57 protein-coding genes and 2 pseudogenes are annotated in these 57,671 nt (G+C 42.5%); 37 read left to right on the top strand and 22 right to left on the bottom strand.

Annotated features, from left to right (window positions below):
- A partial coding sequence (locus ACP69Y_RS13030) for a dihydrolipoyl dehydrogenase (RefSeq protein ID WP_425918795.1) occupies positions 1-1,143 on the bottom strand: 1,143 nt, incomplete at its 3' end.
- 153 nt (positions 1,144-1,296) lie between these two features.
- Here ACP69Y_RS13030 and ACP69Y_RS13035 point away from each other — a divergent pair.
- Entirely contained in the window at positions 1,297-3,294 is a 1,998-nt protein-coding gene (locus ACP69Y_RS13035) for a hypothetical protein (protein WP_425918796.1), read from the top strand.
- Positions 3,295-3,563: 269 nt separating this feature from the next.
- On the opposite strand, the gene ACP69Y_RS13040 is transcribed toward ACP69Y_RS13035, so the two are convergent.
- Positions 3,564-3,785 carry a hypothetical protein gene (locus tag ACP69Y_RS13040; RefSeq protein WP_425918798.1) on the bottom strand — a complete coding sequence of 74 codons (222 nt, stop codon included), beginning with the start codon at positions 3,783-3,785 and terminating at the stop codon, positions 3,564-3,566.
- A gap of 75 nt (positions 3,786-3,860) precedes the next feature.
- Positions 3,861-4,196: a TIGR01244 family sulfur transferase gene (locus ACP69Y_RS13045; RefSeq protein WP_425918799.1), complete on the bottom strand. Its 336-nt coding sequence runs from the start codon at positions 4,194-4,196 to the stop codon at positions 3,861-3,863.
- A gap of 124 nt (positions 4,197-4,320) precedes the next feature.
- On the opposite strand from ACP69Y_RS13045, the gene ACP69Y_RS13050 reads away from it, so the two are divergent.
- From ACP69Y_RS13050 to ACP69Y_RS13060, 3 genes are read left to right on the top strand one after another with little or no spacing between them, the layout of a single operon-like run.
- Positions 4,321-5,217, top strand: a complete 897-nt coding sequence (locus ACP69Y_RS13050; protein ID WP_425918801.1) for an alpha/beta hydrolase — start codon at positions 4,321-4,323, stop codon at positions 5,215-5,217.
- A complete protein-coding gene (gene trxC / locus ACP69Y_RS13055; RefSeq protein ID WP_067870391.1) occupies positions 5,218-5,655 on the top strand; it encodes a thioredoxin TrxC in 438 nt (145 codons plus the stop codon).
- A complete protein-coding gene (locus ACP69Y_RS13060; protein WP_425918802.1) occupies positions 5,636-6,079 on the top strand; it encodes an acyl-CoA thioesterase in 444 nt (147 codons plus the stop codon). Before trxC ends, ACP69Y_RS13060 begins: the two co-directional genes overlap by 20 nt.
- A 153-nt stretch (positions 6,080-6,232) precedes the next feature.
- Here ACP69Y_RS13060 and ACP69Y_RS13065 read toward each other — a convergent pair whose 3' ends face one another.
- Positions 6,233-6,733 carry a DUF4442 domain-containing protein gene (locus tag ACP69Y_RS13065; RefSeq protein WP_425918803.1) on the bottom strand — a complete coding sequence of 167 codons (501 nt, stop codon included), beginning with the start codon at positions 6,731-6,733 and terminating at the stop codon, positions 6,233-6,235.
- A gap of 32 nt (positions 6,734-6,765) precedes the next feature.
- Positions 6,766-7,254, bottom strand: coding sequence for a YajQ family cyclic di-GMP-binding protein (locus ACP69Y_RS13070; protein WP_131218512.1), 489 nt, complete (start codon positions 7,252-7,254; stop codon positions 6,766-6,768).
- Between the two features lie 91 nt (positions 7,255-7,345).
- Between ACP69Y_RS13070 and ACP69Y_RS13075 the strand changes: the two genes are divergently transcribed.
- Positions 7,346-7,660 (top strand): rhodanese-like domain-containing protein, encoded by a 315-nt coding sequence (locus ACP69Y_RS13075; protein ID WP_425918804.1) that lies wholly within the window; start codon positions 7,346-7,348, stop codon positions 7,658-7,660.
- 96 nt (positions 7,661-7,756) lie between these two features.
- Here ACP69Y_RS13075 and mnmC read toward each other — a convergent pair whose 3' ends face one another.
- From mnmC to ACP69Y_RS13095, 4 genes are read right to left on the bottom strand one after another with little or no spacing between them, the layout of a single operon-like run.
- Complete coding sequence (gene mnmC, locus ACP69Y_RS13080) at positions 7,757-9,676, bottom strand: FAD-dependent 5-carboxymethylaminomethyl-2-thiouridine(34) oxidoreductase MnmC (protein WP_425918805.1); 1,920 nt, start codon at positions 9,674-9,676, stop codon at positions 7,757-7,759.
- Positions 9,677-9,716: 40 nt separating this feature from the next.
- On the bottom strand, positions 9,717-10,232 hold the full coding sequence (locus ACP69Y_RS13085) for a hypothetical protein (protein ID WP_425918806.1): 516 nt from the start codon (positions 10,230-10,232) through the stop codon (positions 9,717-9,719).
- 4 nt (positions 10,233-10,236) lie between these two features.
- Positions 10,237-10,539 (bottom strand): YciI family protein, encoded by a 303-nt coding sequence (locus ACP69Y_RS13090; protein ID WP_425918807.1) that lies wholly within the window; start codon positions 10,537-10,539, stop codon positions 10,237-10,239.
- A 26-nt stretch (positions 10,540-10,565) separates the two neighbouring features.
- On the bottom strand, positions 10,566-11,180 hold the full coding sequence (locus ACP69Y_RS13095; RefSeq protein WP_131216778.1) for a septation protein IspZ: 615 nt from the start codon (positions 11,178-11,180) through the stop codon (positions 10,566-10,568).
- A 45-nt stretch (positions 11,181-11,225) separates the two neighbouring features.
- On the opposite strand from ACP69Y_RS13095, the gene ACP69Y_RS13100 reads away from it, so the two are divergent.
- Positions 11,226-12,077 (top strand): PHP domain-containing protein, encoded by an 852-nt coding sequence (locus tag ACP69Y_RS13100; protein WP_425918808.1) that lies wholly within the window; start codon positions 11,226-11,228, stop codon positions 12,075-12,077.
- A gap of 165 nt (positions 12,078-12,242) precedes the next feature.
- Here the strand turns inward: ACP69Y_RS13100 and ACP69Y_RS13105 are convergent, their stop codons facing one another.
- Together ACP69Y_RS13105 and radC are read right to left on the bottom strand one after the other, a co-directional pair.
- Positions 12,243-13,154, bottom strand: coding sequence for a bestrophin family protein (locus tag ACP69Y_RS13105; RefSeq protein ID WP_425918809.1), 912 nt, complete (start codon positions 13,152-13,154; stop codon positions 12,243-12,245).
- Between the two features lie 75 nt (positions 13,155-13,229).
- Positions 13,230-13,919 (bottom strand): RadC family protein, encoded by a 690-nt coding sequence (radC, locus tag ACP69Y_RS13110; protein WP_425918810.1) that lies wholly within the window; start codon positions 13,917-13,919, stop codon positions 13,230-13,232.
- 113 nt (positions 13,920-14,032) lie between these two features.
- Here radC and coaBC point away from each other — a divergent pair, with 113 nt between their 5' ends.
- Together coaBC and ACP69Y_RS13120 are read left to right on the top strand one after the other, a co-directional pair.
- Positions 14,033-15,298 (top strand): bifunctional phosphopantothenoylcysteine decarboxylase/phosphopantothenate--cysteine ligase CoaBC, encoded by a 1,266-nt coding sequence (coaBC, locus tag ACP69Y_RS13115; RefSeq protein ID WP_425918811.1) that lies wholly within the window; start codon positions 14,033-14,035, stop codon positions 15,296-15,298.
- A gap of 151 nt (positions 15,299-15,449) precedes the next feature.
- A complete protein-coding gene (locus tag ACP69Y_RS13120) occupies positions 15,450-15,827 on the top strand; it encodes a cytochrome b562 (RefSeq protein WP_425918812.1) in 378 nt (125 codons plus the stop codon).
- Positions 15,828-16,031: 204 nt separating this feature from the next.
- Here ACP69Y_RS13120 and dusA read toward each other — a convergent pair whose 3' ends face one another.
- Positions 16,032-17,051, bottom strand: a complete 1,020-nt coding sequence (dusA, locus tag ACP69Y_RS13125) for a tRNA dihydrouridine(20/20a) synthase DusA (RefSeq protein ID WP_425918813.1) — start codon at positions 17,049-17,051, stop codon at positions 16,032-16,034.
- 211 nt (positions 17,052-17,262) lie between these two features.
- On the opposite strand from dusA, the gene ACP69Y_RS13130 reads away from it, so the two are divergent.
- A complete protein-coding gene (locus ACP69Y_RS13130) occupies positions 17,263-17,907 on the top strand; it encodes a hypothetical protein (RefSeq protein ID WP_425918814.1) in 645 nt (214 codons plus the stop codon).
- Between the two features lie 57 nt (positions 17,908-17,964).
- Here the strand turns inward: ACP69Y_RS13130 and ACP69Y_RS13135 are convergent, their stop codons facing one another.
- On the bottom strand, positions 17,965-19,155 hold the full coding sequence (locus ACP69Y_RS13135; RefSeq protein WP_425918815.1) for an MFS transporter: 1,191 nt from the start codon (positions 19,153-19,155) through the stop codon (positions 17,965-17,967).
- A 226-nt stretch (positions 19,156-19,381) separates the two neighbouring features.
- On the bottom strand, positions 19,382-20,308 hold the full coding sequence (locus ACP69Y_RS13140) for a DMT family transporter (protein WP_425918816.1): 927 nt from the start codon (positions 20,306-20,308) through the stop codon (positions 19,382-19,384).
- Positions 20,309-21,291: 983 nt separating this feature from the next.
- Here ACP69Y_RS13140 and ACP69Y_RS13145 point away from each other — a divergent pair.
- The 5 genes and pseudogenes from ACP69Y_RS13145 (at position 21,292) to ACP69Y_RS13165 (ending at position 25,623) form a co-directional block, all read left to right on the top strand.
- Positions 21,292-22,419, top strand: coding sequence for a Re/Si-specific NAD(P)(+) transhydrogenase subunit alpha (locus tag ACP69Y_RS13145; protein ID WP_424619260.1), 1,128 nt, complete (start codon positions 21,292-21,294; stop codon positions 22,417-22,419).
- Positions 22,420-22,430: 11 nt separating this feature from the next.
- Entirely contained in the window at positions 22,431-22,757 is a 327-nt protein-coding gene (locus ACP69Y_RS13150; protein ID WP_067723013.1) for a proton-translocating transhydrogenase family protein, read from the top strand.
- A complete protein-coding gene (locus ACP69Y_RS13155; protein WP_425918818.1) occupies positions 22,758-24,212 on the top strand; it encodes an NAD(P)(+) transhydrogenase (Re/Si-specific) subunit beta in 1,455 nt (484 codons plus the stop codon).
- 475 nt (positions 24,213-24,687) lie between these two features.
- Positions 24,688-25,005, top strand: a pseudogene (locus ACP69Y_RS13160) (ammonium transporter); the annotation flags it as partial.
- A gap of 408 nt (positions 25,006-25,413) precedes the next feature.
- The gene (locus ACP69Y_RS13165) at positions 25,414-25,623 is read left to right on the top strand and encodes a hypothetical protein (protein WP_425918819.1); all 210 of its coding nucleotides are present in this window, start codon (positions 25,414-25,416) and stop codon (positions 25,621-25,623) included.
- Positions 25,624-25,727: 104 nt separating this feature from the next.
- On the opposite strand, the gene rsfS is transcribed toward ACP69Y_RS13165, so the two are convergent.
- The 5 genes from rsfS to ACP69Y_RS13190 form a co-directional block, all read right to left on the bottom strand.
- Entirely contained in the window at positions 25,728-26,126 is a 399-nt protein-coding gene (gene rsfS, locus ACP69Y_RS13170) for a ribosome silencing factor (protein ID WP_425918820.1), read from the bottom strand.
- A 77-nt stretch (positions 26,127-26,203) separates the two neighbouring features.
- Positions 26,204-26,998, bottom strand: coding sequence for a hydroxypyruvate isomerase family protein (locus ACP69Y_RS13175; protein WP_425918821.1), 795 nt, complete (start codon positions 26,996-26,998; stop codon positions 26,204-26,206).
- 35 nt (positions 26,999-27,033) lie between these two features.
- The gene (locus ACP69Y_RS13180) at positions 27,034-27,900 is read right to left on the bottom strand and encodes an NAD(P)-dependent oxidoreductase (protein WP_425918822.1); all 867 of its coding nucleotides are present in this window, start codon (positions 27,898-27,900) and stop codon (positions 27,034-27,036) included.
- A 36-nt stretch (positions 27,901-27,936) separates the two neighbouring features.
- Entirely contained in the window at positions 27,937-28,725 is a 789-nt protein-coding gene (locus ACP69Y_RS13185) for a crotonase/enoyl-CoA hydratase family protein (protein WP_425918823.1), read from the bottom strand.
- Between the two features lie 129 nt (positions 28,726-28,854).
- Complete coding sequence (locus ACP69Y_RS13190) at positions 28,855-31,665, bottom strand: GacS-like sensor histidine kinase (protein WP_425918824.1); 2,811 nt, start codon at positions 31,663-31,665, stop codon at positions 28,855-28,857.
- A 153-nt stretch (positions 31,666-31,818) separates the two neighbouring features.
- Between ACP69Y_RS13190 and cysM the strand changes: the two genes are divergently transcribed.
- The 23 genes and pseudogenes from cysM (at position 31,819) to ACP69Y_RS13305 (ending at position 54,257) form a co-directional block, all read left to right on the top strand.
- Positions 31,819-32,739: a cysteine synthase CysM gene (gene cysM / locus ACP69Y_RS13195; protein ID WP_425918825.1), complete on the top strand. Its 921-nt coding sequence runs from the start codon at positions 31,819-31,821 to the stop codon at positions 32,737-32,739.
- A 23-nt stretch (positions 32,740-32,762) separates the two neighbouring features.
- Complete coding sequence (locus ACP69Y_RS13200; RefSeq protein ID WP_425918826.1) at positions 32,763-33,584, top strand: 3'-5' exonuclease; 822 nt, start codon at positions 32,763-32,765, stop codon at positions 33,582-33,584.
- 6 nt (positions 33,585-33,590) lie between these two features.
- Positions 33,591-34,994, top strand: a complete 1,404-nt coding sequence (gene rlmD, locus ACP69Y_RS13205; protein WP_425918827.1) for a 23S rRNA (uracil(1939)-C(5))-methyltransferase RlmD — start codon at positions 33,591-33,593, stop codon at positions 34,992-34,994.
- Positions 34,995-35,011: 17 nt separating this feature from the next.
- The gene (locus ACP69Y_RS13210) at positions 35,012-37,318 is read left to right on the top strand and encodes a RelA/SpoT family protein (RefSeq protein ID WP_425918828.1); all 2,307 of its coding nucleotides are present in this window, start codon (positions 35,012-35,014) and stop codon (positions 37,316-37,318) included.
- Between the two features lie 236 nt (positions 37,319-37,554).
- On the top strand, positions 37,555-38,193 hold the full coding sequence (locus ACP69Y_RS13215; RefSeq protein ID WP_425918829.1) for a beta-ketoacyl synthase chain length factor: 639 nt from the start codon (positions 37,555-37,557) through the stop codon (positions 38,191-38,193).
- A pseudogene (locus ACP69Y_RS13220) lies at positions 38,187-39,000 on the top strand (lysophospholipid acyltransferase family protein). The gene ACP69Y_RS13215 and the pseudogene ACP69Y_RS13220 overlap by 7 nt, the downstream one beginning before the upstream one ends.
- On the top strand, positions 38,984-39,244 hold the full coding sequence (locus ACP69Y_RS13225; RefSeq protein WP_425918830.1) for a phosphopantetheine-binding protein: 261 nt from the start codon (positions 38,984-38,986) through the stop codon (positions 39,242-39,244). Before ACP69Y_RS13220 ends, ACP69Y_RS13225 begins: the two are co-directional and overlap by 17 nt.
- Before the next feature lie 9 nt (positions 39,245-39,253).
- Positions 39,254-39,502 carry an acyl carrier protein gene (locus ACP69Y_RS13230; protein ID WP_425918831.1) on the top strand — a complete coding sequence of 83 codons (249 nt, stop codon included), beginning with the start codon at positions 39,254-39,256 and terminating at the stop codon, positions 39,500-39,502.
- A complete protein-coding gene (locus tag ACP69Y_RS13235) occupies positions 39,499-40,053 on the top strand; it encodes a septation protein IspZ (RefSeq protein WP_425918832.1) in 555 nt (184 codons plus the stop codon). Before ACP69Y_RS13230 ends, ACP69Y_RS13235 begins: the two co-directional genes overlap by 4 nt.
- A gap of 12 nt (positions 40,054-40,065) precedes the next feature.
- Positions 40,066-41,736 (top strand): AMP-binding protein, encoded by a 1,671-nt coding sequence (locus tag ACP69Y_RS13240; RefSeq protein WP_425918833.1) that lies wholly within the window; start codon positions 40,066-40,068, stop codon positions 41,734-41,736.
- 12 nt (positions 41,737-41,748) lie between these two features.
- A complete protein-coding gene (locus tag ACP69Y_RS13245) occupies positions 41,749-42,483 on the top strand; it encodes a glycosyltransferase family 2 protein (RefSeq protein WP_425918834.1) in 735 nt (244 codons plus the stop codon).
- A gap of 55 nt (positions 42,484-42,538) precedes the next feature.
- Positions 42,539-43,417, top strand: coding sequence for an acyltransferase (locus tag ACP69Y_RS13250; RefSeq protein WP_425918912.1), 879 nt, complete (start codon positions 42,539-42,541; stop codon positions 43,415-43,417).
- Positions 43,417-44,949: an HAL/PAL/TAL family ammonia-lyase gene (locus ACP69Y_RS13255; protein WP_425918835.1), complete on the top strand. Its 1,533-nt coding sequence runs from the start codon at positions 43,417-43,419 to the stop codon at positions 44,947-44,949. Before ACP69Y_RS13250 ends, ACP69Y_RS13255 begins: the two co-directional genes overlap by 1 nt.
- Positions 44,950-44,968: 19 nt before the next feature.
- On the top strand, positions 44,969-45,388 hold the full coding sequence (locus ACP69Y_RS13260; protein WP_425918836.1) for an acyl-CoA thioesterase: 420 nt from the start codon (positions 44,969-44,971) through the stop codon (positions 45,386-45,388).
- A gap of 55 nt (positions 45,389-45,443) precedes the next feature.
- A complete protein-coding gene (locus ACP69Y_RS13265) occupies positions 45,444-46,043 on the top strand; it encodes a LolA family protein (protein WP_425918914.1) in 600 nt (199 codons plus the stop codon).
- Positions 46,018-48,342, top strand: a complete 2,325-nt coding sequence (locus tag ACP69Y_RS13270; protein ID WP_425918837.1) for an MMPL family transporter — start codon at positions 46,018-46,020, stop codon at positions 48,340-48,342. The genes ACP69Y_RS13265 and ACP69Y_RS13270 overlap by 26 nt, the downstream gene beginning before the upstream one ends.
- A gap of 19 nt (positions 48,343-48,361) precedes the next feature.
- Positions 48,362-49,660: an NAD(P)/FAD-dependent oxidoreductase gene (locus ACP69Y_RS13275; protein ID WP_425918838.1), complete on the top strand. Its 1,299-nt coding sequence runs from the start codon at positions 48,362-48,364 to the stop codon at positions 49,658-49,660.
- On the top strand, positions 49,650-50,213 hold the full coding sequence (locus ACP69Y_RS13280) for a DUF3261 domain-containing protein (RefSeq protein ID WP_425918840.1): 564 nt from the start codon (positions 49,650-49,652) through the stop codon (positions 50,211-50,213). The genes ACP69Y_RS13275 and ACP69Y_RS13280 overlap by 11 nt, the downstream gene beginning before the upstream one ends.
- A gap of 11 nt (positions 50,214-50,224) precedes the next feature.
- Positions 50,225-51,424: a beta-ketoacyl-[acyl-carrier-protein] synthase family protein gene (locus ACP69Y_RS13285; RefSeq protein ID WP_425918841.1), complete on the top strand. Its 1,200-nt coding sequence runs from the start codon at positions 50,225-50,227 to the stop codon at positions 51,422-51,424.
- On the top strand, positions 51,421-51,858 hold the full coding sequence (locus ACP69Y_RS13290; protein WP_425918842.1) for a 3-hydroxylacyl-ACP dehydratase: 438 nt from the start codon (positions 51,421-51,423) through the stop codon (positions 51,856-51,858). The genes ACP69Y_RS13285 and ACP69Y_RS13290 overlap by 4 nt, the downstream gene beginning before the upstream one ends.
- The gene (locus ACP69Y_RS13295) at positions 51,855-52,580 is read left to right on the top strand and encodes a 3-ketoacyl-ACP reductase FabG2 (protein ID WP_425918844.1); all 726 of its coding nucleotides are present in this window, start codon (positions 51,855-51,857) and stop codon (positions 52,578-52,580) included. Before ACP69Y_RS13290 ends, ACP69Y_RS13295 begins: the two co-directional genes overlap by 4 nt.
- The gene (locus tag ACP69Y_RS13300; protein WP_425918845.1) at positions 52,580-53,800 is read left to right on the top strand and encodes a beta-ketoacyl-ACP synthase; all 1,221 of its coding nucleotides are present in this window, start codon (positions 52,580-52,582) and stop codon (positions 53,798-53,800) included. Before ACP69Y_RS13295 ends, ACP69Y_RS13300 begins: the two co-directional genes overlap by 1 nt.
- Before the next feature lie 22 nt (positions 53,801-53,822).
- On the top strand, positions 53,823-54,257 hold the full coding sequence (locus tag ACP69Y_RS13305; protein ID WP_425918847.1) for an excinuclease: 435 nt from the start codon (positions 53,823-53,825) through the stop codon (positions 54,255-54,257).
- 128 nt (positions 54,258-54,385) lie between these two features.
- On the opposite strand, the gene secF is transcribed toward ACP69Y_RS13305, so the two are convergent.
- From secF to yajC, 3 genes are read right to left on the bottom strand one after another with little or no spacing between them, the layout of a single operon-like run.
- The gene (gene secF, locus ACP69Y_RS13310) at positions 54,386-55,360 is read right to left on the bottom strand and encodes a protein translocase subunit SecF (protein ID WP_425918849.1); all 975 of its coding nucleotides are present in this window, start codon (positions 55,358-55,360) and stop codon (positions 54,386-54,388) included.
- Positions 55,361-55,368: 8 nt separating this feature from the next.
- The gene (secD, locus tag ACP69Y_RS13315; RefSeq protein WP_425918850.1) at positions 55,369-57,270 is read right to left on the bottom strand and encodes a protein translocase subunit SecD; all 1,902 of its coding nucleotides are present in this window, start codon (positions 57,268-57,270) and stop codon (positions 55,369-55,371) included.
- A 51-nt stretch (positions 57,271-57,321) separates the two neighbouring features.
- The gene (yajC, locus tag ACP69Y_RS13320) at positions 57,322-57,651 is read right to left on the bottom strand and encodes a preprotein translocase subunit YajC (protein WP_067870533.1); all 330 of its coding nucleotides are present in this window, start codon (positions 57,649-57,651) and stop codon (positions 57,322-57,324) included.
- Between the last annotated feature and the right edge of the window lie 20 nt (positions 57,652-57,671).

Below are 57,671 nucleotides of genomic sequence, written 5' to 3' on the forward strand. Positions count from 1 at the left end.
CATGGCCCGGCCCTGGTTTTTATAGGACACAAAGCCGGTGACAAATTCAACCCCGGAGTAAGTCAGCTGTTGGAAACTCTGTCCAACAATAGCCATTTCTGGTTGGCTAAAGACAATTCCTAGTGGAACGAGAGTTTTGATATTTTTAAGTTTAGGAAATTTCAGACAATTATGAACTACAGTTCGCCCTTCATGCGCAGCTTCATGCTGAATTGGAGAGTTGGTATGGGCATCACCAATAATAAATATTGGATAATTAGCTAATTGTTTAGTTTTTTCATCTACAGGAAGTTTTTTTAGATCAGTAAATTTAGGATCGATGTTTTCTAAATTTACACTATTCAAATAACTGCTACGTCCTGTCGCCACCAATAAATAATCGGCAGTAAAACTGCTCGAAGTTCCTTTTTCTATGTAATTAATTTTAACTTTATTGCGAAACTTTCTGACTTGTTCTGGTAGTACTTCAAACTTGATATTTAATTCTTCACTTAAAGTATCTTGGGCAATCTTTTGTAGTTCTGGACTGGTAATGGAACCAACTTTACGACTACGTGCAAAAACAGTAGTTTTCACTCCTAAACGTTGCATGGCTTGTGCGAGTTCAATAGCTATAACCCCACTGCCAATTACTGCTAGTGATTTTGGTAAGGTTTCTAGTTCAAAAATTTGATCAGATGTAATGAGCTTATCACCCAGTTCATTTTTCCAATCGCTATTAATGGTGGGAGTAGATCCAACCGCGATAATAAAACTTTTGGCTTGATAATGTTGTTGATTAACTTGGATTGTTTTCGAGTCAATGAAATGGGCTTTTCCAGAGATTTTGTGGGTTTGATCCCAACTATTTACTTCTTTTAGTGTGGCCTTAGTAAAGTGATCACGAAGCTCTCTTACATGTTGCATCACTTGAGAAGTATCTATTTTAGCAGAAGCACTTAATCCAACTTCTTCAGCATGTTGAATTTCATGCATTCTGTTTGCTGTGGAGATGAGCACTTTACTTGGCATACATCCAACACGAGCACATGTGGTATCCCAAGGACCGTCATTAATAATCAAAATATTTTGGGTATGCTTGATTGCTTCTTTATAGGCAGATATTCCTGCAGTACCTGCACCGATGATAATGATGTCGTACATTGTGAAATAGCTCTCTTTTTTATATTTTTTTAGGCTAACACAGTTAAACATTTATCACGCTTTTGTTTACATAAACTACTATATATGATTACATATCAGGCAATATAAATTAAATGACAACACTATTTTTATAGGGATTCTGGGGATTTTTTAATGAGTAAAAATGTTGGATTAAAATTATCGACAGTAGCTTTGGCTGTCTTGTTGGCAAGCTGTGGTGGTGGTGGTAGTGAAGGATATTTTAATAATAATGATTCGGGCAATTCTTCTTCTACGAATCCGAGCACTGGCGAGGCTGTGAAAGCTGTCGATATTAGTGCTGTTCAATTGATTGATCGAAATGGTAACTTAACTCAGTCAATCGCAGCAGAAGGTGTGATAGCTAAAGTAAAAGTAACAGATCAGTCAGGTAAAGGAATTAGTGGTGCATTGGTTACATTTGCAGTGACTGGTGGTGTTGTTTTAGGTAGTTCTAATGGTGCTGTTTTAACTAATACCAACGGCGAAGCGAGTATCTCGGTTAAGCCTGAAAATATGAATACTAATGGTGCTTATCAAATTTCTGCAATTGCAGATTTTGATGGGGCTACAGCATCAACAAAAGTACTTAATTTCTCGCTTCAAGCAACTAATATTAGTTTAGTCGATATGACGGCAGCTAGTACTCAATTAGAGTCTGGCGGCTCAACAAATATCACGTTAAAAACGCAAGACGCAAATACAAAAGTTAATCAGAATAATGTCAATGTAGAGTTCACTGCAACATGCGGTAAATTTGAACCTGCTACAGTTGTTTCATCAAATCAAGGAAATGTTACGACATCATATAAAGCGATTGGCACAGATGGAAAGCTTTGCACAGGAACACAAAAAATTTCGGCGAAAGGTTTAAATATCCCAGAAGTTGCACTTGATGTCAGTATTAAGGCACTTGAGGCTAATTCATTAGTATATACATCTAATAAACTTAATTTAGGGATTAGAAAAAGTGGCTCAGCGTCATCTGGTCAAATTGAATTTACTTTGTATGCAAATGGCGTACCCGTAGCAGATCAAGATGTGTTGATTGAGAAAGTGCAAGCACCAGAAGATTTATCGTTCGTATCATTTGGAAATCGTAATAACAAAACTATAAAAAGTGATTCAAATGGTAAAGTGATTGTGAATCTTTATCCAGGAGATAAACCTGGACCTGTAGAGATAAGAGCAACTCTAGTTTCAGACATAAATGTTTCGGCTATCTCTAAAGAGGTATCTGTATCCATTGGTCGTTTAACTCAAGATGGATTAAGCTTGTCAGTATCTAAAAATTCATTACAGAATGTAATTGATGGCGATGCTGCAACTATTACAGCGAGGATGGTGGATCGTACACGAAATCCTGTTCCAGATGGGACGGTAATTAGCTTTGTTTCAGAGGGCGGTAAAGTTGAACCTAATTGTTCAACAGTCCAAGGAGTGTGTTCTGTAATTCTAACAACACAAGAACCTCGTCCTTTAGATAATCGTGTTACTGTTTTAGCTTATGTTGAGGGTGATAAAACCTTTACAGATTTAGATGGTGATAATCTTTATACTAAAGGTGTAGATACACTTCTTAGTAATATTGGCAGCTTTTTCCGTGATGATAACGAGAATAATCAATATAACAAAGATTATGGTATTGGTGAATTTCTTTATAATCGTGCAGTATTAGGAAATAAAGCGACATGTGCCCCATCTACAATAAGACAGCCAAATATCGCAGACACATGTGATGATAATTTAGATACGGTTGTTCGTCAGCAATTATTATTTGCATTTGCAGAGAATACACCAACTTTTACCAATGTGAATGCGAGTGGAAGTTTATTGTCTTTTAATATGTACGGAAATAGTGCTCAAAGTGTACCTATGCCAACAGGTACAACAATAAGTGTTACGCCTGAGGATAATACAAAAAATAATGATTTATCTTGTACTGCTGAGTTGGCAAGCGGGGGTTCACCTGTTGCAAATGTATTTAATCTTTTAACACCAATCACATTCAAAAATAATAATCAAAGTTATTATGGCTATCGTCTAAAAGAATGTGCGGTAGGAGATACGTTGAAAGTTTCTGTTTCTTCGCCAGATGGTAAAGTATCAACGATTTATGTATCTTATCAATAGAAATTGTATTTATAAAAAAACAGCGCTTCGGCGCTGTTTTTTATTTTGGGGCTTTAAATTGAAGTACCCACACTCACCCCAACCGTAGGTCGAACATTCATCGAGCTACATCCTGCAAAGACACATGAAATAAGGATGAGAAGAATCATTTTATTCATTGAGCAATCCTGGTTTTTTCGCTTCATTAAATAATAGGGAAGAGCGTGTGCTACTTCGATATATCATTAAAATAGGTGCTGGAAATTCATTATAATATTTTAAAAAATCTACTACGTCTGTTTCAGAAACTTTAGCACGGGTAATCGGTTAGTAAATAACACCAACATGAGCTTGTTCGGTAATATTGCGTAATGGATATCAGAGACCAGATTACCTTGTTTCTGATCAGGACGATTCACGATGACAGATTTAAAACCTGGGTCAAATAAAGTCCTAAATTTTTCAGTCGCCATTTGACCTGCAACACTGACAGATAGACTTAAACTATGCATTAAAATTGTAGTTTCTACGAAAATTTATATATTGCAGTCAAACTTGAACTTATTACAGCACTATAAACAGCGTGCTTAATCATCCAACAAATCCATTTGTTTTGCGAGTTGATATAAATTATTTGAACGATTTCCTGTACGGCAGAACATGAGTACCGGTTTTGGCAGTTCATTAAAATGATTGGCAAATGTACGGACATCGATTTCAGTAATTTGACCCGCAACTACAGGCTGGAAAACGTAGTCTAAATCCGCATTGCGTGCAGCTTCTTCAATTTGTGCACTTGTAGGTTGTTCTGGACCACCTTCCATATCCGGACGGTTGTTGATAATTGATTTAAAACCTTTCTCAACAACTTGTGCTACTTGTTCTGGGGTGATTTGACCTGCAAAGCCGACATTTTCACTCATTTTGTCACTCCATAATTTTCTAAATAGATATATGCTTTATGATAGCATTAAGCTGAAACAGGAGCTTAATCTGTTGAAATTTTTATAAGCGATTACAACCATAAAATAACGCAATGGAGCGCGTATGCATTCCTATACAGTTGAACCACTGTATGTAAATAGTGGGAAAGATGTCATTGCTGCGGATTTTTATCGTCCCAAAACTGAACATAAACCTGCTGTAATTATCATGGCTCATGGTTTGGCAGCCTTACGTCAATTTAAACTGGTTCAGTATGCCAAGCGTTTTGCTCAAGCAGGTTATGCAGTGGTATTGTTTGATTATCGTTATTGGGGCGGGAGCACAGGTCGTCCACGTGAGTTGGTGTCGATTCAAGCTCAATTAGAAGATTGGCGAACCATGATTGCACATATTTTTGAGCGAAAATCAGTAGATACGCGGCGTATTGTACTTTGGGGGACTTCTTTAAGTGGGGGATATGTCTTAAATTTGGCTGCGGAATTAAGAAATGTCCAAGCTGTAATAACACAAACTCCCTTTGTTGATGGCGCAGAAAGTGCCAAGCTTTACCCTTTACAACAACTCCCGAAAGCACTAAAGATATCCAGTCAGGACTATATGGGGGCGAAAGTAGGTATGTCCCCGAAAACTTTACCGGTGGTAGGCAAAAAGGGATTATGTTTTATGCCCACGGCTGATAGTTATGACGGCTATTTATCCATTGTCAATCCAGATTATTTTTGGAGTGGCGAGATTCCGGCCCGGATCTTTTTTAATTTAATTCGGTATCGTCCTATTCAGGATGTGCGTAAAATTAGTATCCCTGTTCTGTTTATTGCTTCCAAACAAGATAGTCTGATCCCTATTGAGTCAAGTCGGGAAACAGCAACCAATATTGCACCTTATGTGCAATATCATGAATGGGATATGCAACATTTTGATATTTATCATGGTCAATGGTTTGAAAAAGCCATCTCTACCCAATTAGAATTTTTACATCAACATATTGGAGTAAGCTAAATGATTATTGTATGTCCTGCATGTGGTGCTAGAAATCGAGTACCTGAAGATAAGCTAGAGGCAAATCCAAACTGTGGTCAGTGTCAACATGCGCTTATTCCTCTGGCTCCAATTGAATTGAATGAGCATAATTTTAGTAACTTCGTCACCCATAGTGAATTGCCTGTTTTAATTGATTTATGGGCAGAATGGTGTGGTCCTTGCAAGATGATGGCACCTCATTTTGAACAAGTGGCAAAGCAGAATCCGAGAGTAGTTTTTGCAAAAATTAATACCGAACAATCGCCTCGACTCAGCGGGGCTTTTAATGTACGAAGTATTCCCACCTTGGTTTTGATGAATAAAGCCAATGAAATTGCTAGAATAAGTGGTGCGCTACGATCTACAGAGCTACAACAGTGGTTAGATCAACAATTGAATGCCAATACTGGGAGTTAACGTGTCAGATACTCATGTAAAACCGGAGGGAACGCTTTCCCTTCAAACCATTGCGATGCCAGCAGATACCAACTGGAGTGGTGATGTTTTTGGTGGGTGGATCGTTTCACAAATGGATTTGGCAGGTGCAATTCATGCAGAGCGTTTTAGTAAAGGACGCTGTGCAACTATTTCTATTAATCAGATGACTTTTTTGGTTCCAGTTAAAGTCGGTGATGTAATTAGTTGTTATACCAAAATTTTAAAAGTAGGTAATACCTCTATTCAGATGCAAATTGAAGTCTGGGATAGTCATGACAGTTCACGTGAACCAATCCGTGTGACAGAAGGAGTGTTTACCTTTGTTGCCGTCGATGTGAAAGGTGGAAAGCGTCAAATTCCAGAGGATGTAAAACAAAAATATTTAGCATTACAACCCGCATAATAATGAAACATAAAAAAGCCCAATATGGATTGGGCTTTTTTATGCGCTGAATTGTTTTAAAACAACGTCTGCTCTATTTCGAGCTCAGCTATTTTACAAAAGATAAAAAACGTCATTCGATTTAGCTTTAAGTAATCAAAATTAAAAATCAAACTATTTACTTAATTGTGACTTTGACACCCAAGCCCACAACATTTCACATTGAATCGGTTCTTCACCTGATTCATCAGTCACCTTTACGGTCACCAACGTTTCACCTTTTTCAGTGCTTTGCATCAATTTTTGCTGATCATCGGTTAATGTTGCAGTTGCAATCATTGCACCTTTGGATGGACGTTTAAAATCAACTTTTAAGCTTTTGATTAATACGATACAGGAGTCAGGAACATTCATTCCAGTGACAAAACCTGTGGCGGTTTCAGCAATTAGAGCCATGGCACAGGCATGCACCTGACCAATATGGTTTTGCATCGCACGATGGTTTTCAATTTTCACGACCACTTTAGCGTGGTTCACGTCGAGGTAGCGAATATTAGCACTACCTACCATCGGCACCACCCGACCAAATGCTTTGCTCCACAGTGTACTGCGAATACCTTTAGGTAATTTAGAGGTTGCTTTAACCAGTTTTGATAAGCGATTGGTCGGTTTCATGAAGTTCCTCGACTTTTTATTGCATCAATGCATTAGTCTTTAAAGTTATTAAATTGCAAAGGCACACCAAATTGTTGCTCTTTTAAGAATGCCATAATTTGTTGCAAAGTGTCGCGTTTCTTATCCGTTACACGAATCTTGTCGCCTTGAATAGAAGATTGCGCTTTAATGCCACTTTCTTTAATGGCTTTATTAATTTTTTTTGCGGTGTCAGAGTCAAGACCATCTTTAAGCTTAATGATTTGAATCACATTTTTACCTGAAGCGGTCATTTTTTGTGGATCAAGGGCTTGAATATCCACTTTGCGTTTAAAGAAATGATTTTCTAGCATGCTATACACTTGTTCGCACTGGAAATCACTTTCTGTCGTGATTTTGATTTCTTTATTTTTTTCGCTTAATTCAAGAGAAACATCTTGGCCACGGAAGTCAAAACGTGTTGCAATTTCTTTTTGCGTGTTTTGAACGGCATGATTTACTTCAAAAATTTCTAATTCAGAGACAATATCGAAAGAAGGCATGGTTTAGACCTTTACAAAGGGAAAGAATATCTGAGATGCTAGGGATGTTTTCTTCATTTGCCAAGTGTTGTTTACATCAAAGGAGTGCACAATGATCCGTAAGCAAGAAATTACAACATTTGAGTTCCCAGAAAATGCAGTTATCTGGGATGTTCGTGATACAAAAGCCTTTGCCGAAGGTCATGTAAAAGGTGCTGTAAATCAGCCCATAGATGACTTGAGTGCAGACAGCTTAACTCAGGTGGAGTCGGATCAGCCCATTTACATTTTATGTGGTGGTGGAAGTAAAGCACCACGTGCTGCTGAAAAGTTAGAGAGCTTAGATGGCTCACGTGAGTATGTTGTATTGATGGGTGGCACGCGTGCCGTGCGTGATGCAGGATTGCCTTTAGAACAGGGCGCTTAAGAAAAAGCACCGTAAGGTGCTTTTTTTAATGGCTAAAAAATGAATTCCGCTCAATCTCTCTTTATATTAAGAAGGATCTTTATTTGGCTGTTTTTTTTAAAGCGAGTTTGGAAGTGGTTTTTGATAGTAAGGCTTTTTCGGTTTTACTTTTTTGATAAAACGTCGTGGATTAAGTTTATTCACCCAATATGAAGTCAGCGGACAGGCTTCCCCTAAAACTTGGGCAGCCAAAACTTCACTACACAGCGGTGCAAATAAAAAGCCTTTAGAGCCTAAGGCAGTAAAGGTATAGATTTCAGCATCGGGCTGAATTTTTCCGAGCAATGGGAAATAGTCCGGGCTTTGTGTCCGCACCGATGCACGACCAAGCCAAGTTTCAACAGGTGGCAAAGATTGCGCATAATCCGGAAAGACACTGTGGATAAGTGAATAGTTATGCACATGATCTTCAAGCCAGACTTTATCATCATCGCAATTTGGATAAAAAGAAGCGCCTAAAATCAGATGCTGCTGATCCAGCTGCATGCAATACCCCCCGTAGCTATACGCCTGTTCAGGCTGTAACGGATGATCTGCATTATTCACCCAGCTAACTTGCCCACGGTTCGGTTGAAGTTTGGGGAATTGTTCCGCAAAGTTTTTACTGTTTAGTGCTGCACAAACAATTACATGATCAAACTCTCCCAAACATTGTTGCTTGATGTCGATCACTTGAATGTTAGATTGTGTTTTTAATTTAACGATTTCCGCTTGCCGAAAGTGAATGGCAGGATGCGCTAAAACTTGATCGCGTAATTGATACGGCGAAATTGTACCGGCTTGTAATAATTTCAGGTTCGGAAATTCGGTTTCAAGCTCACTTTGATTTACGTTTTTCGCAAACACCCCGTGTGGATATTGCTCTGTAAGTTCAAGTAAATCATCGCCCTGTTTAAGCGCCAGTTGGTTCACCTGAATCGGACGAAAAGCCTTGAATTTTTGATAATGCGGAATGGCATATTGCCATGCCAAAGTCACCAAATGCTTAGCACTTTGCTCAATGCGACCTAATCTGGGATTGAGTAAGGCCAGTGGATTACCAGATGCTCCCGCAAGCGGCGCTGATTGGTCGTAAATTGTGATTTGATGTCCACGCCCAGCAAATGCGTAGGCACAGCTTAAACCTGCTATTCCTGCGCCTATGATCGCAATTTTACGTTGTTTAAATGCTGAAGCTGAATTAATTAATTCGGATTGTTCTATCTGTACCGATTTTGACTGAAGCACTTCTTGATCTTTAGTCTCGGGAGGCTTCCAGATTGCTGTGAGCATTTGACGTTTATGCTTAAAACCGGGTGGGAGAGAAACCGTAATTCCGTGCTCGCTTAAACCACGTTTTAAAACACCCGCAACACTAAATGAGGCAAAAGTCGTTGCATAGTCAGAAAGCCGGACAATATGGCTTAAAACATGTTCTTGCCAGAGATCGGGATTGCAAGAAGGTGCGAAACCATCTAAAAACCATGCATCTACAGCTTTGGTTTTAACAATGACCGGCAAGACATCATTGGCATCACCGAGCCATAAATCGATAGAAAATCGATCTTCAGGAAAGTTCAATCGGTGACAGCCGGCAATAGGTAATGGATATTGCTTAATCAGCTGCTCGGCCAAAGGTTGCAGTTCCGGCCAGACCTGGAGTGCACGAATGAAATCGGCTTTGCTGAGTGGAAATTTTTCCACGCTGATCAAGTGCAAATGACTTCGGTTCTGTGGGCGCAGTTGTTGCCACATTTGCCATAATGCTAAAGCATTTAAAGCGGTACCAAAACCAGTTTCGCCTACGCAAAAATATTCAAAGTCTTGCAGTTTTGCCAAACGTGTGGCGAGGTCGTTGCCATTCAAAAAGACATGTCGTGTTTCGAGTAAGCCATTGTCTCTAGAAAAATAGATGTCCCCAAATTGTTTGGAAACGGGAATCTCAATCCCATCAACACATTGCCAATCAAGATCAGCAGTTTGAATTGCACTCGACAAAACCTAAACAACCTTTAAAACAAAAAGAGAAAGAGATGTTTTACCACTGACGACGACGTTTGGTATAGACATAACTTGCAATCAAGAAACCAAGCAAGACACCGATCGCAATGGTCGCAGCGCCATATAAAAACATTTGCGCACTACGTTCGCTTTGTAAAACTTGAACTTGAACACCCAAGCTATCATTTTTTAATTGTAGCTCCTGGTTCTGCGATAATGCATCTAGGTTGGCTTTTTCCAGTTGTTGTAAACGTGTTTCTTGATCTTTGACCAATGCTTTAACTTTGGCATCCTGCAAGGCTTTATTCTTTGCAAGCTGTTCAGCCGTTAAAGGCTTGGCGTCTTGAGGTAAACCATTTGGATTCATGGTCGTGGCACCAGCAGGAACAGTGCCGGGTTTATTGGCGGGCAAAGTCTGCAGTGGCGGTGTTACTGTCGTTGCTTGAGCAGCAGGGGCTACAGCAGGTATAGGCGTAGCAGGAGCCGGTTCAACCGCCCATGCCGTAGAACAGATTAAAGACAAACCCAATAAGCTTGAAACAACAACGCGCATGATTTTATCCTTGAGGGAAAGCTTTATTAAAAGGTTTCACATCAATATGACTATATACGCCTTCTTTTAAGAAAGGCTCTTCTTGTAGCCATGCATCAAGCGCTTCACGTGATTCAAAGTCAACAATAATAGTACTGCCATAGAAACCTGCTTGTGGATTGCTAGGATCCTTTGGCATGGCACCGGCAACAATTAAGCGACCTTCATCATTTAATTTTTGCAGACGTTCAAGATGTTGTGGGCGTGTAGCAAGACGTTTTTCTACTGTACCTTCGTTATCTGTACAGCTTACGACGAATAAAGGCATATTCTTTCTCGATCAGTTGACCTAAATTATTCTTCAGGCGACTTAAAATATTTGCGCAAGACAATAAACTGAATAATGATAAAGGAAAACATCACAATCATGTCACCAAATGCAGTGAATTCACCCCAATATTTTCCACCTAAAAATAAAAAAGCGAAGAAAATATGTAAGCAGGACATGAATATGAACATTCCTGCCCAGGCAAAGTTTAAATTTTTCCAGCCTTGTTCCGTTAAATTGAAGATTGGACCAAATAAACGTTGAATAAGGGGTTTCTTGTCTTTCATAAAATAAGGGGAAAGTAAGAATGCGCCTGCGAAGACAATATTTAAAAGAACCGCTTTCAAACGAATATAGAAATCATCGCTGAGCATTAAAGTCACGCCACCAAAAATCACCGTCATGAACAATACAATCCACTGTTGTTTGTCTAAACGGAATTTTTGTATAAAAAACAAAGCCCCATATACCACAAGCATGGAAATAATCAGGCCAGTGGTTGCAACCAAAATATTATTGTTATCTATACCGCCTGCAGAACCAATCAATTGAAGCAGGGGATGCTCAGTATCTTTAGGATCAACGGTTTTATATAAATAAAAGAAAATAATGAGTGGCACAAAGTCTAAAAGTGCTTTCATGTTAGAGTATCTAAATCTGATCAAATAAATGACGTAGTATAAGTGATGCAAGGCGTAGATTTACATACACACAGTAATATTTCTGATGGAACTTTGTCTCCAGAACAACTTGTGCATGCAGCCGTTGAAAAAGGTATTCATACCCTTGCGCTGACTGACCACGATACTATGGATGGCGTAAAATTAGCTGAAAAAGTCGCATTAGATTTGCCATTGAAGATTATTTCAGGTGTAGAAATTTCCAGTCAATGGTCACGGCCGGCAACTCAAAAAAGTTACGGGGTACATATTGTAGCCTTAAATATGCAAAATTCAGAACCTTTACAGAGGTTACTGGAACAACAAAAACAGGTTCGCGCGATTCGTGCCAAACAGATTTGTGATTTGTTGACTCCGCTGATTGGTCATGATATTTATGCCGATGTCATTGCCAAGGTAGATGGCATTGCAGACCGTATTACCCGTACGCATATTGCCAAAACTTTAGTTGAAAAAAAGATGGTCAACCGGCCGCAACAGGCTTTCGATAAATATATTAAAGAAGGCAAAAAAGCCTACGTGAAATTTGATGGGCTGGGATTGGAAGAAACCATTCAGGTGATTCATGAAAGCCAAGGCTATGCTGTGCTGGCACATCCGACCAAGTATGATTTATCGGCCACCAATATTCGTTATTTGATTGAAATATTTGCCCGGTTTGGTGGAGATGCCGTTGAACTTCCTCCAGCGATTGAGCCTGTATCTACACGTCATATGGTTGATCGGATGATTGAGGAATTTGATTTAAAAGTGTCTGTCGGTAGTGATTTTCATGGCGATCATATGCCGTGGATTCGGTTGGGCAATATTCCACGGCTAAAATTGGGACAGGTGGGGATTTGGGAGAGTTTTGTTTAGTCATTCCCTCATCCCAACTTTTTCTTAAAAGATATCTCTACCTTTTATTACTTACATGGAATCCCCCTAAATCCCCCTTTTCCAAAGGGGGACTTGATTCTGTTATATTAAATTGGGGGAAAATGGGAGTCCCTCCCTTTAATAAAGGGAGGTTAGGAGGGATTATTAAAGCAAATTATGATCCTGCGCCTGAATCGGCGGTGGGGTCGGTTTCCCCAAAGTTCCCAACAGTTCAATTTCAATGGTGCGCACCATTGAATCTAATGGTAAGTCATTACTTTGTGTACCAAACGGTTCTTCAATTTCTGAACTAAGCGCATCTAAGCCTAAAAAGGTATACGCCAAAATACCGACCATTAAGGGCGTTGCCAAACCTAGGGTCGAACCCAAGCTAAACGGCAACATAAAACAGAAAAAATAAACGGTACGGTTCAGTAAAACCGAGTAGGCAAAAGGCAAAGGAGTGGTCGCAATACGGTCGCAACCCGTTTGAACCAAACTCAGTTCAGCGACATGCTGGTTCATTTGCATATAAATAATATCGGAAATTTCACCTTCTTTAAGGGCCTGCATCAATTCCCATTGAATCAAACTTAAGGTGTATTGCGGTGCATTTGCCTGCTGATAGAGCTGAGTTACAGCGTGTTGGCTCATACCACTGGTTTCTACCAATTCCATCGGGTTCGCCGTTTGATGACGTAAACGGTCACGCAGCACATTGGCAAATACAATCACGTGCTGGATCACACGTTCACGGCGGCCTTGGCTGAGCATACGGCAGTCACGGTCAAAATGCCGGGCATTGGCAATCAGCATGCCCCAAAGTTTACGTGCTTCCCACCAACGGTCATAACAGGCAGTATTTTTAAAACCGAGAAAAATGGACAGCACCACCCCAATAAGGGTAAAGCCCACCAACGGCAATTCTGGAAAATGAAAATACCCGATATAAGATAATCCGCCAATTAAAGCAGAGATCAGCATGACCACGCCTAAGGGCGGCAAAACCTTGGGAAGAATGGTTCCACGCCAAGAAAATAGCAGCCTAAATATACCAGGTTGGTCACGCACAATCATGTTATTAGTATCGTCAAAATTTTTATTGATCTTCAATGTTAGCGGGGTTTTTGTCAACATTTGTTACATTTATTATTAGGGCTGAATAAGCCCATGTTCAGCAAAAGAATAACTTCCTTCTGGGGAAACAATACAATGGTCAATCAGCTTGATTTCTAATAAATCACAGGCAGTTAAAATACGTTGGGTGAGTTCAATATCAGCATTCGATGCATGTGGCCTACCAAAGGGATGATTATGCGCAATCACGATGCTACTGGCATGTTGATTAATGGCATGGCGCAGCAATTGATTAATCGAAATTTCACATGAGTTTGTTGACCCATAGAACATTTTTTTAAAGCTTATTTTTCTTAAATGTATATCTAGGCAAAGCACTGCAAAAACTTCTTGAGTTTCGCCCAGCAATTCAAACTTTAAAAAATCCAAAAGTGTTTTTGAGTTACTTAATTCAATTTTTTCCTGTTTTAAATGTTGGCCGATATAACGCCGTCCCAATTCTTTAACAGCCATCAGCTGAGCATATTTGCTGTCGCCAATACCATGAAACTGGCCTAAATCCTGAAGTGTGGCATCAAAAATCGGATTAAGTCCGCCGAAATGCTGCAATAGCAGCCGGGAAAGTTCAACTGCTGAATGCTGCTTGGAACCAGAACGTAAAAAGATGGCGAGTAGTTCGGCATCTGACAAACTGGATGCACCTTGTCGAATCAGGCGTTCGCGTGGACGTTCTTGTTCTGGCCAGTTTTTAATCGATGAATTCATTTTTTTAGACTTTTTTATTCTTAGTGAGCGTAATTAGAACAAAGGGCTACCTTGGGTCTGAGTTTATTTAATGCTATTGTGAGCGCCACTGCAACAGCAAAGGTAGCCTGTTTGTGAGCTTCGACCTAAGTGTAATTCCCAATAAAAATATTGTTTTAGCGGTAACAGGCGGTATTGCAGCCTATAAAAGTGCCATTTTGGTTCGTCGATTAAAAGATGCCGGCTTTAATGTCAGGGTAGTCATGACCCAAGGTGCGCAAGCATTTATCACTCCGCTGACCTTTCAGGCTTTATCTGGGAATCCAGTCCATACTGAATTACTCAACCCTGAAGCGGAAGCTGGAATGGGGCATATTGAACTGGCACGCTGGGCCGATTTATTATTGGTTGCACCGGCAAGTTGCGATATTTTAGCGAAATTTGCTGCCGGTCTAGCTGATGATTTATTAAGTACTTTATATTTGGCAATCAAGTCACCGGTTTGGGTGGCACCTGCCATGAATCAACAAATGTGGGCTGCCAAAGCCACGCAGCGTAATTTAAATACGCTGGTTGAAGATGGTGTGCATGTGATTATGCCAGATGCCGGTTCACAAGCTTGTGGCGATGTCGGTTTGGGGCGTATGCCGGAGCCGGAAGATCTGGCACGACAAGTGACTCAGTATTTCCATAAAGCCCAACGTGCCATTGCAGAAAAATTTGGCATGTTGGCCGGTAAACATGTGGTGATTACTGCAGGTCCGACCCGTGAAGCGATGGATCCGGTACGTTATATTTCCAATCACAGTACCGGGAAAATGGGCTTTGCCTTGGCCGCTGCCTGTTATGCAGCCGGTGCCAAAGTCACTCTGATTGCTGGACCAGTTAGCTTGGATACACCAAACGGGGTGCGCCGTATTAATGTCTCATCTGCGGTTAAAATGCTCGAGATCAGCATGCAAATGCTGGATGAAGGTTGCGATATCTTTATTGCGACTGCAGCAGTGGCTGATTATCGGGTAGCAGAAGTTGCCCAACATAAAATTAAAAAAACCGGTGATGAGCTGAACGTTTCTTTAATTAAAAATCCAGATATTGTTGCGACCATTGCCCAGCAAGAAAAGCGTCCATTTATGGTTGGGTTTGCAGCTGAAACCCGCAATGTGGAAGAATATGCAGCCGGTAAACTGGTGGCGAAAAAACTCGACATGATTGCCTGTAATGATGTATCACGGCCTGATATTGGTTTTGCCTCTGATGAAAATGCCATGATCGTGTTCTTTGCCGAGCAGTATCAAATGCAGAAGCGTGATCTGGAAAAAGCGTCAAAACAGGAAATTGCGCAGCAACTGGTGGAGGCGATTCATGATGCCTTGCACCATGAAATAGAGCCGGTTTAAAAAAGCTGAAGTTATTGATTAAAATGCAACGAATCCGTTGCATTTTTTATGGGATTTACACTATGTTTAATGCTTAATATGCAAATATTTAGAACAATTAAATAGCAATAATAACCACAGTTTTTAAATCGATCTTTAAAAGGACATCAACATGATCAAAAAAACTTTAACCACAGTGATGCTTTCTGTCACTTTGTCGTTTAGCAGTCTGAGTTCTGCCGGCAAGCTTGAACAGAATATGGATACGCTTGCAAAAAACTTTAAAGTGTTTAATCAGGCAGAGAATCAGGCTGATGCGCTGAAAGCCTTGGATTATATGAAAGCTGCAGCTTTAGATGCAAAACAAATGAAATTAAAAAAACATGATGCAAAAGCGCCGACCTCAGATGCTTTATATGATCAATTGCTGACAGAGATTGATAAAACCAGGTTGTTGGTTCAAGCGGGTCAATTAGATCAGGCCAAAGTGGAAGGTAAAAAAATTGCTGCGGTTAAAGATCGTGGGCATGCGGTTTATAATCATCACTGATTTTATGCCCCTTCACCGTTCAAAGAGATGAATGGTGAAAATGTAGACTAAGCCCATAGTTTTACTAATTTTAGGGGCTGTCATGTGAAGCTGAGCAAGGCTTTCTTCATTCAGCAGAATATAAAGATAGCGGAAAAATAAAATTCAAAAAATGCCAGTCCATTTCAAATGGACTGGCATTACTGATCATGATGGGACGTGTAATTAGTTTGAAGCCAGATCACTCTGATTTTCTCTCACATATTCTTCAGTACGCTGCATCGCTTCCTGAATATTAATTAACGCCGTTTCTACATCTTTCAGGGTTTTGGCATTTCCGCCACTTAAAGCCTGACGCCATTTTCGTGCTCCAGGTAAGTTTTGGAACAATCCTAAAATATGACGGGTAATAATCGAAAGCGGTGCGCCTTCTTGCATGCGTTTGGCAATATACGGCATCATTTGCGCCATAATATCAAAACGGTTGGGTGCTTCCAGACTCCATAATTGTCCAAGTTCAGCCAGTAGGTAGGGGTTGTGATAGGCTTCACGACCAATCATCACACCATCGACATGTTTCAAATGCTCTTGGGTTTCAGCCAGGGTCTTTACTCCGCCGTTAATTTCAATCAGCAGGTTTGGACGGTCTTGTTTTAAACGGTAGACATCTTCATAACGCAAAGGTGGAACATCGCGGTTTTCTTTAGGTGATAAACCCTGAAGCAAGGCAATACGTGCATGCACAATAAAGTTGTCACAACCGGTTTTGGCAACAGTGTCGACAAAATGCAGCATTTCCTCATAGGACTGCATGTGATCAATTCCAATCCGGTGTTTCACCGTGACAGGAATGTCTACCGCATTACGCATTTCAGCAATACATTCCGCGACCAATTCTGGTTCTGCCATTAAACATGCGCCAATTTTATTGTTTTGTACGCGGTCACTCGGGCAGCCAACATTCAGGTTGACTTCACCATAGCCCCAGTCTTGTGCCATCTTGCTACAGGTTGCTAAATCCTTTGGATTTGAACCGCCAAGCTGCAACACAATCGGGTGTTCTTCAGCGTTATAGTCCAAATGACGTTTGGCATCGCCATGAATGATCGCACCTGTCGTCACCATTTCGGTATACATAATGATATTTGGATTAAACAGGCGGGCAAAAAAACGATAGTCACGCGTGGTCCAATCCATCATCGGCGCGACCGAAATGCGAGGCTGTAAAGATTGGAGAGCAGTCATGGCGTAAACCTGAAATGATGAAAAACCGAAGCGCGGATTATACGTGCTTTCTGATCAAAGCAACAACACAGGATCGGGAACTAAAAATAATCAACATTTTAGGTTGTTGATTATTCGATAAAAAATGGCTGTATAAGCAATTCTTTATATTGTAAATATTATAAAATTGAGTATGTTTAATTATAAGAATAAGAAAGTATGAGAATTTAAAATGATGCTTTTGGAAGAAATCTTTAAAAGTAAAAAGGCCGAGCATTCTGATTATTTCAATCTAAGAATTCATCGTGGCTTAAGCTGGTTCAAAAAATCTGTCGAACTCGATAGCGATCTTGACCTTAAATTTATGAGCCTCTGGATTTCATTCAATGCCATTTATGCGCAGGATGTCGCCATCATCCAGGATAAGCAATCTTTACGACAGTTTTTGTATCTAATTTGCCAAAAAGATCAGGAATTTAAAATTTATAATATTCTTTGGGATAAGTTTAGCCAGCCGATTCGGCTGCTATTAGAGAATCCCTATGTGTACCAAGGATTTTGGGATTTTCAAAATCAAAAAATTAGTCAAGTCACCTGGAAAGAAGATTTTGAGCAGGAAAAGAAGAAGGTGCATAGAGCATTACAAGAAAAAGCTTCGGGCGATATTTTATTCGTAATTTTTAATCGTCTTTACACCTTGCGCAATCAAATGATCCACGGCGGGGTGACTTATAATAGTTCTGTGAATCGTAAACAACTTCAAGATGCCTGTAATATTTTGGCGGCATTTTTACCGGTGTTTATATTGGTCCTGCTGGAAAATGCCCAAACCTTAGATTTAGGCAAACCGTTTTATCCTATGGTGCAAGTTTCTTGATGGAAAGTGTGATTCACACTGAAGTCAAACAGCTTCTTCAATGAAAGGCTTTTTTAATCAGAGCATCTGTGTTTTAGCGTGATAATGCATATCGAGTAAAGCAAACAGGGCGGAACAGATTACCAAACCCAATCCTGCGATACAGGTCATGCTCCATCCACCATGATGCCATGTATAAACACCGAGCGCAGAACCACAGGCACCGCCAATAAAATACAAGGTCATATAAAGTGAATTGACCCGGGATTTAGCATCCGGGCGTAAGCGAAAAATCACATTCTGATTACAGCTATGCGTGATTGCCAAGCCCAAATTAATCAGGCCATAACCCAGAATATAACTGAGTAAAGACACTGCACCGAAATAAAGAAATAGCCAGCTACCGATCAGGATAGAACAGCCGATCCAGCTCAGCGTTTTGATATGGCCACGATCTGCCCATTTACCAATCATCTGAGTAGAAAGCGCACCAAACACCCCGACCAACGTGACCAGACCGACCATGACATCAGAAAGCTGAAAGGGTTTTTGGGTGAGCAACAGGGCAATGGTAGAGAACAGCATACTCATGGCGGCAAAAGCACAAGCTCCTGTAAGCGAGCGCAACACCAAGCGTGGTTCCTGTTTTAATAAAATTGCCATGGATTTAAAAATCGCCGCATAGCTTATTCTCAGCCGTGGCAGACTCGGCAATTTACCTTTCAAATAGAAACTTAAGCCCAGCATAGCGATGCCACTGAGCACATAGATCATTTTCCAGTGAAACAGGTCGGAAAGTAATCCTGCAATACTGGTCGAAAGCAGAATACCGACCAGCAAGCCACTCATCAGGAAGCCAACCACCTCTCCGGTTTTTTCTGGTTTCACCGCCATGGTGGCCAAGGGAATCAAGATTTGTGCAGCCACAGAAAAAAGTCCCGCAATAATGGTTCCAATCCAGAGCATCGGCAGATTCACAGCACTGGCGCAAATAAATAAGCCCACGGCTGCACCCAGCATAAGAAAAGGAATGAGTTTGCTTTTATTCAGCATGTCGCCTAAAGGCACAATAAACAATAAGCCTAATGCATAAGAGATCTGGGCAAAGGTGACGGTCAGTGCTACTTGAGACTCAGGAACCTGATAATACTGCTGGATGGATGAAATCAAAGGCTGGCAGTAATAGTTTGCCCCCGCACATAAACCACAAGCAATAGCCATCAACCATAGCAAAGATTTATCTTGGCTAATGTCGAGAGAAGTGTTCATAAAAGTCCTTTGCTTAATGTTTTACTGACGGTTCGCGGTTGCTGCATTTCAATGAGCCGACCCAGTATAGCAAGACCTGAGACAGGAATTAGCAGACAAAAAGATAAAGGCGGATATTTCCCAGGTCACTAATTTCTTGGATTAAAAATGAGTGCTTTTCGGAAGCTGCGTTGAGCTTATTAAAACCCATCGAACTGCCTTATTAATAGAAATTAAATGCAGATGCTTAGTGGACGAGTTTCTTTTTCGATAAGGTAATCATCATCACACCGACAATATTCAAGGCACAGCCGAACCATTGAATCGCATTCATTTTTTCACCCAAGAAAACAGTCGCCAAAATAATGGTCAGAATAGGACCAATAGAGGCAATCATGGCAGATTGTGAAGCACCTAAGCGTTCAATGCTCTGCATCAATAATACCGTAGGTAAAACCGTGACCATAAAGCCTAGCCCAACACCATACCAGATCACAGAACTGGGTAACTGCGTGAGTAGGCCAATTGGATTAGGAATGGCAATTAAATAATGGGTGAGGGTGCCAATACAGGCAATGCTCAGTGCAAGACCGGTAAAGTTCCATGAACCGAATTTCTGAATCAGCCGCGGTGTTAATAATAAATAGCTTGCGAATGCCACAGCACTGGCAAACACTAAACTTGCACCCAGCCAGAAATTGCTTTGATGCGGAACATTGCTTTGTTCTTGTAGCATCACGATGACTGTCCCACCATAGCTGAGCAAAATCGCGAAAAGACTTTTAAAGCTTAAGCGTTGTTTATAGATGATGCTTGAAGCCAGAACCGTCATCGTGGGATATAAAAATAAAATAATCCGTTCCAGTGAGGCACTGATATACATCAGCCCGACAAAATCCAGCCAGCTTGCCAAGTAATAACCAATCAAGCCTGCAAGGATCAGGATTGCCCAATCTGTACTGTTAATGTTTTTATTTTGATGTCGACTTAACCAGCAAATCAGAAGGAAGAAAGGCAGCGCACTGGCCATTCTTAGAGCCATGAGAACCGTGCCATCGACTAGCGGGGAGAGTGCATAGGTCTGTTTAATAAAAATAGCTTTGGTGCTAAATAAAAAAGCAGCACAAACAGCGAACAAGGAACCTAATTGTGTTCTTGTTAGACTTAGTTTCATTTTACCTACTTGGGACGTGCTTTAAGTATGAAAGAGGAAGTGTAGAACCGTGAATTATAAAGTTTTTGCTAAGCAAGGTGAAATGCAGAAATATGATGGCTAAGATTCTAATTCGGAATGAATCCTTTTTTATTGGGTTTAATTTATTTCAAGAAAGGAGCGATAAAAGAAAAACTGAACTTAATTACATGAATCTTCTTTTAAATGATCAGATGAATGAGCTGAATGTGCCGTAGAGAAATCGTAAAGCGCTAAACTTGATCGTTTTTATCAGTGGAAATAGCGATATAGGGATGAATATTTGTTGATTGCACTAAAATGGTGCACAAAATATCATTTATGTAAAAATACGATTAAATCATCATCAAGCGAAATGGTGAGCAAAAAAAATTCAATTATTTTTTTGATCTTATTAGACTTATGGCAAGTAAGACTTGATTGATAAAAATAACAATTGAAATTGAGAACGGTCGAGAGCAGGCGTGATTTATTTTTTAGCTTGTTTTTAGAAATGATCTTTTAAAAACAGGCAGATTTTCTGCTCAATCAGTCTGTGTATCATGTCACTTTAGCCAATCTTATTAAAAGTAGCGCTGAAATAGGCTGTTTTATCCCTAAATGAGGGCATCTTTAAGTTAGCGTTTTATTTATCGTAAAAGCGTAAATTGTCAGAATGATCAATGCATATTTTTTAAGCAAGCCTAAAAAATCATAATCCGCGTTTAAAAATAAGAATTAAGAAAGTATTGCAATGGCAATTAGGTGGGTAAAAGAAATTTTAATCAAGGCGGAACCAAGAAATGCGATATCGTATAATTATTTTTATGAATTACCAGTTCAAAATATGGGTATTTATTAAATAAATATTGGGTGGTAATTTAAAAAAGTTCAATTAGAATCCAAAAATTCAACAAAAATGCATCTAGGGGGAAACATTGCTAACTGCAATGTTTACTTAAGAAAAATTAGCTTGAGGAAGGCTCATGCAGATCGGAATCCCAACCGAAACTGTTATCGGTGAAAGTCGTGTGGCTGCAACACCAGAAACAGTAAAGAAGTTGATCAGTGCTGGTCATACAGTGGTCATTGAACGTAGAGCAGGTGTTAAAGCCGCTTATATTGACAGTGCATATGAACAAGTCGGTGCCAAAATTACGGATGATGCTTATACCGGCAGTCAAATTATTTTGAAAGTTCGTGCGCCTAAAGGTGACGAAATTCAAAAACTTGCTCCAAATACCGCAGTTATTGCGATGTTTGACCCATACCGCAATACTGAACTTGACCAATTTGCATCCGCGCAGGTGTCTGCATTTGCATTAGAGCTTTTACCTCGTACGCTTTCCCGCGCACAAAACATGGATGTATTGTCTTCGCAAGCCAATTTGGCCGGTTATAAATCGGTACTTTTGGCGGCTGCTGAATACCAGCGCATGTTCCCGATGCTGATGACTGCTGCAGGTACGGTTAAACCTGCCCGTGTAGTGATTATGGGTGTAGGTGTTGCCGGTCTACAAGCAATTGCGACTGCAAAGCGCTTGGGTGCTGTTGTTGAAGCAACGGATTTACGTCCAACCGCTCGCGATCAGGTTGAGTCTTTAGGCGGTAAATGGCTAGACGTACCCATGTCTGACGAAGAAAAGCAGAAAGCTGCGGACGCTGCTAAAAACGGTTATGGATGGATGCCAGGTGAGCAATACATTAAAGACCAGGCAGCGATTGTCGACAAAGCCGTTTCCAATGCGGATATCGTGATCACTACTGCACTGTTACCAGGCCGTGATGCACCTCGTTTAATCAAATCTGAAACCGTTGCCAAAATGAAACCAGGTTCAATTATCCTCGATATGGCGGTTGAATCAGGCGGTAACGTTGAAGGTTCTAAGTGCGGCGAAAATGTCGTAACCGATAATGGCGTGACCATTTTAGGTATTCCAAATATCCCGGCAACAGTCGCGACTGAAGCTTCGGCACTTTATGCACGTAATGTCTTTAATTTCTTGGAAACTCTTTTTGATCAAGACAAAAACTTTGTCATTAATCCAGAAGAAGAAATTCAAAAAGCGCTACTCGTCGCTCATGGCGGCCAAGTGCTGTTAAAGCGTGGTTAAGGAGATAGATCATGGTTGAAACGATTACAATTTTCGTCCTTGCCATCTTCGTAGGTTACTACGTAGTTTGGGGCGTAACACCCGCTTTACACACGCCACTGATGGCTGTTACCAATGCACTGTCTTCCATTATTGTGGTCGGTGCAATGATTCAAACTGTGGGCTTGCCGGTGATTGGCGTAGACGCAAACGTGGCTTTCCAAAGCGTGAACATTGTGAGCATTTTGGGTGCAGTGGCTGTGTTCTTGGCAAGTATCAACATTTTCGGTGGTTTTGCAGTAACTGCACGTATGCTTGAAATGTTTAAGCCGAAGCAAAAGAAAAAAGAGGGTTCATAAATGGAATTTATTCGAGACTATGCGGATTGGTTCTACTTGGTAGGCGCCGTTCTTTTTATCTTAACACTTCGTGGTTTATCTGGTCCTAAGACTGCTATTCAAGGTAACCGTTACGGCATGATCGCGATGGCGATCGCTGTGATCACGACATTCTTTGTTGCTGAGCATCCTGTGGTCTGGATGATTATCGGTGCGATGGTACTTGGTGGTGTGGTTGGTATTGCACGTGCACGTACTGTTCCGATGACACAGATGCCTGAAACTGTTGCACTGATGCACTCATTGGTGGGTTTGGCGGCGGTTTTAATTGCAATTGCTGCCATTCTGCATAACAACCAGTTAACTGCATTATTTACACAAAATGAAGCGGCTTTGACTGCTGCAGGCGTTCAGCATGTACACATGAGCAAAGTTCATTTATTTGAATTGTTTGTGGGCTGTTTTGTGGGTGCGATTACCTTTACAGCCTCTGTATTTGCCTATGGTAAATTGGCTGCAAAAAAATGGGCAAAAACCATTTCAGGTGCATGGGTTAAACCGCTACAAGCGATTATTTTCCTTGCGATGTTAGCGTCTGGCTTTGTATTCTTCTCAACAGGCAACATGCAGGCATTCTGGACAATGACTGCTTTGGCGCTGGTGTTCGGTTGGGTATGGATTGCACCGGTCGGTGGCGGTGACATGCCAGTTGTGGTATCGCTATTGAACTCGTTCTCGGGTTGGGCGGCAGCAGGTATTGGTTTCACTTTAGAGAACAACATGCTGATCGTTGCAGGTTCGCTTGTCGGTTCATCCGGTGCGATTCTGTCTTACATTATGTGTAAAGCGATGAACCGTTCGATCATCAACGTCTTGTTTGGTGGTGCAATGGGCGGTACAGCAGTTGCAGCAGCAGACAATGGTGAGAAAGTTCAGCGTAATCACCGTTCAGGTTCAGCAGATGATGCAGGCTTCTTGATGTCAAATGCGGACAGCGTTGTAATTGTACCGGGGTATGGTATGGCGCAAGGTCGTGCACAGAATGCTGTGAAAGAACTCTGTGAAATCTTGAAAGAACAAGGCGTGAAAGTCCGTTTTGCGATTCACCCAGTGGCAGGTCGTATGCCGGGTCACATGAATGTCCTGCTTGCAGAAGCTGATGTTGCCTATGATGACATCTTGGAAATGGACGAAATCAACACTGATTTCCCTGCAACGGATGTCGTTCTGGTGATTGGTGCGAATGACGTGGTGAACCCTGCGGCAAAAGATGATCCAACTTCACCAATTTACGGTATGCCAATTTTGGAAGCGCATAAAGCGCGTACCATCATGGTGATCAAGCGTTCTATGGCAACAGGTTATGCAGGTCTGGACAATGACTTGTTCTATAACGAGAAGACCATGATGATCTTCGGTGATGCCAAGAAAGTAGTAGAAGATATGACTAAAGCAATTAATGGTTCTGGCCACTAAGCTTTAAGTCTAAAAAACCACCTTTGGGTGGTTTTTTATTTTTAGAATGCAAGATTTTTAAAGATATAAGTAAGTGCGAAATAATGAAACACTTTGTTAGAGGTTGATCAATTTCATTATTTAGTGCGGTATTAAAGAATGACAGAGCTAAAGTACTTCATAAAATGGTAGTTAAGGATCTATTTTTACTTACTGACTTAAAAAGGGTTTAGTCTGGTTTATTACAAAGAAACTGAAACCGCTTTAAAAGATGCAGGTTTCATAACATTCTAAAATAAAAAATATATCCCTTAAATTTGGCATTTATTTTGCGATTTCGTGAATAGGTTTTAGGGCGCTATTCATGAAAATAATAAAGTATCTGGTGTTGCTATTATCGGCATTTTTCATTGCCTGCATTTGTCAGTGAAGATGCAACAAATACTACTGCCAATACTCAAGAAATATGCTTGTCACTTAACAGTGTGTGAGTGGTGATGTGGTCGATACGGTTACTGTGCATGGTTTTTGTGGGGCATGGGGAACAGTTGCCACCGGCTTATTTTTTGAAACCGATATGTTTAATTCACACATTATTTCAATTCAGGTTTTAGGTGTAATGGTCGCATTTGCTTGAGGCTGTGGAATTGCATTAATCGTATTTAAATTACTGGATAAACTGTTGAGCGGCTTACGCGTCAGCACGCAACGTGAGCAACATGGTCTGGATTATACCGAACATGCAGCATGGTCTTATTCTGAATTTCAGCGCGATGTAACTTTTGAAACTGATGATATGACCAAACGTCACTAAGGAGTTTAGCCATGCCAAATGAATTACTCAGTGTGATGCAAAAGAAACAAGCGATTGAACGTGGCTTAAGTCCTTATATGTAAGGTGCGGTAGTAGAACGTGCATTACATTATTGGGAACAAGAATAGGGAGACAAACCTTCTTTTGTACTTAATCGCTTCTTAAGTGAAATTTGTAATACCGAAGAATTGTGCTTTTATCTTAAAGATATGCTTAAGCAAGTTTTATCTGAAATTTCGGCTGCTGAAAAGCACATTTTATTAGAGATAAAACCGAAAGCGGAATCAGCAAATTTAATTTCAACTCATCTTTCAGATGTTTTTCTGATTTGATTAATGGGATGATGCTGACTGTTTTAGAAGCTGGTTTTAACGCCTTCAAGGATGAGGTTAAAAACAACTGCAGGCGATGTGTTTAGTCATAGTAACTTATGCAAAAATTAATCAGACTACTTTTGTGGAGTTTTTACTGCTGACCAGCTATGCCCAAGTTATTACTGCAATCTATGAATGTTATTGGGATTTTTATGGGCCAGTGAAAGCAGATCAAGTCTATACCCGTGTGAAAATGAACATCAGGGCGAAATATCCTGATGTGGATTTACATCAATTGTTATAAATGTTGTCGATTTTGAAAATGGAAGGCTTCAGTTGGAAATGGCTGAATCTAGAAATAGAGCGACCAAGATAAAAAAAGCGACCTTATGGTCGCTTTTTCTTGCTTTAAGCAGATTCTGGAGTAGCACGCCATAAGCTTTCAAGATCGTAAAATTTACGCGCTGTTGGAAGCATAACGTGGACAACCACAAAACCAAGATCGATTAAGATCCATTCCGCATCACGTTCACCTTCAACGCCGATTGGGCGGAAACCCGCTTTACGTGCTTCTTCAGCAACGTTGTCTGCGAGGGCTTTAATGTGACGGGATGATGTACCGCTAGCAATGACCATATAGTCTGCTACATTGCTAATAGCGCCAACATTAAGTTCAAGAATATCTTTTGCTTTTACATCTGATAGGGCTTCATGTACAACTTTTAAGCAAGCTTGTACATCTTTAGCTTGAGAATTCATTGCGAGATCGAGAGAATTAGAAGCGCTGGGCGATGGTTCTAAATTCATAAAGGGTTTTATTTCCGGACAATAACTCATCCTGTAATATAGCGGTTTTAGTGCCGAATTTCAAATCCGTTCATAATTTAACTTTGCGGATGTTTTACAAAATATTTATCTTTCCATGCAAACGAATGCTGGGAGTGTGCCTGAGGGCGATATTCTGCAGCGCTATAGCCCGCGTAGCTACTTTGATTAAGCCATTGAAATATTTCCGCAAAATTAATTTGAGCAGTGTCGGGTTCGTGACGTCCAGGACAGTCCGCAAATTGGATATGACCAATATCGTGAATATTTTCTTTTAACTCTTCAAGTACCTGTTCACCCATCATCGCCATGTGATAGCAGTCAAATTGCATTTTTAGCGCAGGGTGCTGCACAGCTTCCAGTATTTCTTGGGCTTGAGCAATATTCTGAACCAAAAAGCGCGGCATATCTGTGCCATTAACCATTTCAAATACCGGCTGAATCTGATGTTCACCCAGCATTGAACAGGCGAGTTTCAAATTTTTCGCCAAAGTATTTAAGCAAGGCAATAGGTCTGCATCGAGCGGCTGCTTGCCCGCTAAAATGTTGACACTCGGTACATTCAGTGCTGTGGCATATTGAATGGCTTGTTCTAAACCACGATGAAACTCAAGTTCCATTCCCGGTACACCAGCAAGACCATTGCCACCTTGCATTAAATCACCCGCTGGCACATTGATCAGGCAAAGCGTGAGGTCATGAAGGGTCAGCTGGGTTTGAATTTGCTCAATACTGAGTTCATAGGGAAACTGAATTTCAACATGCTTAAACCCCTGTGCCTGAGCGAGAGCAAAGCGCTCAATCAGCGGCACTTCAGTAAAAATCATCGATAAATTTACCGCTAGCTTAATCATGCCCTTATTCCTTGCTCGTTAGAAAATGAGTTGCTTTAAGATTCAACCAGTTGAATCACAGTGGCAAGATCCGCTTCAGCATAACCTTTATTCTGATGGGTTTTCAATTGTGAGAGTGCCTGTTTTGCAACAGGAATATTTAAATTGAATTGTTCAGCAAGCTGCACAGCATTATTTAAGTCCTTGGATAAGGTTTGAACTTTCCATTGCACCGGCTCAAAAGTATGGGTTGCCATACGCGGGGTTAAAATTTGAAAAGGTTTCGAGTCGGCAAAACCTCCCGCAAGTGCAGGGGCAAGTAAAGTGGTATCCACACCGGCTTGCGCCGCTAAAGCCACCGCTTCAGCAATTAAAGTGCTATTCGCTGCAACAATCAGTTGATTACAAATTTTGGTGGCTTGTCCAGTTGCAGTTTCGCCCATACGGGTTACACGTTGGGAAAGTACATTATAAATCAGCGATAAATTCTGGATAGTTTGCAGGTCACCACCGGCAAAAATCACTAAAGTTCCCTGTTCAGCGCCGGCAGTTCCGCCCGAAACAGGGGAATCAATCCACTGGACTTGGCGAGTTTTTGCCTGCTCTGCCAAAGTCTTGGTTTGATCCACAGACAGACTTGAGAAATCTACAATCACTTGTCCAGCCGATAACTGGTTCTGAATCTGATCATAGACGGCTTGCACTGCAACATCATCGGCTAAGCAGGTCAAAATAACAGGATATTGTCCGATGTCTTGCAAATTTAAGGCAGTCGCACCCATATCAATCAGCACATCACAGGCCGAGGCAGTTCTATTCCACACTGCGACTTCAAAACCTGCTTGAATCAGTCGGGTCGCCATGCGGCTGCCCATCAGTCCCATGCCTAAAAATGCAATTTTTGTATTACGATCAAAACTCATGTGTTTTTCTCTGCACAATCCTGTTGTCTGGATATTTTACTTATATTGGCGTGGTAAAAACTGAACTTCCGGGTTCTTGTCTTTTTTACGGGCCAATTTACTGTTTTTACCTAGCAGTAATTTCAATTGCCAAATTTTCTCTAGGCGTAAAGATTTTTTCGGTTCATGTTCCATGGCATCGAGTACGCGTTTGGCTGCAGTCAATGCATCAGGAGAACGTTGCAACATTTCTTCTGCAAGGGCCTGGGCTTTGCTGAGTGGCGATTCATCCAAATGCGTCACCAGACCAATTTCCTTGGCATAATTGGCATCGAAAATACGTCCAGTCAAGGTCAATTCTTTGGCAAGATCGACATTAATAATGCCTTTAATTGAACGGGTCAGTCCCATGTCTGGCACCAGTCCCCAGCGGCTTTCCATAATCGACATTTGGGTATTTGGATGGGCAATGCGAATATCCGCAGCCAGTGCCAATTGCATCCCGGCACCCAGGCAATAACCTTCAATCGCAGCAATCACAGGAACAGGCAGTTCTTGCCAAATCAGAAAAGCTTTCTGGAATAGACTTTGCCCCGGTTTGATCAGTTCCCAAGCCGCATAAGCGGTATTTTTAGGGGCGTTTAAATCGGCAAGATCAATCCCGGCACTAAACACATGCGCTTCGCCGGTTAAAATGACACAGCGAATTGAGCGGTCTTTTTTAATTTGATTGGCTGCATTGACCAATTCACGTAACAAAGCAAAGCTCATGGCATTGCGTTTTTCCGGGCGGTTTAAAGAAACAGTTGCGATGCCATTATTTTTTTCTATGCGAAGTAACGCCATGGGTATAGACCTGATTTTTTCGATTGTTTTGAGCATAACATGGGCATTTCTCTGATACATGCCACGATACATGACAGGAGAGTCACATCTACACATAGACATGACTTCCGAAATGCCGCTAAGCCTGAGTTAAGTATTTTGTTTGTTCAAAATTTGCTGCGATGCCTGTTCGACTTGCTGAATGACCGACTGTAATTCATCAAAGCGTTTTAAGGTTTCTTGAATAAACGTTTCATCGGCTTTACGACGTTCTTTACGTAACGAGGAAACAAACTGCTCAAATCCACCTGTCGCTTCTTGTAGAGTAGGTGCACCGACATAGCGGGTTGCCCCATATAAACGATGCAGCACATGTTCCAGTTGCGGGAAATCTTCCATTTCAATCAATTGCTGCATCTCAGCGAGTTCGGTTGTGAAACTGTCGACCAGCATTTTAAGTAGATCGAGCGCCAGATCTTCTTTATTGGCCGCCAGTTGTAAGCTTTGTTGCCAATCTAAAATGTTTGGATCAAGCGCTTCAATCACAATGGATTTCTCTACACTTTTAGCCTTTTTAAAGCTTTCCGAAGTCCAGTGAGTCAGAATCTGAATAATCTGATCCATCTGAATCGGTTTGGTGACGTAATCATCCATGCCGACCTGTAACAGCTTTTGTTTTTCATCTGCGAGTGCATGTGCCGTTAATGCAATAATCGGCAAACGTTTATGGTTTTCTAAAGTTGATTCCAGGGAACGGATGGCGCGAGTCGTATCTACTCCGGACATTACGGGCATCTGAATATCCATAAACACCACATCAAATGCAGGCAGATCTTTTTCAATTCGATCCTGAATGATTTCCAGTGCTTCTTGACCACTTAAAGCCTTGGTCGTCTTGACATTCAGTTCACCTAAAAGGGCCTCTAAAACAATCAGGTTTGGCAAGTGGTCATCAACTGCTAGGACATGTAAGCCTTGACCATTAAACTCTTCATGTACATCTTGGTCGAAAATAGGCTGATTGCTTAACAGCTGGATTAAGGCGCTACGGCTTAAAGGTTGATACAGTGGACGTGCGCGATATTCATTGAGCATGTTTGGATCGAGCGACATCTGATAGCCGTAAACTGCAATATTGCCATGATAACGGTTACGAATTTCTTTCAGCAAGGCTTTGCCATCGCCACTATGATCCACGATTAGCCAGGTGTTTTCATCGCTTTCCGAGAATTGATTTAGCTGGCTGAATAAATCCAGAATAGAGCTGGTTTCGACATGATGTACATCATAATTTTCAAGATAATGACGCAAGATATTGGCAGTTGCAGGATGAGCTAAATAAGACACCACCTGCATGTTATTAAAGTGCGGATGAACAATTTCAATTTCGTCATCCACAGCAAACATGGCGGTAAACCAGAACGTGGAACCTTTTTCAGTTGGTGCACGTTCCTGGTTATCTTCAAAGCCAATTTGACCTTGCATTAAATGCACCAGCTGTTTGGAAATGGCTAGACCAAGTCCTGTACCGCCAAACTGACGGGTCACCGAAGCATCACCTTGTGAGAAAGACTCAAACAGTTTTTTACGGTCTGTGCCACTGAGACCAATACCGCTGTCTTGAACGCTAAAATGCAACAAACATTGTCCAATATCGTCATGTTCCATACGGGTACGGACAATAATTTCACCATCTGGGGTGAATTTAATCGCATTGGAAATCAGGTTGGTCAGAATCTGCTTGAAGCGTAGCGCATCACCAATCACTTGCGTTGGAACATTATCGGCATAATAAAAAGCCATATCGATATGCTTTTGAGCCGCCAGCGGAGAGAGCATATCCATCACATCATAAATGGCTTCTTCCAGGTCAAAAGGTGCGGTTTCCAGTTCTAGTTTGCCGGCATCAATTTTAGAGAAATCCAGTACGTCATTAATCAGTGCCAGAAGATGGGCAGATGATTTACGAATGGTTTGCAAATACAGGTTTTGTTCGTTGCTCAAGTTGCCTTGACGCAGCAATAAATGAATAAAGCCATCAATACTATTTAACGGAGTACGCAATTCATGACTGATATTGGCCAGAAACACTGATTTGGACTGGTTGGCTGAAATCGCCTGGTCACGTGCTTGGCGATAGGTAATGTTTTGGACTTCTAAGGTATCTAAGGTGCGACGTAAATCGTCTTCAGTTTGTTCGGTATGTTCTTTCAGTTCTAAAAAGCTAAAGTGCAGGCGTTTGACCACATTGGCAATATCGCGCTGCAACAAACGTAACTCACCGGTACTGTTAATCACCATGTGCTGGTCAAGGGTATCGGCATTTAAGCGTTGCAATTGCATGCGAATTTCATACATCGGTGCAATCCAGCGACGCGAATAGAAATTCAGGCACAATAAAAGTAATAATAAAGTCAGTAAGCCTGTGGCAATCAGCACCACCATGACCCGATAACGCGCAATTTCTAGCGGTTGGTTGTCCAGTTCAATAACCAACCGTGCAGGCGTTTCAGTATGCTCATTAATTTTTAGCGCATAAATATTATTATCATGATGTAGAATGGGGCCGACAAAAGAGGCTTTAGAGTCAATCTTTGGCCAAGGTTCCTGATCCTGAAAACCGATACTTAAACGGTTTTTGCCTTTATTATCAATAATGGCTGCGCGAATTAAATATTTTTCATTCAGCATGACCTGCATGGCATTACGTGCTTGATCATACTGCCATGGATAATTACTTAATAAGTCGATTGCTGCTTCGGAGGTGAGCTGATAACGGGTCACAATGGCAATTGCCATTTGACGTTGCTGCGCACGTGATGCATCGGATGTTTCGGATAAAACCAGCAATGCCCCGACACATGCCAAAATCATAATCGGCACAAAAATCAGTGCAATGAGTTGTCCATAAGCATGATTTAAGTGTAGACGTTTAAATAACTTTTTATTGATATTTGACATGGTTAAAGCAGTTTATTTTCTATGCACGGAATATTAGCATGCTTTATTTAAAACTGACTGTGCTTTAATCACTTTCAATAAAAAGCCTGTTAAATGGGTGCAGCGCGGAGCATTTTTTCATACAATAGGTGCACCTCGATATAGGTGCAAATAATGAGTAATACCACCCCTGATTTTCAAGCAGACGAATTTTTGTTAGACCATTACGTAGGCAAAACGCCTCTGGTGCGTTTGCAACGTCTAGCAAGTCACACTCAAGCAACAGTATTGGCTAAACTTGAAGGAAATAATCCTGCAGGTTCGGTGAAAGACCGTCCAGCGTATAACATGATTATGCAAGCTGAAAAACGCAGTCAAATTAAACCGGGTGATACATTGATTGAGGCGACAAGCGGAAATACAGGTATTGCCTTGGCGATGGTTGCTGCAATGCGTGGCTATAAAATAAAACTCATTATGCCAGCAGGTTCAAGTCAGGAGCGTAAAGATGCGATGCGTGCTTATGGCGCTGAACTGATTGAATCTTCAAGCATGGAAGAAGCGCGTGATATGGCGCTGCAAATGGAAAAAGATGGTATTGGTCTGGTGTTAAACCAGTTTGGCAACCCGGACAATGTGGAAGCACATTACCTCACCACGGGTCCTGAAATCTGGCAACAAACAGGTGGTAAAATTACCCATTTCGTCAGTTCTATGGGAACTACAGGGACGATTATGGGGATTTCCAAATACCTAAAAGAACAAAATCCGGATATTCAAATTGTCGGTTTACAACCTTCTGAAGGGTCAAATATTGCAGGTATTCGTCGGTGGCCAGAAGAATATCTTCCCACCATTTTTGACCCTAAGCGCGTTGACCGGATTATGGATATTCCGCAAATTGAAGCGGAAAAAACGGCGCGTCAATTGGCGCGCAAAGAAGGCATTAGTGCCGGAACTTCATCAGGCGGTGCAGTTTGGGCTTCAATCAAACTGGCTGAAGAAAATCCGGGTGCGGTGATTGTATGTATCATCTGTGACCGTGGTGACCGTTATCTTTCTACAGGTTTGTTCTCTGTAAAAGACCCAGAATAAATCTGTAATTTTTGTGAGTTAAGATGCGCTTACCTGTTTTAATTTTCGATATAGAAACCTTGACCGATTTAAAATCGGGAGCGCATTTGTATGATCTAGATTTGCCAGAAGCAGATTTAGAACAGGCATTGATTAAATTGCGCCGTCAAGAATCGGGCATGGACTTTCAACGTTTGGCCTTGCATGAGATTGTCTGTATTTCCGGTTTATGGCTAGATGAGCAAGGCGGCATAAAAATGTTCTCGTTTAGTCGAGAACAGCATAGTGAAGCGGAAATTCTAAGGAAATTTCTCTCGATTTTTGACAAGCGTCATCCAACCTTAGTCAGTTGGAATGGCTCGCAATTTGATTTGCCAGTCATTCTATTTCGGGCCATGTATCATGGTTTGTCTGCGCCCGCCTTATTCGATCAGGGCGAAATTAATCAGCAAAAGCGCTATAATAACTACCAGAATCGTTATCATCATCGTCATGTCGATTTAATGGATGTGATTGCGATGTTTAATGGCCGCCAATTTCAAAAGTTAGATGATGTGGCACATTTACTTGGGTATCCAGGTAAGCGTGGTGATGGTGCCTATCATGTGCCTGAATATGTACGTCAGCAAGAATGGCAAAAACTCACCAGTTACTGCGAAGGTGACGTGCTGAATACCTGGCTGATTTATCTGCGCTGGTCATTGTTAAAAGGTCAGCTTTTACTCAATGATTATCGTGAAGCAGTTCAGCGCACCATCGAATTTTTATCGACTCAACCGCAACATGCAGAGTTTTTAGCAGTATGGCGTGAAACCTCACAACGTACTGAATTTACAGCTGCAGACTTTTTATCTCCCACACTCTAGGTATTCATGAAACATAGAACCAAGCCACGTCCAGCTCAACAGCCGATTTACACTTTTCAGGTTGAGTCACTTTCACACGAAGGACGGGGGATAGCGCACTATGGAACACACCCGGATCACCCAAGTGACAAGCAGGGTAAAAAGGTATTTATCAGCTACGCCTTGCCTGGCGAGACTGTTAAAGCGCAAATTACCAATGTGGTTAAACGTTTAGAAGAAGCGGACAGTATTGAGCTGTTAAGCGCACCTGCTGCAACCCGTGTTGAACCGAAATGTCCCCACTTTACCGTGTGTGGCGGTTGTAATATGCAGCATATTCAGCAAGATGAACAAATTCGCTTAAAACAGGATGTTCTAAAGTCGCATTTAGAACATTTTGCCGGAATCCAGCCTGAACAATGGTTAGAACCATTACGTTCGCAACGTGAAGACTATCGTCGTAAAGCTCGGATTGGAGTACGTTATATTCCAGGTAAAGACAAACTGGTGGTAGGTTTTCGTGAGCGTCAAAGTAATAAACTGATTTCCATTGACCGCTGTATGGTACTGGATCGTGAATTTGGATCGATTAGTGCGCTGAAACAGTTACTCGAAAGTCTAACAGCCAAAGCAGCCATTGGTCATATAGAATTGGCCATGGGTGATGAAGATATTGCCCTGGTGGTTCGTCATACTGAAAAATTATCAGCAGATGATGTCAACCAATTAAAACAGTTTACGTTAAACAAGCAGTGGCAATTGTATTTACAACCCGCCAGTTCAGACAGTTTACAACGTGTAGATGATCCGAGCGCTGCAATGCGTTTGCATTATGCACTGGATGAATTTGATGTGAAATTTGACTTCAATCCGCTCGATTTTACTCAAGTGAATTCAACCATTAATCCGCAAATGGTGAAGCTGGCATGTGATTTGCTTCAGTTGCAGCAGGGTGAACGCGTTTTAGACTTATTTTGTGGTCTAGGCAATTTCTCATTACCTCTTGCTCGTTGTGTCGGTGAAACAGGGCAAGTCATAGCTGTTGAAGGCAGTGAAGAAATGGTTCAACGTGGTACAGAAAATGCTAAAAATAATGCGATGAGTCACGTACATTTTTATTCACAAGATTTAACAAAAGATTTTTCGCATCATTCTTGGGCAAACCAGGGATTTGATGCATTATTGATAGATCCTCCGCGTTCTGGTGCAGAGGAAATAATGCATTATGTACCAAAATTTGGTGCAAAAAGAATCGTTTATGTGTCATGTAACCCTGCAACATTAGCACGTGATGCCGGTATGTTGGTGAAACATGGCTATCGATTAAAAAAGGCTGGGGTGATGGATATGTTTACTCACACTGGACATGTCGAATCTATTGCCTTGTTCGAAAAAGACAAAGAAATAAACGATTTAGAATATGATAAGTAAAGAGGTAGGAGAAGGGTATGGTCACAGTACGTGAACAACTTCCTGGACGTCTCAATGAGCTGTCCGAGGAAGCGACTGTAGAGCATGCCGAACAAGCTCGACATGATTTGGCTGAATGGCTGGATCGGGTTCGTGGCATATTAGATGATGCAGCGCTTAAACAACTCGAAGAAGTTGCTCATCTAACTTTACATAAAGAGTTGCAAACCACGGTTAATCATCGCTCCAATACCTTTTATACCGGTATTGAGATGGCGGATATTTTGGCGCATTTACATGTGGATGAAGATACTCTGTCCGCAGCAATGCTGTACCGAAGTGTGCGTGAAGGCGTCATGACGCTTGAAGAAGTTCGAGAACATTTTGGCGAGCAAGTGCATAGTCTGGTCCAGGGGACCTTGGCGATGGGTAAGCTTTCTGAACTGATTGAAAAGAACAAACGTCTAGAAGACCATTTTAATAACAATCAAAGAGAGCATTTAAGCGGCATTTATAAAATGCTGATTTCTGTGACTGAAGATGTTCGGGTAGTATTGATCAAACTTGCAGAGCGTACCTATGCCTTGCGGGAACTGACCCAGGCATCACGCGAACGTCAAGAGCGTGTTGCTCGAGAAATTCTGACCATTTACTCACCCTTGGCCCACCGTTTAGGGATTGCCCAACTTAAATGGGAACTTGAAGATTTAGCATTTCGTTATTTGGCCCCAGAGCGCTATAAAGAAATTGCAACGTTATTGAATGAAAAACGTTTAGAGCGCGAGCAATATATTCAGTTTGTCATTGATAAACTGAAAAATGAACTGGCAAGCTATGATATTGAAGCAGATATTACCGGACGGGTGAAACACATTTATTCGATTTATCGAAAAATGAAAAGTAAAAGCCTTAGCTTCGATCAGCTTTATGATATTCGAGCGGTTCGGGTATTGGTAAAAAACGTACCTGAGTGTTATCACTCCTTGGGGATTGTGCATCAAATCTGGCGTCATATTCCGCACCAATTTGATGATTACATTACCAATCCTAAAGCCAATGGCTACCGTTCGTTACACACTGCAGTCATTGCAGAGAACAAGTCGCTTGAAGTGCAGATCCGTACCAAAGATATGCATAACGAGGCAGAGCTTGGAGTATGTTCGCACTTCAATTATAAAGAAGGTGCAAAAAATACCGATCACTCTTTCAACCATCGTTTACATTCCTTGCGTGCAGTACTTGAGCATTATCAAGAACGTAATGATGCCAGCGCACATAAATCAGATGATGATTCCGAGAATTTTGAACACGTTCAAGATTTCGAAGGTTTTGAAAAGATTTATGTATTTAGCCGTGATGGGGACATTAAAGAGTTACCGCGCGGTTCTACCGTTTTAGATTTCGCCTATCATGTTCACACTGAGGTGGGGAACAAGTGTTATGCAGCGCGGGTAAACCAGCGCTATGTACCTTTAACCTATACCTTGAAAACCGGTGAACAGGTTGAAATCTTAACCAAGAAAGATCGTGAGCCGAATCGTGACTGGTTAGTAAACTCGCTGGGTTATATCAAGACGTCCCGTGCGCGAGATAAATTGCGGCATTGGTTTAGACAGCAAGATCGCAGTAAAAACCTGGAAGTTGGCCGTGAAATTCTGAATAAAGAACTTGTACGTTTAGCGATTCACCCAAAAAGTATTGATTTAAGTGATTATTGCAACCACTTTAATGTCAAGCTGGGTGAAGATATTCTGATTGGTTTGGTCAATGGCGATATTAGTCTGCATGCCTTGATCAATCAGGTCAACCGCCATATGCACATCGGTCAAGATGAACCTGAATTGGTACTCAAGCCGACATTGAATCCACGTGCCAGTCATACTTTGTCTGCGCATGGTATTTTAATTGACGGTTTGGACAACGTAGAACTGCATGTTGCACAATGCTGTCAACCGGTACATGGGGAATCAATTGGTGGATATATCACGCTGAACCGTGGCGTAAGCATCCATAAAGTTGCATGTTCGGACTATATCCGGATGATTTCTCAAGAACCTGAACGTGCGGTTGAAGCCGATTGGGAAATGCAACCGACTCGGGGTCAAAGCGTACAGATTGTAGTTGAAGCCTACGATCGTCGTGGTCTGCTGAAAGACTTAACGCAAGTGATTTTTTCGGATCAAATCAATATTCGTCAGGTGAATACCATTTCAGAAACAGATGGTATTGCCAATATGAAGTTATTAATTGAAGTGAAAGGTCTGGCACAATTATCACGTTTGCTGGCACGTTTAGAGCAACAACCGGGAATTATTAGCGCACGACGTTTGGTACAAGGTAATTAAACTCAACATTTAAGCTTTCAGTGAAAAACCAGCAACTTTTGTTGCTGGTTTTTTTATGCAGGCAATAATGACTGAACGAGTTAGATCTAAAATATAGAATTAAATCAAACTAATAGGCTTATATTGTTGAAAGTGTACAGGATATTTTTTGTGTAATTTTTATGACAAATGCTATAATCCCGCAAATAAAATAGCCTCGAGCTAAACTACATTCTAGGGTATGGAAAATTTCGGCAATGATTCAAATAAATGTATCACCCCTATATATGAGTCGTGCCGACGAAACCGTTCCCGCATTAGCACAGATTCCTGCCATGCAGCGCAGACGCTTATCCGGAATTGCCAAACTCGCTTTAAATAGTGCCATTCAATCGCTGAATTCAGAACCAGTGGACTATATTGTCTGGGCATCCCAATATGGTGATGAACACAAAACCCTGAAAATTCTGGCCGATGTGCTGCAAGATCAAACGCCATCACCGACCCAATTTTCGACCTCCGTGCATAATGCGATTGCTGGCTTATATTCTATTTTATGTCAGGATGCGACGCCTTCGACCAGTCTGGCAGCATCATGGAGTGAAGCCCTGATTGAAGCTTATGCTTGGTTGAAAACCAATGCACAACCCAATGCACGAGTATTGGTGGTGTATTACGATGAAGCTTTACCTGCGATTTATAAAGAATTTCAGCCATTCAGTGCTTTTGCCATATCCGCAGTGATTAGTTTAGAGGCGCCAAATCTACAACTGGATATCGACGCATTAACGTATCATCGGCATAAATATATCGATGCACAGAATTTTTATGATTTTTGGCAGCAATCTGAACAGAGTCTTGAGCATCCTCAAACTCAGGCATGGCAAAAATGTTAAAAGCAGCTCAAATTAAACAAAGAGCCAATTATTTATGGCGTATTGGCGCCACTGGTTTTAGTTTCGCCAGTTTTGGGATTGGTGGGGTGGCTATTGGTGGACTGGTTGCACCTTTGGTCAATCTGTCTACCCAGAATCCGAATTTACGTCAGCAACGCACGCAAAAAGTGATCAAGTATAGTTTCAAGGGTTTTACCGAAATGATGGTAAAACTTGGAATTATGACCTATGACATTGAAGGTCTGGAAAAATTACAGCACAGTAAGCAGGAACTGGTGATTGCCAATCATCCAACACTGGTTGATGTAGTGGTGTTGATTGGCCTGATGGAACAGGCCAACTGTGTGGTGAAGCAAGCCCTATGGTCCAATCCATTTACCAAAGGCCCAGTGCAAAATGCCGGTTATATTTTAAATGCCGGTTCTGAACAGTTTATTCAGGACTGTGTGAAAAAATTAAACACCGATCAAGCGGCTTCATTGCTGATTTTTCCTGAAGGCACACGTACGGCAAAAGGCGAACTGTTAAATGAATTTCAGCGCGGTGCGGCGAATATTGCAATTCGTGCCAATGTGCCGATTCGTCCAGTTTTGGTCACTTGTACGCCTTCAACCTTAACCAAGAATGAAAAGTGGTATCACGTTCCTTCTCAACCTTTCCATATTCATGTGAAGGTGCTGGATGCCATTCAAATCGATGATCTTTTAGATGATGCCTCGGTCAGTCCGAAAAATGTGCGTCATCTGAATCATCAATTACACCAATTTTTTAACCAAGAGTTATCTAAAAAATGAGCAATCTTGCTGATGAATTAAAGCAAATGATTATTGATGTTCTGGCCCTTGAGGACATCAGCATAGATGATATTGAAACCGAAGCCCCTTTATTTGGTGAAGGCTTGGGTCTAGATTCCATTGATGCCTTGGAACTTGGTTTGGCGCTGAAAAAACGTTACAACATTCACTTGAATGCTGAATCAGCAGAAACCAAGCAACATTTTAAATCAATTCAAAGCCTAATGGCTTTGGTTGAAGCACAGCAAAAGGCGTAAGAGGTTGTAATGTTAACTCAGGAACAAGTACTTGAAAAATTAAGAGAATGGATGGAAGATCTGTTCGAAATTACCCCTGAAGATGTCCAGCTGGATGCGAATTTGGCGAATGATCTGGATGTGGACAGTATTGATGCGATTGATTTGGTGGTCAAAATTAAAGAATTAACCGGTAAACAGGTCAATCCTGAAGATTTTAAAGGTGTTCGCACGGTTCAAGACGTGGTGACTGTGATTCAGAATATGTCTGCTGCATGAAATTGATCTTCAAAGGGATAGTGGCAATCGGACTGATTCTCTATCCCTTTTTAGTGGGCTATAGTTTGTCGCATGGGCAATATATCTGGGTCAGCAGTCTGCTGATTATCCTGGGATTATTGCGCCTGTTCAGCAAGGGCAATGCCTTACTGTGGCCTTTAACCGGATTTGCGATTTTATGTGGCAGCTTGAGCCTGATTTTAAAAGATCATGCCTGGCTGAAATTGTATCCGGTGTTTATGAGTGTGGGTGCTTTGGCTATTTTTGCCTCGACTTTAATTCGACCACCGTCGATGATCGAGCGTTTTGCCCGTCTGGCAGAACCGGACTTACCTGAAACCGGGGTGATCTGGACCCGTAAAGTCACCATGGTGTGGTGCATTTTTTTTGTGCTGAATGCCCTTGTTGCCTTGGCGACCGTCCTGTTTGCTACAATGCAGATCTGGGTGCTGTATAACGGTTTTATTTCCTATGTGTTGATGGGGCTATTACTACTGGGCGAATTTATCTTGCGCAAGCGACAGCAGCGCTTAAATCAACTTCAGGAATAAAAACGGATTGTTATGTTGTGTCATTTTCAGAATCATCTTCATTCACTGAAACCTTTGTGTATTTTGCCTGATTTAAGCCAACTCTGTTTTCAGGATTTTTGGCAGGATGTGATACAACAAAGCCATGCAATTGAGTCAATTGCACAAGACAGCTGGGCTCTCTGGGAGCCTGACAGTTACCAATTTTTAGTACTGTTATTTGCGGCTCTTTTAGCTCAAAAACAGGTGTTATTGCCGCCGAATCGGGTCAGTGATTTAGAAAAAGAACTCGCGGAACAGAACATTTATTTCTTGCAACGTCAATCCGTATCATTAGCACAAAATCAAAATATTGAACTGAATCTGGATGATGCCTTTTTGCATCAGGCGAAAATCTATTTTTATACTTCCGGCTCTACCGGTCAGCCGAAGAAAATCCTGCGTACCTTGCGTCAATTACTCAATGAAGTGCAGGGACTGGATGCCAGTTTTCAACTGCCTGAGCAGGCGATTGCCATTGCAACCGTCAGTCATCAGCATATTTATGGCTTACTGTTTAAGTTACTGTGGCCACTGGCAAGCGGTCGCTGTTTTTATCAGACCCAGCTGGCTTTCCCTGAAGATGTTGCGGATATTCAAAAAAAATTAGCTACTTTTAAGATGAATAATTATGTGGTTTCGAGTCCTGCATTGTTAAAACGCTGGACCAGCGATGTGTTATTGCAAGATTGCCTGACGGTTTATTCCTCAGGCGGGAAATTAGAGTCAGGAATACGCCCTTATTTGAACCGACCGATTAGCGAAGTGTTTGGTAGTTCGGAAACAGGCGGCATCGCGCATCGCCAACAAGATGATGCCTTATGGACACCGTTTGCCAATGTCGATATTCAGGCCAGTGAGCAGCAAGAACTGCAAGTTAGAAGCAATCATGCTTTTAGTGAAGACTGGATTTTCACTGGCGATAAAGTTGAAGTGATTGATGCGGTAAATCCCAAAAGTCCATTTCGTTTGCTGGGACGACTAGACCGTATTGTAAAACTGGAAGAGAAACGCTTAAGTCTGGATGCCATTGAACAGAAAATTGTCGAACTAGATGAGATTGTCCAATGCCATGTGTTAATTCTGGAACGGGAACATCGTCAGATTTTAGCCTGTGTGGCGGTCTTGTCTGAGCAGGCCAGACAACAGCTGCAAAGCAGCAACAAAGCACAATATGTAGCTGCAATCAAAGTGCAGTTAAATTCAAAGCTGGAAAGCATCGCCATTCCAAGACAATGGCGTTTTTTGACACAATTACCGCAAAATGCCCAATCTAAGCTGAATAAACAATACATGAAATCCTTATTTCAGCCTATGTTATTGCCTATTGTGTTGGAGCAACAGAATGAGCCAGATCAGGCGCTCTATCGCCTCGAGTTTTCTCCCGAACTGGAATGCTTTAAAGGGCACTTTCCAGATTATCCAATTTTTCCGGGTGTAGGACAGATTGGATTTATTCAACATTTTGCCCGTCAGACCTGGGCAGAGCTTGAATGGTGCAACGGTTTTGAACAGCTCAAATTTCAGGATTTAATTCAGCCTTATATGGTGCTGCAACTGAAACTGTCGAGAAAACTGCATAAAGTCAGTTTTGAACTCACCCATGCAGAGCAGACCTTGGCCTCTGGACGCTTGTTATTTCATACACAAAACGATCCGATTTAAAGGTAAATGTAGATGCAGCAATGTTTTGTCATTCCGGTTTATAACCATCCTTATCATATTGAGGCTTTGGTGACCCATTTGGATCAGTTTCAGATGCCGATCATTCTGGTCAATGATGGCAGTGATGCCGCATGTACTCAAATTTTACATGATATTGCGCTGAAACATCCTCGGGTTGATCTGGTTGAACATACGCATAATCAGGGCAAAGGACAGGCGGTAATTACCGGTTTACGCCATGCGCATGCTTTGGGTTTTAGTCATGCCTTACAGCTCGATTCTGACGGTCAGCATGACTGGCAGGATGTGGCAAAATTCCTGCAAATCTCTCAACAACATCCGCATGCAATGGTCATCGGTCAGCCTATATTTGATGAATCGGTTCCGAAAAAACGCCTTTATGGTCGTTATGCCACGCATATCTGGGTGTGGATTAATAGCCTGTCTTTTGATATTAAAGACAGCATGTGCGGCTTCCGGGTTTATCCGCTGGCTAGTACCATTCAGGTGCTGGATTCTGCAAAATTTCAGCCGCGTATGGGTTTTGATAGTGAAATTTTGGTGCGTTTAAAATGGGCAGAGGTGCCTTTTATTAATGTGCCGACTAAGGTGGTTTATCCTGAAGATGGCATTTCGCATTTCAATGTATGGCGTGACAATCTGGGTATAAGTCAGGCACATTTGCGCTTGTTTGGCGGCATGCTGATTCGTCTGCCTAAATTGCTGTCACAGAAAGTAAAAGGTTGATGGCGTGACTGAGCTGAAGCAAACCCAGTGGAATGAGATTAAAGAACGCGGTGGCATGACCTCTTTGAGTCTGGTGCTGGCGTTCTACCGTATGGGTGGCCGTTGGTTATGCCGGGTATTGATGTATTTTATTATTTTGTGGTACTGGCTGTTTGCGATAGTCGCACGTCAGGCTTCACTGCAATATTTGACTCGGTTACACCATTTTGCAGGTGAAAACTCACCCTTTAAACATACACCGAATTTAAGTCAGAGCTATACGCATTTAATGCAGTTTGGCGAATGTATTCTGGACAAGGTAGAAGGCTGGTTGGGTAAAATTCCGGAGCAGCAGCTGGTTTTACATGGACATGAGCATTTCCGTGCGCATTATCAAAAAGGCGCGGTAATTGTGGTGTCGCATTTTGGCAATATTGAATTGCTGCGGGCGATCAAGTCGGAACATCCGCAAAAAATTAATGTTCTGGTCTATCAGAAGCATGCCACCAAATTTAACCAGTTCCTAAAAAAACTGAATGATCATGCCGATGTCAATCTGGTTTCGGTGGATGAATTGGGTATTGAAACCGCAATGATCCTGCAAGAAAAACTCGATCAGGGGGAGTGGGTTATTGTTGCGGCAGATCGGGTACCGGTGCAATCAGATCGGGTACAGCCGATTTCATTTTTAGGTGAAGACGCAAATTGGCCACAAGGGGCCTGGATTTTAGCCAGTTTGCTGAAAGTGCCTGTACTAGCCGTGTTTTGTTATCGTGTTGGAAATAATTTTGAAGTGCATATTCATGCAATTGCAGAGCAACTAAATTTTCCTCGAAAAAACCGTCAGCAAGCAATACAAAGTATCACCCGTCAATATGTCAGCCTACTTGAACAGCACTGTATTCGTGCGCCATATCAATGGTTTAATTTTTATAATTTCTGGAACAAACAATAATGCAAGTGTTAGTTGTGGGGGAAACGCCACTCTCGATTGAAGATGTGGTGGCTGTTGCACGTCAGGAAAAATCAGTGGCTTTGCCAGTATCTTTTGAGTGGCGTGAGTTAATTCAGCGCGGTGCAGATTTTCTGGATCAACTGTTGCAGGATGAAGGCGTGATTTATGGTGTGACCACCGGCTATGGCGATTCCTGTCTGGTAGAAATTCCCGCGCATCAAGTCCATGAACTGCCTTTGCATTTATCGCGTTTTCATGGCTGTGGCCTCGGTCAAAATCTGGATTTAATTACGGCGCGTGCAGTGGTGGTGACGCGTTTATGTTCACTTGCACGTGGATATTCAGGTGTATCGCATACCTTGCTGGAACGTCTGGTCTGGATGTTAAACGAAAACGTGATTCCGGTGATTCCATCCGAAGGTTCAGTCGGGGCCAGTGGGGATTTAACCCCATTGTCTTATATCGCAGGGGCTTTGGTCGGTGAGCGTGATGTTTACTTTGAAGGTCAGATTGTTCCGATAAGTCGCGTTTATGCTGAAAAAAATATGCAGGCTTTGGTGCTACGTCCTAAAGAAGGTCTGGCACTGATGAATGGCACCGCTGTCATGACAGCAATTGCCTGCTTGAACTATAAAAAAGCTGAACAAATTAGTTTGGCCAGTACTTGCATTACTGCACTGAATGTTTTGGCCTTGGAAGGTAATCCAAGTCACTTTGATGAGGTACTGTTTGCGCAGAAACCGCATCCGGGTCAGCAACATATCGCCGCACAACTGCGTAACTGGTTGAATAGCGAAGTACAAACTGAGCACCAGAGTTCACGCTTGCAAGATCGTTATTCACTACGCTGTGCACCACATATTATTGGCGTATTTGAAGATTCCAAACCCTGGTTACGCCAGTTTATTGAAAATGAACTGAACTCGAGTAATGACAATCCGCTGATTGATCCGGTGAACTTACGCGTGTTGCATGGGGGGCATTTTTATGGCGGACACATTGCTCAGGCCATGGACAGTCTGAAAATCATGATTGCCAATATTGCCGATTTAATGGACCGTCAATTTGCGCAATTGGTGGACTATAAAATGAACAATGGTTTGCCGCGAAATTTGACCGGGGCAACCGATGACCGGCTGCCGCTGAATCATGGTTTTAAAGCCGTACAGATTGGCGTGTCAGCTTGGACGGCAGAAGCCTTAAAACAGACGCTTTCCGCTTCGATTTTCTCGCGCTCGACCGAATGTCATAATCAGGACAAAGTCAGTATGGGCACCATTGCTGCGCGTGATGCCAGCCGTGTAATTGTACTGACCGAACAGGTGATTGCCGCGCTGTGTTGTGCCAGTGTGCAAGCGGTGAACTTAAAAGGTTTAGATGGCAAGTTAGCTAAAGTATTAACTGCCTTTAAAGCATGGGTGTTGCAGAGTTTTGACTATGTGGTGGAAGATCGTCCATTGCAGCATGAGTTGCAGCAACTGGTGGATCGTCTGGAAAATTTAGAATTATTAAGCACTGAACTTATTCGCTAAACCTGATGGGAAACAGACTATGCATGCCGATGTAATCATTGAAGTACCATTTCATGATGTGGATACCATGAACGTGGTCTGGCATGGGCATTACTTAAAGTATTTTGAAATTGCGCGTTGTAAGCTACTCGATCAATTTCAATATAACTATACCCAGATGCGTGACTCCGGTTATGCATGGCCTGTGATTGAAAGTCATGTGCGTTATGCGCATGGCATTTTGTTTGAACAGAAAATTCGGGTACGTGCCATTTTAAAAGAATGGGAAAACCGCCTAAAAATTGAATATCAGATTTTTGATGCCCAAAGTGGAAAAAGGCTGACCAAAGGCTATACCACACAAGTGGCGGTACATATTGAAAGCCGTGAAATGTGTTTCCAGTCACCGCAAATTTTATTGCAGCGTTTAAACGCTTGGTCTGAGTTTAAGCCGGAGTAAAGCCAAGATGACATCTCTCAATCTACAACGTGCAGTATGGCTGGTTTTGGCTGCCATGCTGTCTCTTACCATGGTGCTGTCGCAACCGGTGCATGCGCAAAATCCGCAGCTCAGACAAATCTTTGGACAGCTTTCCGAAACGCCAACGGTACGGGCCAATTTTGAACAGCAAAAAAAGCTGACTTCAATGAATAAAACCTTTGTCTCTAAAGGCACAGTGTTATTTTCCAAATCGCAGGGTGTGATCTGGAAAATTCAAAATCCGGTCAAAGCCGATTTGATTGTGACCCCGCGTAAACTGGTGCAAAAAACCCAGCGCACGCATAGTCAGATTGAAATTGATAAATCACCGTATGGTTCGGTTGCGACCATGTTCTTGCAGCTGATGTCGGGCAATGAAGCGGCTTTAGCCAAAAACTTCAATATTGTTTCGGCAAGCTACACCCCGGCGCAGTGGAATGTGACTTTAACCCCGAAAAGCAGTTTATTTAAAAAGTTATTTGTCAGGGTCGATGCGCAAGGACAGCGTTATGTCGATCGTATTGTATTGCAAGAAAAAGCCAATAACAGTACAACGATTCGTTTTAGTCAACAAACCACTCAACCCCAAACCTTAACGGCTGAGGAAAATGCGCTTTTCCAACTGGCAAAATAAATTTACCGTACTGTGGCTGATTGTACTGAGCGTGATTGCCATTGCGCTAGGTACAGCATGGCTAAAAAAAGATATTCACATTCAAACCAATATCTTTGCATTATTGCCGGAAGCGACCCAAGACCCAAGGCTTGAACGGGCGCAGCAATATGTCAGTCAGCAGTTAAATAACAAGGTATTTGTGGTACTGAATGCCAAAGATGATGCAGCTCTAACAAAAGCTACCCACACCTTTAAACAAAGCGTGGCGGCAACGGATTTATGGCAGCCCTTAAATGCTCAGGTAGATAGTGACCAGTTTGCGCAGCTGTTATATCAACACCGTGCAGGTTTACTGACCGCCGATGATCAAAAGCTGCTTGAACAGCAGGATTATGCATCGCTGACTGAGCAGGGCCTATTGCAAATCATGAGTCCGGGCATGCCAGTTACCGCAGAGCTATTACAACAAGATCCACTGCTGTTCTTCCCACGTTATGCCATGGGCTTATCCAGTTTGCAGAGCAATTCGGATATTACTTTGGAAGAGGGTTTTGCCACTATTCGGGATGAGCAGGGGATTTCACGGCTAGTGGTGTTGGAGCTCAAAAATAGTCCATACAATATTGATTATCAAGAAAAAACTGCGGTCTGGATTAAACAGTTAGACCAGCAATTGCAACACATGCAAGTTGAGCCGCATTGGACAGGTACTTTATTGTTTGCCCAATTCGGCACCACTTCGGCTGAAAAAGAAATCTCCACCATCGGCCTAGGTTCTACGCTAGGCATTTTTCTGTTAGTGCTGTTCGGTTTCCGCTCGGTTCGTCCAATGCTGACTGAAATGATCGCCGTGGGAACCGGATGTCTGGTGGCCTTTGCCATCACCCATTGGGTCTTTGGTGAAATTCACCTGATGACTTTGGTGTTTGGGGCCAGTCTGGTCGGGGTCTGTGTCGATTTTTCTTTTTACTTTATGGCGATGCAATCGCAGCATCGACAGCTCAACGGTTTTGCGGTACTCAAACCGCTGTTGCCTAGTCTGTTTATGGGCTTAATGACCACTCTGGTCGCGTATATCTTCTTGAGCTTTACCCCATTTCCAGGCTTTAAGCAGATTGCGGTATTCTCTATGGTTGGTCTGGCTGCCGCATGGATTACTAGTGTTTTATTATTGCCGCGTTTACCGGCCTTAAATGCCGAACCTGCTATTCGCAGCTTAAGCTTTATTGGTAAAGCACGAGGCTTTGTACAGTCGAGGAGCCGTCTGCGTTATGGCCTGATCGCCTTAATTGCTGTGGTCGCCGGCAGCAGTTTGATGTTTCTACAAAGCAATGATGATATTCGTAACTTACAAAGTATGGATAAGACGCTACAGCAGGAAGATCAATATGTCCGTGACCGTTTTATGCAACAGCAAAGCAGTGAATACTTTGTGGTGCATGGCAACACGGCTCAGGAACTGGAACAGAATGAACAGCAATTGCTACAAAAACTGCAAGTTCTACAGGCCGAAAACAAGCTGGAGGGTTTTCAGGCACTAGGTCAATGGCTGCCATCCAAAGCCCAGCAGCAACACAATATTACGTTGTTGCAGGCGATTCCAGCCAACGCCTTGCAGGACTACGCTACGGCGTTGCAGCTGAATCCGGCAGAAGTACTGGCCTGGCAAAAGCAGTTGGCCCAACAGCCCTTACTCAGTCCAACTGAAATGAGTCAGCATCCTTTGGCATTTTTACAAATGAGCCCAACCGAGCGTCTGGTACTGCTGCAAAATGTACATGATGCGACTGCCTTGCAACAGCTCAATACTCCGCAGGCACAATTATTAAGTCCAGTTAATCAAATGTCTGAATTATTTAAACAGCATCGTATACAGGCACAGTGGTTACTGGTGTCTGCCTTAATCACCTTGGCGATCAGCTTGGGTGTGATTTATGGCATTCAGTCCATTTTACCTTTGGTATTACCGGTCACTTTAGCTTTAATGACCACCTTTGCGATTCAGGCCTGGCTGGGTGTGGAAATTAATTTGTTCAGCATTATGGGCACTTTCCTGATTATCGGGATTGGTGTGGACTATGCCATTTTCTACCGTCACGGACATGATCATCCGCAAGTGGTGGGCATGGCGCTATTCCTTTGTATGATGTCAACCTTATTAGGTTTCGGGTTATTATCCTTTAGCCACACCTACGCGATTCATTGCTTTGGTTTAACGGTATTACTTGGGGTGATTTTTTCATTTATTTACGCAACTTTGTTTACATCTTCCGATGCCAAACATGTGGTGCTTCAACAATATCAGCCAAAGAGCTGAGTGACTAAGGTACAGTGCAATGAGCACCATGCAACACACAGATGTATTGATTATCGGCGCGGGACCATCAGGCAGTTCGGCAGCAGCATTGCTGCGTCAAAAGGGCTATCAGGTCACGATTATTGAAAAACAGTACTTCCCGCGTTTTTCGATCGGTGAATCATTGTTGCCGCAATGCATGGTATTTCTGGAAGAAGCCAGTCTGCTGGATACTGTACGTGAGCATGTGGGCGAGTTTGCCTTTCAGTTTAAAAATGGCGCGGCATTCTTAAGAGGCAAGCAGCGCAGTTTTTATGACTTTACCCAAAAATTTACGGATGGTCCGGGTACCACCTGGCAAGTACGCCGTGCCAACTTTGACCATTTACTGGCGCAACAGGCAGAGAAACAGGGTGCAGAAATCCGCTTTGGTCATGAAGTGATTGAGGTCGATGTTGTCTCAGATCAGCCAATTTTGACGGTAAAAGATGAGCAGGAAAATGTGTATCAGATTCAGGCTAAATTTTTACTCGATGCCAGCGGTTTTGGCCGGATCCTGCCGAAGTTCTTAGACTTGGAAAGTCCCTCCAACTTTCCGGTACGTCGTGCCGTGTTTACCCACATTGAAGACGGTATTTTGGATGATCCCGATTTTGATCGCGAAAAAATCCTGATTACGGTACATGCCAAAGATCAGCGCGCCTGGTACTGGCTGATTCCATTTGCCGATGGACGTTCATCTTTTGGTGTGGTGGCAGAGCAGGACTTCTTTGAACAATATGGTTTTGATGGCAGCGCCGATTATGATGTAGAAGCTTTGTTGAAACGCATTCTGGCCGATGACGAAAGCCTGTCGCAGGTACTGCGTCATGCCAAGTTTGATACGCCAGTGCGTACCTTGGTGGGCTATTCTGCCAATGTAAAACATCTGGCTGATCGTAACTATGCCTTGTTGGGCAATGCCGGTGAATTTCTTGATCCGGTGTTTTCTTCGGGTGTCACCATTGCGCTGAAATCTTCAAGTCTGGCGATTCCTTTGGTTGATCAAGTGCTGCAAGGGCAAACGGTCAACTGGATGGAACAGTACGAAAAACCGCTACGTGCCGGTATTCAGGTGTTCCGTGCCTATGTGGAATCGTGGTATAGCGGCGAATTTCAGGATGTGGTGTTCTCGACCCAGCAAGATGAAAAGATTCGTCGTATGGTGTCATCTCTACTTGCCGGTTATGCATGGGATAGCAGCAACCCGATTCATAAAAATGCCAAAAAACGTTTAAGTACATTGGCGGAGTATTGCCGTGATCCGCAGTTACAGCAAACAGAAATAAATGGTGCTTAACATGAAACTGAAATGGACGGGGATGATACTTAGTGCCGTATTACTTTGTGGTGGATGTCAATCCATGCTGCCAAAGGCACAAGGCTTGGCAACTGCAACTTGGGCTGCACAGAATTATCAGCGTCAGGATCAGTTAGAAATCCAGTGGAAAGAGCAGAGTTTTAGCTTTTTGCTGTATCAGCAACAGCAGGGTCAAAAGCTGGAGATGCTGGCTTTGACCCTGACCGGACAGCAACTATTCAAGCTCAGTTTTGATGGTCAGAAAGTCCATGTCGAACAGCGCATTGAACAGATGAAGCTGCTGCCATTCGAATTTGTGGTGCGCGATATTTTATATGCAACTTATCCGAATTTTGCTCAGCTACAGCAGCAGAATGTCCGGATTGAAACTTCAGCGCAGGTCCAGAAAGTATTGATCAACCAGCAGCATGTGCTGAATATTCAGCAGCAGGATGATGTGATTGAGCTAAATAATGTACAGGTGCCTTATCAAATGGTCATTAGTCGCATCAATGATGCTTTGGAAAATACAGATGTGGACAGCACTGAATAAGAGACATGATTATGGGTGATAAAATTACGACACAACATCCTGCAGTCGGCATTCAGTTTAGTGGGGGCTTATCCGCACTCGGCAATAGCGCTGAACAGATCAAACAGGCGCTGACCACACCGCAAAATACCTTGAGCTTGGTTTCAGGATTTATTCCGGAAAAACAAGTCTGGGTGGGTGCCTATCAACATGCCCTAATCGACAGCATTCCAGACTTTTTGCAGGATGTCGATTCGCGCAATTTACGTTTTGCCTTAACTGCTTTAAGTTCCATTGAAGCATCAGTACGTGACTATACAGCGCAATTCGATCGCAAACGTCTGGCCATTATCCTGGGCACCTCTACATCTGGTATTGCAGACAATGAAAAAGTCCTGAAACAATATTTTGTTGATCAGGCTGACGTTGAAGTCCAACACTGCAAACAGGAAATGGGCAGTTTAGCCAAAGGCTTGCAGCTGTATCTGGGCTGGGAAGGTCCGGCATACACCATTTCGACTGCCTGTTCTTCAAGTGCCAAAGCCATGGCGGCAGGACAGCGCTTGATTAATGCCGACCTCGCCGATGCTGTTTTGGTCGGTGGTGTAGACACCTTGTGTCAGCTGACCTTAAATGGTTTTGATAGCCTTGAAAGCCTGTCCAACGGTCTGTGTCAGCCCTGTGGTGCACCGCGTGATGGCATCAATATTGGCGAAGCGGCGGGACTGTTTTTATTGTCCAAAGAGACTGCACCGGTAATGCTGATGTCGGCCGGTGAGTCGATGGATGCCTGGCATATTTCCGCACCGCATCCAGAAGGCAAAGGCGCTGCTGAAGCTATGCAAAAAGCCTTGGATATGGCAGGGGTTGCAGCCAGTGATATTGGCTATTTAAATATGCATGGCACCGCTACACCACAAAATGATGCCATGGAAATTAAAGCGGTTCAGACGGTATTCCAGCAATATGATGTGCCAGTTAGCAGTACCAAACATAAGACCGGACATTGTTTGGGTGCAGCCGGCGCCATTGAAGCGGTGATTTGTCAGCAGGTGTTAGCTGATCAATCATGGTTGCCTTTGCATCACTCCGGCAATATCGATCCAGAGCTAGATGAAGCCAATTATGTGCTGAGTGCAGCACTGCAACAGCCCATCCAGTATGTGATGAGTAATTCATTTGCTTTTGGCGGCAGCAATATTGGTTTGATTTTTGGAACAAAACTGAAATGATGGATGCAGTACAGTTTATCCCGCATGAAAAGCCGATGGTGTTTGTAGATCATCTCATCGAAGCGAATGAACATTTTGCCATCGCAGAACTGGTGATTCGCCCTGAACTGATGTTTTGTGAAGCTGAGGGCCTACCGACCTGGACCAGTATTGAACTGATGGCGCAGACCATCAGTGCCTATGCCGGACATAAAGGAAAAGTGTCAGGCTTGCCACCGAAAATCGGTTTTTTACTGGGTACCCGCAAAATGCAGTTGCCCGTGCCTTATTTTGTTTTAGGGGAAACTGTGAGGGTTAAAGCGGAACAAGGCTATTTGCATGAAGGTTTGGGGCAGTTTAACTGTGAAATTGAATACCGGGAACATCGTTTTAGTGCCATGTTGAGTGTATTTGAGCCGCCAGAAATGAAAGAAGATATCAGGAAGTCAGTGTGAGTAGACGAATTTTAGTAACCGGTTCAAGCCGTGGAATCGGTAAAGCGATTGCCTTGCAACTGGCGCAGTCGGGTTTTGATGTCACGGTGCATGCGCGCTCAAGACAGCAAGAAGCCGAACAGGTGGTACAGGAAATTCAGGCTTTGGGACAATCTAGCCATGCGCTTTTATTTGATGTGAATGACCGTGAAAAAGTCATGCAATTGCTTGAGCAGGATGTTGCAGAACATGGTGCATTTTACGGTGTGGTATTGAATGCAGGTTTAACCCGTGATGCCGCATTTCCTGCTTTAACCGACAATGACTGGGACGAAGTGGTTTCGACTTCTCTGGGCGGTTTTTATAATGTTTTAAAACCGCTGGTCATGCCGATGATTCGCCTGAAACAAGGCGGACGCATTGTGACCATGTCTTCTGTGTCAGGTTTAATGGGCAATCGCGGTCAGGTCAATTACAGTGCAGCCAAAGCAGGCTTGATTGGCGCGACCAAAGCTTTGGCACTGGAACTGGCGAAACGAAAAATTACCGTGAACTGTGTGGCACCGGGTTTAATTGAAACCGAAATGGTGACTGAAGAAGTGAAACAACATGCCTTGAAGATGATTCCATTACAACGCATGGGACAGGTCGATGAAGTGGCGAAAGTGGTTAAATTTTTATGCAGTGATGATGCCAGTTATATCACGCGTCAGGTCATTTCAGTCAATGGGGGATTGATTTGATGAAACGTGTTGTAGTCACGGGTATGGCCGGAATTACTTCTTTAGGTGAAACGGCGGATCAGATTTTTGCTCAATTTGAACAGGGCAACAGCGGTATTCGTTATATGCCGGACTGGGAAGTCTATACCGACTTGCGCAGCAAACTCGGCGGCCCAGTCGAGTCTTTTACCATTCCCAAGCATTTTAACCGTAAAGTAACGCGTGGCATGGGGCGAGTGGCCTTAATGTCAACCATATGTGCGGAAAAAGCGCTGGAAGATGCAGCTTTGTTAAATGATCCGATCTTGAACAGTGGTCAAGCCGGTGTAGCATTTGGTTCATCTGCAGGCAGTGTTGACGCGATTGGCGAGTTTGGTAGCATGTTGCTTGATAACAACATGAACAAGCTCAATGCGACGACCTATATCCGCATGATGTCGCATACCAGTGCGGTCAACATGACCGTTTATTTTGGCTTGAAAGGCTTAACTTTGCCGACCTCCAGTGCCTGTACTTCAGGTTCAATGGCGATTGGTCAGGCCTATGAAGCGATTAAATACGGCAAGCAGACCGTGATGCTGGCAGGGGGAGCAGAAGAACTCAGTGCCGCAGGTTCGGCTGTGTTTGATGTATTGCTGGCCACCAGCGGTCAAAATGAACATCCGGAAAAAACCCCACGTCCATTTGATGCCCAGCGTGATGGTCTAGTGGTAGGTGAAGGTGCAGGCTGTTTAATTTTAGAAGAATATGCACATGCCAAAGCACGTGGTGCGCATATTTATGCAGAAATCATCGGTTATGGCAGCAATACCGACGGTCAGCATGTGACCCGTCCAGATTCTGAGATGATGGGGCGTTGTATGGAACTGGCATTATTTGATGCGCAAATCCCGGCAGACCAGATTGACTACGTCAATGCACACGGTACATCTACCGATCAGGGCGATATTGCAGAAACTCAGGCAACCGCAAGAATTTTGGGTAACAAACCGATCAGCTCTTTAAAAAGCTATTTTGGGCATACGTTAGGAGCATGTGGCGCGATTGAAGCTTGGCTGAGTATTGAAATGATGCAACGTAGTCAGTTTATTGCGACATTAAATTTAGAAGAAATAGATGAAGCCTGTGGCGATCTGGATTACATCATGAATGATTCTAGAAATATGCATGCTGACATCATCATGAGCAATAATTTTGCTTTTGGAGGAATTAATACCTCCCTTATTTTTAAACGGGTTTAACAACAACAAGAGGGTAAAAATCATGTTAATAAAAAAATTAACACTTACAGCAGCATTATGTTTTGGTGGGGTCGTTTCAGCTCAGGCTGCCGATACTGCACATAATCTGGATTTTAAAAGTGCAGTTGAGCGTGCCGTTGCAGATGGTACCTTGGATGGTTCGGTGAAGTTTTATCTGGCAGGGACCAAGTCAGGCGGTAAAGTTGTACAAAAAGATGCGGTAACTAACAAAAAAACCAATGGTTTCGCCAAATCTGCAGAAACAGCCTGTGATCATGTTTTACGTTCTGCATTGATTCAGCTGCAAAATACGGCAAAAGCGCAAGGGGCAAACGCTGTCACCAATATTGTCAGCTATTTCAAATCGAATGAAAGCAAAAGCTCAACGACCTATCAGTGCTTTAAAGGAATGGCCGTTGCAAGCGTTGCTTTAAAAGCTGATCTGGTTAAGTTCTAAGTTTAAGCAAAAGCACGCAACCCAGATAAATTCATTTTCGATGCAATTTTTGCTTGAATATAAAAAAGCCCATCTCAAGATGGGCTTTTTTATGTCAATTTAAAGCTGATTTGGCTTCAAAGAAAAAACTATTTCGGAATTTCTTCTTCTTCTTCAAATTCAGGCTTAACCTGGACAATGAAGTCTTGACGGTTCAGACCACGCCACAGGGCAAAGGCAGTACCAATGTAAATTGAAGAATAGGTACCAACAAATACCCCAATAAACATCGCGACAGAGAACCAGTGTAAACCATCACCACCCAGGAACATCATTGCAAGGACCACCAGCAATAAAGTCGCAGAGGTATGAATGGTACGACGTAAGGTTTCTGTTAAGGAAATATCAACAATTTCACGCGGGCTTGCGCCACGGATCTTGCGGAAATTTTCACGAATACGGTCCGATACCACGATGTTATCGTTTAACGAGAACCCTAAAAGTGCCAGAATGGCAGCCAGTACGGTTAAGTCAAACGGCCATTGCATCATGGCAAAAATACCCACTGTTACAATGACGTCGTGGAATAAGGAAAGCACCGCACCTAAAGCCAGCTTGAATTCGAAACGAATGGTGACGTAAACCAGCATTAATAATAATGCCAATCCAACCGCACCTGCAGATCGAATATATAGCTCATTGCCGACTTGACCACCGACAGAGTCCACTTTGTGCACTTCAGCCGTATTGTTCGGCAATTGCGCAGCTTTGGTAATTGCGTTACTCAAGTCTTCTACTTCAAGGTCTTGAGCTGGCATACGCACCAAAAGGTCTTTATTGCTACCGAGGGTTTGCACTACTGCATCTTTGAAACCGGCTTGATCTAAAGCTTTAACCACTTCAGCCTGGTTTGCCGGTTGAGCATAGTTGAGTTCTGCAGAAACACCACCGGTAAAGTCTAAACCGAGGTTTAGACCTTTGGTCACAATAAAGAACAGGCTGGCAAGGGTTAAAATGATGGAGAAAATTGCCGCTGGTTTGGCAATTTTCATAAACGGAATTATCCGTTCATCATCAGGGCGACCATATTTTTTTGAATTCGGTTGAGTCATATCAGTCATCATAGATCTCCTTAAATGCTCAACTTCTTCAAGTTGCGTTTTTTGCCATAAATGAGCTGTACGATTGCACGGGTCACTGTGATTGCAGTAAACATCGAGCAAACAATACCGATCATTAATGTCACGGCGAAGCCTTTAATCGGGCCAGTACCGATGGCAAAAAGAATAAACGCAACTAGGAACGTGGTTAAGTTGGAGTCAAAAATGGTGTTGTAGGCTCGATCATAACCCGCGACAATCGCCTGTTTGGGTGAGGCTCCCCATTTCATCTCTTCCCTTATTCGCTCACAGATCAGTACGTTAGCATCCACCGCCATACCAATGGTGATCACGATACCGGCAATACCAGGAAGGGTCAGTGAAGCACCAATCCAAGACATGACAGTCAGAATCATTGCCAAGTTGGCAAGCAGGGCAAAGTTGGCGATTACACCGAATAGACGGAAGAACACCACCATCCAGATTGCAACCAGAATGAAACCGATTTGGGTCGATAACACACCTTTGTCAATATTTTCCTGACCCAGGCTCGGACCCACTACACGTTCTTCAACAAAGTACATTGGCGCAGCCAAAGCACCTGCACGAAGCATCAGCGCAAGTTCAGCCGCTTCTTGAGGCGAATCCAGACCGGTAATACGGAATTGTGAACCTAATACGGCTTGAATGGTGGCCGCATTAATCACTACGGACTCTGCATAAGAGGTACGCACTTCAGTTTGTGCACCGGTTACAGGATCGGGTACATAGCTGATTTTTTGCTTGTTCTCAATGAACAATACCGCCATGCGTTTACCAACCGCATTACGTGTTGCATCTGACATCAGTTTTCCGCCAGCGCTGTCTAAAGTAATATTTACTTCAGCACCACCAGTGTCTTGGCTAAAACCACTTGATGCATTTTGTACACGTTCACCGGTAAGGATACGGTTACGGTTGAGCAGTAATTCGCGGCCACTATCCAGTGATTCATAAGCAAAGATTTCTGTGCCCGGAGGTAAGGCCTGACCATTTGATTTACCGGTATAGGGATCGATATATTGATCATTCAAATCAGAAACCAGACGGAATTCAAGATTTGCTGTACGACCCAGAACACGTTTTGCTTCAGCCGTGTCCTGAACACCCGGAAGTTCAACCACAATGCGGTTGCTACCTTGGGTTTGAACCAAGGCTTCCGCTACACCTAACTCGTTAATACGGTTACGTAAAGTGGTTAAGTTTTGATTTACCGCATATGACTGAATTTCTTGCTTGCGTACATCAGTATAATTCAGGCGTAAAGTTGAACCCGACGCTGATGCAATCGCTTGCTGAGTAAACTCATTGCCATTACGACGCAAGAAGTCCATGACCGCATCACGATCATTGTTACTGGCAAACTGCACAGTAATCGTGTTGTTGTTCAAAGCCAGGCTATTGAATTTCAGCTTGTTGTCACGCAATTGACGACGCAAATCAGTCGCAGATGTTTCCATACGCTGACTGATGGCTTTGTCCATATCCACTTCCAGTAAGAAGTGAACACCACCACGTAAATCCAGACCCAATTTCATTGGTTTAGCACCAATTTTTTGAAGCCATTGAGGAGTGGTTGGAGCCAGGTTTAATGCAACGACATAATTGTCACCCAGTCCACGACGCAATACTTCTTTGGCTTTTAATTGGGCTTCTGAAGAATCGAGACGCAAAAGGGCAGCATTATTGCTAAAGCTATTGTCATGGCTTGGAATTTTTTCACTTTCTAATAATTGCTCTGCTTTTTGTACGATGCTTTGGTCAATTTGGGTACCGGCTTTGGCACCCGAAATTTGAACAGCAGGTTCATCGGGATACAAACTAGGCAGGGCATATAATGTACTGATCATCAAAACTACGACGATCAGCAGATATTTCCATGCTGGGTAACGCATTTGTTTTCTTCTTAAAATGAAAAAGTCGTGCTAGGGCACGACTATTTTTGATTAGAGATTATTTAATGTGCCTTCAGGAAGAACTGAAATCACACTTGCACGCTGAATTTTTACTTCTACGCCACGACTTAATTCAACCACTGCAAAATCACCTTCAAGTTTAGTGATCTTACCCATTAAACCCCCGGCAAAAACCACTTCACTACCTACACCTAGGCTTTCAACTAGCGTACGGTGTTCTTTAGCGCGTTTTGCTTGAGGGCGCCAAATAAGGAAATAGAAAATTGCGACAAATACTGCAATCATCAAAAGGTTAGTGACCAAACTTGGCTGGGTTGCAGCTTCACCCGCTGCGTGAGCAGTAGAAATAAAAAGGCTCATTTCATTTTCCTAAAATAAAA

This window comes from Acinetobacter sp. TSRC1-2, assembly GCF_049895885.1.
Classification (GTDB): domain Bacteria; phylum Pseudomonadota; class Gammaproteobacteria; order Pseudomonadales; family Moraxellaceae; genus Acinetobacter.

Excerpts from the sequence above, each read along its gene's own strand:
- ACP69Y_RS13165 (WP_425918819.1), top strand. The coding sequence starts at position 25,414 with ATGTGTTTAGTCATAGTAACTTATGCAAAAATTAATCAGACTACTTTT.
- dusA (WP_425918813.1), bottom strand. The coding sequence starts at position 17,051 with ATGACTGCTCTCCAATCTTTACAGCCTCGCATTTCGGTCGCGCCGATG.
- ACP69Y_RS13185 (WP_425918823.1), bottom strand. The coding sequence starts at position 28,725 with ATGGCGTTACTTCGCATAGAAAAAAATAATGGCATCGCAACTGTTTCT.
- ACP69Y_RS13270 (WP_425918837.1), top strand. The coding sequence starts at position 46,018 with ATGCGCTTTTCCAACTGGCAAAATAAATTTACCGTACTGTGGCTGATT.
- ACP69Y_RS13245 (WP_425918834.1), top strand. The coding sequence starts at position 41,749 with ATGCAGCAATGTTTTGTCATTCCGGTTTATAACCATCCTTATCATATT.
- secF (WP_425918849.1), bottom strand. The coding sequence starts at position 55,360 with ATGATGACTGATATGACTCAACCGAATTCAAAAAAATATGGTCGCCCT.
- trxC (WP_067870391.1), top strand. The coding sequence starts at position 5,218 with ATGATTATTGTATGTCCTGCATGTGGTGCTAGAAATCGAGTACCTGAA.
- rsfS (WP_425918820.1), bottom strand. The coding sequence starts at position 26,126 with ATGAATTTAGAACCATCGCCCAGCGCTTCTAATTCTCTCGATCTCGCA.
- ACP69Y_RS13190 (WP_425918824.1), bottom strand. The coding sequence starts at position 31,665 with ATGTCAAATATCAATAAAAAGTTATTTAAACGTCTACACTTAAATCAT.
- ACP69Y_RS13085 (WP_425918806.1), bottom strand. The coding sequence starts at position 10,232 with ATGCGCGTTGTTGTTTCAAGCTTATTGGGTTTGTCTTTAATCTGTTCT.
- cysM (WP_425918825.1), top strand. The coding sequence starts at position 31,819 with ATGAGTAATACCACCCCTGATTTTCAAGCAGACGAATTTTTGTTAGAC.
- ACP69Y_RS13155 (WP_425918818.1), top strand. The coding sequence starts at position 22,758 with ATGGAATTTATTCGAGACTATGCGGATTGGTTCTACTTGGTAGGCGCC.
- ACP69Y_RS13130 (WP_425918814.1), top strand. The coding sequence starts at position 17,263 with ATGATGCTTTTGGAAGAAATCTTTAAAAGTAAAAAGGCCGAGCATTCT.
- rlmD (WP_425918827.1), top strand. The coding sequence starts at position 33,591 with ATGAAACATAGAACCAAGCCACGTCCAGCTCAACAGCCGATTTACACT.
- ACP69Y_RS13200 (WP_425918826.1), top strand. The coding sequence starts at position 32,763 with ATGCGCTTACCTGTTTTAATTTTCGATATAGAAACCTTGACCGATTTA.
- secD (WP_425918850.1), bottom strand. The coding sequence starts at position 57,270 with ATGCGTTACCCAGCATGGAAATATCTGCTGATCGTCGTAGTTTTGATG.
- ACP69Y_RS13075 (WP_425918804.1), top strand. The coding sequence starts at position 7,346 with ATGATCCGTAAGCAAGAAATTACAACATTTGAGTTCCCAGAAAATGCA.
- ACP69Y_RS13260 (WP_425918836.1), top strand. The coding sequence starts at position 44,969 with ATGCATGCCGATGTAATCATTGAAGTACCATTTCATGATGTGGATACC.
- ACP69Y_RS13145 (WP_424619260.1), top strand. The coding sequence starts at position 21,292 with ATGCAGATCGGAATCCCAACCGAAACTGTTATCGGTGAAAGTCGTGTG.
- ACP69Y_RS13150 (WP_067723013.1), top strand. The coding sequence starts at position 22,431 with ATGGTTGAAACGATTACAATTTTCGTCCTTGCCATCTTCGTAGGTTAC.
- ACP69Y_RS13280 (WP_425918840.1), top strand. The coding sequence starts at position 49,650 with ATGGTGCTTAACATGAAACTGAAATGGACGGGGATGATACTTAGTGCC.
- ACP69Y_RS13065 (WP_425918803.1), bottom strand. The coding sequence starts at position 6,733 with ATGAAACCGACCAATCGCTTATCAAAACTGGTTAAAGCAACCTCTAAA.
- ACP69Y_RS13090 (WP_425918807.1), bottom strand. The coding sequence starts at position 10,539 with ATGCCTTTATTCGTCGTAAGCTGTACAGATAACGAAGGTACAGTAGAA.
- ACP69Y_RS13300 (WP_425918845.1), top strand. The coding sequence starts at position 52,580 with ATGAAACGTGTTGTAGTCACGGGTATGGCCGGAATTACTTCTTTAGGT.
- ACP69Y_RS13215 (WP_425918829.1), top strand. The coding sequence starts at position 37,555 with ATGATTCAAATAAATGTATCACCCCTATATATGAGTCGTGCCGACGAA.
- ACP69Y_RS13175 (WP_425918821.1), bottom strand. The coding sequence starts at position 26,998 with ATGATTAAGCTAGCGGTAAATTTATCGATGATTTTTACTGAAGTGCCG.
- ACP69Y_RS13105 (WP_425918809.1), bottom strand. The coding sequence starts at position 13,154 with ATGATTGTGCGTGACCAACCTGGTATATTTAGGCTGCTATTTTCTTGG.
- ACP69Y_RS13100 (WP_425918808.1), top strand. The coding sequence starts at position 11,226 with ATGCAAGGCGTAGATTTACATACACACAGTAATATTTCTGATGGAACT.
- ACP69Y_RS13250 (WP_425918912.1), top strand. The coding sequence starts at position 42,539 with ATGACCTCTTTGAGTCTGGTGCTGGCGTTCTACCGTATGGGTGGCCGT.
- ACP69Y_RS13070 (WP_131218512.1), bottom strand. The coding sequence starts at position 7,254 with ATGCCTTCTTTCGATATTGTCTCTGAATTAGAAATTTTTGAAGTAAAT.
- ACP69Y_RS13265 (WP_425918914.1), top strand. The coding sequence starts at position 45,444 with ATGCTGTCTCTTACCATGGTGCTGTCGCAACCGGTGCATGCGCAAAAT.
- ACP69Y_RS13235 (WP_425918832.1), top strand. The coding sequence starts at position 39,499 with ATGAAATTGATCTTCAAAGGGATAGTGGCAATCGGACTGATTCTCTAT.
- ACP69Y_RS13045 (WP_425918799.1), bottom strand. The coding sequence starts at position 4,196 with ATGAGTGAAAATGTCGGCTTTGCAGGTCAAATCACCCCAGAACAAGTA.
- ACP69Y_RS13050 (WP_425918801.1), top strand. The coding sequence starts at position 4,321 with ATGCATTCCTATACAGTTGAACCACTGTATGTAAATAGTGGGAAAGAT.
- ACP69Y_RS13180 (WP_425918822.1), bottom strand. The coding sequence starts at position 27,900 with ATGAGTTTTGATCGTAATACAAAAATTGCATTTTTAGGCATGGGACTG.
- ACP69Y_RS13230 (WP_425918831.1), top strand. The coding sequence starts at position 39,254 with ATGTTAACTCAGGAACAAGTACTTGAAAAATTAAGAGAATGGATGGAA.
- ACP69Y_RS13275 (WP_425918838.1), top strand. The coding sequence starts at position 48,362 with ATGAGCACCATGCAACACACAGATGTATTGATTATCGGCGCGGGACCA.
- ACP69Y_RS13255 (WP_425918835.1), top strand. The coding sequence starts at position 43,417 with ATGCAAGTGTTAGTTGTGGGGGAAACGCCACTCTCGATTGAAGATGTG.
- ACP69Y_RS13240 (WP_425918833.1), top strand. The coding sequence starts at position 40,066 with ATGTTGTGTCATTTTCAGAATCATCTTCATTCACTGAAACCTTTGTGT.
- ACP69Y_RS13210 (WP_425918828.1), top strand. The coding sequence starts at position 35,012 with ATGGTCACAGTACGTGAACAACTTCCTGGACGTCTCAATGAGCTGTCC.
- ACP69Y_RS13140 (WP_425918816.1), bottom strand. The coding sequence starts at position 20,308 with ATGAAACTAAGTCTAACAAGAACACAATTAGGTTCCTTGTTCGCTGTT.
- ACP69Y_RS13095 (WP_131216778.1), bottom strand. The coding sequence starts at position 11,180 with ATGAAAGCACTTTTAGACTTTGTGCCACTCATTATTTTCTTTTATTTA.
- ACP69Y_RS13225 (WP_425918830.1), top strand. The coding sequence starts at position 38,984 with ATGAGCAATCTTGCTGATGAATTAAAGCAAATGATTATTGATGTTCTG.
- ACP69Y_RS13305 (WP_425918847.1), top strand. The coding sequence starts at position 53,823 with ATGTTAATAAAAAAATTAACACTTACAGCAGCATTATGTTTTGGTGGG.
- ACP69Y_RS13285 (WP_425918841.1), top strand. The coding sequence starts at position 50,225 with ATGGGTGATAAAATTACGACACAACATCCTGCAGTCGGCATTCAGTTT.
- yajC (WP_067870533.1), bottom strand. The coding sequence starts at position 57,651 with ATGAGCCTTTTTATTTCTACTGCTCACGCAGCGGGTGAAGCTGCAACC.
- ACP69Y_RS13040 (WP_425918798.1), bottom strand. The coding sequence starts at position 3,785 with ATGCATAGTTTAAGTCTATCTGTCAGTGTTGCAGGTCAAATGGCGACT.
- ACP69Y_RS13060 (WP_425918802.1), top strand. The coding sequence starts at position 5,636 with ATGCCAATACTGGGAGTTAACGTGTCAGATACTCATGTAAAACCGGAG.
- ACP69Y_RS13035 (WP_425918796.1), top strand. The coding sequence starts at position 1,297 with ATGAGTAAAAATGTTGGATTAAAATTATCGACAGTAGCTTTGGCTGTC.
- ACP69Y_RS13135 (WP_425918815.1), bottom strand. The coding sequence starts at position 19,155 with ATGAACACTTCTCTCGACATTAGCCAAGATAAATCTTTGCTATGGTTG.
- ACP69Y_RS13120 (WP_425918812.1), top strand. The coding sequence starts at position 15,450 with ATGATCAAAAAAACTTTAACCACAGTGATGCTTTCTGTCACTTTGTCG.
- ACP69Y_RS13290 (WP_425918842.1), top strand. The coding sequence starts at position 51,421 with ATGATGGATGCAGTACAGTTTATCCCGCATGAAAAGCCGATGGTGTTT.
- radC (WP_425918810.1), bottom strand. The coding sequence starts at position 13,919 with ATGAATTCATCGATTAAAAACTGGCCAGAACAAGAACGTCCACGCGAA.